The 55,252-nt window shown below is 72.8% G+C and carries 54 protein-coding genes, 2 tRNA genes and 1 pseudogene (1 of these 57 cut by a window edge); 27 read left to right on the top strand and 30 right to left on the bottom strand.

Going from position 1 to position 55,252, the window contains the following annotated elements; genetic code table 11:
• From tatC to AVP42_RS05465, 7 genes are all read right to left on the bottom strand, one after another.
• On the bottom strand, positions 1-689 hold the 5' portion of the coding sequence (gene tatC, locus AVP42_RS05495; protein ID WP_067946997.1) for a twin-arginine translocase subunit TatC. The gene continues 67 nt to the left of window position 1, outside the view; the window shows 689 of its 756 coding nt (coding positions 1-689); it begins with the start codon at positions 687-689; its stop codon lies off the left edge, out of view.
• A gap of 48 nt (positions 690-737) precedes the next feature.
• Positions 738-1,037 carry a twin-arginine translocase TatA/TatE family subunit gene (gene tatA / locus AVP42_RS05490; protein WP_067946908.1) on the bottom strand — a complete coding sequence of 100 codons (300 nt, stop codon included), beginning with the start codon at positions 1,035-1,037 and terminating at the stop codon, positions 738-740.
• Positions 1,038-1,101: 64 nt separating this feature from the next.
• Positions 1,102-2,118, bottom strand: coding sequence for a YafY family protein (locus AVP42_RS05485; RefSeq protein WP_067946906.1), 1,017 nt, complete (start codon positions 2,116-2,118; stop codon positions 1,102-1,104).
• Positions 2,115-3,134, bottom strand: a complete 1,020-nt coding sequence (locus AVP42_RS05480) for a YafY family protein (protein ID WP_231878550.1) — start codon at positions 3,132-3,134, stop codon at positions 2,115-2,117. Before AVP42_RS05480 ends, AVP42_RS05485 begins: the two co-directional genes overlap by 4 nt.
• Positions 3,135-3,185: 51 nt before the next feature.
• The gene (locus AVP42_RS05475; protein WP_067946901.1) at positions 3,186-4,127 is read right to left on the bottom strand and encodes an FKBP-type peptidyl-prolyl cis-trans isomerase; all 942 of its coding nucleotides are present in this window, start codon (positions 4,125-4,127) and stop codon (positions 3,186-3,188) included.
• 39 nt (positions 4,128-4,166) lie between these two features.
• Complete coding sequence (locus AVP42_RS05470; RefSeq protein ID WP_067946899.1) at positions 4,167-5,183, bottom strand: tRNA (adenine-N1)-methyltransferase; 1,017 nt, start codon at positions 5,181-5,183, stop codon at positions 4,167-4,169.
• Positions 5,180-5,854 carry an HAD family phosphatase gene (locus AVP42_RS05465; protein WP_304439341.1) on the bottom strand — a complete coding sequence of 225 codons (675 nt, stop codon included), beginning with the start codon at positions 5,852-5,854 and terminating at the stop codon, positions 5,180-5,182. Before AVP42_RS05465 ends, AVP42_RS05470 begins: the two co-directional genes overlap by 4 nt.
• A gap of 77 nt (positions 5,855-5,931) precedes the next feature.
• Here AVP42_RS05465 and AVP42_RS05460 point away from each other — a divergent pair, with 77 nt between their 5' ends.
• On the top strand, positions 5,932-6,843 hold the full coding sequence (locus AVP42_RS05460; RefSeq protein ID WP_067946897.1) for a PAC2 family protein: 912 nt from the start codon (positions 5,932-5,934) through the stop codon (positions 6,841-6,843).
• A 71-nt stretch (positions 6,844-6,914) separates the two neighbouring features.
• Here AVP42_RS05460 and AVP42_RS05455 read toward each other — a convergent pair whose 3' ends face one another.
• Both AVP42_RS05455 and AVP42_RS05450 read right to left on the bottom strand, forming a co-directional pair.
• The gene (locus tag AVP42_RS05455; protein WP_067946895.1) at positions 6,915-7,739 is read right to left on the bottom strand and encodes an undecaprenyl-diphosphate phosphatase; all 825 of its coding nucleotides are present in this window, start codon (positions 7,737-7,739) and stop codon (positions 6,915-6,917) included.
• Between the two features lie 83 nt (positions 7,740-7,822).
• A complete protein-coding gene (locus tag AVP42_RS05450; protein WP_067946893.1) occupies positions 7,823-9,178 on the bottom strand; it encodes a M20/M25/M40 family metallo-hydrolase in 1,356 nt (451 codons plus the stop codon).
• Between the two features lie 92 nt (positions 9,179-9,270).
• On the opposite strand from AVP42_RS05450, the gene AVP42_RS05445 reads away from it, so the two are divergent.
• From AVP42_RS05445 to AVP42_RS05420, 6 genes are all read left to right on the top strand, one after another.
• Positions 9,271-9,355 (top strand) — tRNA-Leu (locus AVP42_RS05445).
• 370 nt (positions 9,356-9,725) lie between these two features.
• A complete protein-coding gene (locus AVP42_RS05440; protein ID WP_197466964.1) occupies positions 9,726-10,475 on the top strand; it encodes a hypothetical protein in 750 nt (249 codons plus the stop codon).
• The gene (locus AVP42_RS05435) at positions 10,472-12,028 is read left to right on the top strand and encodes a DNA polymerase Y family protein (RefSeq protein ID WP_067946889.1); all 1,557 of its coding nucleotides are present in this window, start codon (positions 10,472-10,474) and stop codon (positions 12,026-12,028) included. Before AVP42_RS05440 ends, AVP42_RS05435 begins: the two co-directional genes overlap by 4 nt.
• On the top strand, positions 12,028-15,483 hold the full coding sequence (locus tag AVP42_RS05430) for an error-prone DNA polymerase (RefSeq protein WP_067946887.1): 3,456 nt from the start codon (positions 12,028-12,030) through the stop codon (positions 15,481-15,483). The genes AVP42_RS05435 and AVP42_RS05430 overlap by 1 nt, the downstream gene beginning before the upstream one ends.
• A gap of 30 nt (positions 15,484-15,513) precedes the next feature.
• Complete coding sequence (locus AVP42_RS05425; RefSeq protein ID WP_067946885.1) at positions 15,514-16,728, top strand: MFS transporter; 1,215 nt, start codon at positions 15,514-15,516, stop codon at positions 16,726-16,728.
• Positions 16,729-16,784: 56 nt separating this feature from the next.
• Positions 16,785-17,645 carry a DUF3097 domain-containing protein gene (locus AVP42_RS05420; RefSeq protein ID WP_067946883.1) on the top strand — a complete coding sequence of 287 codons (861 nt, stop codon included), beginning with the start codon at positions 16,785-16,787 and terminating at the stop codon, positions 17,643-17,645.
• A 39-nt stretch (positions 17,646-17,684) separates the two neighbouring features.
• Here AVP42_RS05420 and AVP42_RS05415 read toward each other — a convergent pair whose 3' ends face one another.
• The 3 genes from AVP42_RS05415 to AVP42_RS05405 all read right to left on the bottom strand — a co-directional run bounded on the left by AVP42_RS05415 (position 17,685) and on the right by AVP42_RS05405 (position 20,216).
• Positions 17,685-18,437 carry an SDR family oxidoreductase gene (locus AVP42_RS05415; RefSeq protein ID WP_067946881.1) on the bottom strand — a complete coding sequence of 251 codons (753 nt, stop codon included), beginning with the start codon at positions 18,435-18,437 and terminating at the stop codon, positions 17,685-17,687.
• Positions 18,438-18,445: 8 nt separating this feature from the next.
• The gene (locus AVP42_RS05410; RefSeq protein WP_067946879.1) at positions 18,446-19,540 is read right to left on the bottom strand and encodes a VIT1/CCC1 family protein; all 1,095 of its coding nucleotides are present in this window, start codon (positions 19,538-19,540) and stop codon (positions 18,446-18,448) included.
• Positions 19,541-19,739: 199 nt separating this feature from the next.
• A complete protein-coding gene (locus tag AVP42_RS05405) occupies positions 19,740-20,216 on the bottom strand; it encodes an Lrp/AsnC family transcriptional regulator (protein ID WP_067946877.1) in 477 nt (158 codons plus the stop codon).
• 109 nt (positions 20,217-20,325) lie between these two features.
• On the opposite strand from AVP42_RS05405, the gene AVP42_RS05400 reads away from it, so the two are divergent.
• Positions 20,326-21,564 carry a PLP-dependent aspartate aminotransferase family protein gene (locus AVP42_RS05400; RefSeq protein WP_067946875.1) on the top strand — a complete coding sequence of 413 codons (1,239 nt, stop codon included), beginning with the start codon at positions 20,326-20,328 and terminating at the stop codon, positions 21,562-21,564.
• On the opposite strand, the gene AVP42_RS05395 is transcribed toward AVP42_RS05400, so the two are convergent.
• Together AVP42_RS05395 and AVP42_RS05390 are read right to left on the bottom strand one after the other, a co-directional pair.
• Positions 21,507-22,922: an MFS transporter gene (locus AVP42_RS05395; protein ID WP_082847021.1), complete on the bottom strand. Its 1,416-nt coding sequence runs from the start codon at positions 22,920-22,922 to the stop codon at positions 21,507-21,509. The two genes, AVP42_RS05400 and AVP42_RS05395, sit on opposite strands and share 58 nt — an antisense overlap.
• Positions 22,923-22,984: 62 nt before the next feature.
• Positions 22,985-24,805: a DEAD/DEAH box helicase gene (locus AVP42_RS05390; protein ID WP_067946873.1), complete on the bottom strand. Its 1,821-nt coding sequence runs from the start codon at positions 24,803-24,805 to the stop codon at positions 22,985-22,987.
• A gap of 104 nt (positions 24,806-24,909) precedes the next feature.
• Here AVP42_RS05390 and AVP42_RS05385 point away from each other — a divergent pair, with 104 nt between their 5' ends.
• Positions 24,910-25,752, top strand: a complete 843-nt coding sequence (locus tag AVP42_RS05385) for an SGNH/GDSL hydrolase family protein (RefSeq protein WP_082847020.1) — start codon at positions 24,910-24,912, stop codon at positions 25,750-25,752.
• On the opposite strand, the gene AVP42_RS05380 is transcribed toward AVP42_RS05385, so the two are convergent.
• The gene (locus AVP42_RS05380; RefSeq protein WP_067946871.1) at positions 25,749-27,029 is read right to left on the bottom strand and encodes a D-alanyl-D-alanine carboxypeptidase family protein; all 1,281 of its coding nucleotides are present in this window, start codon (positions 27,027-27,029) and stop codon (positions 25,749-25,751) included. The two genes, AVP42_RS05385 and AVP42_RS05380, sit on opposite strands and share 4 nt — an antisense overlap.
• 23 nt (positions 27,030-27,052) lie before the next feature.
• Positions 27,053-27,850 carry an RNA methyltransferase gene (locus tag AVP42_RS05375; RefSeq protein ID WP_067946869.1) on the bottom strand — a complete coding sequence of 266 codons (798 nt, stop codon included), beginning with the start codon at positions 27,848-27,850 and terminating at the stop codon, positions 27,053-27,055.
• 159 nt (positions 27,851-28,009) lie between these two features.
• Between AVP42_RS05375 and AVP42_RS05370 the strand changes: the two genes are divergently transcribed.
• Both AVP42_RS05370 and AVP42_RS05365 read left to right on the top strand, forming a co-directional pair.
• Positions 28,010-28,792, top strand: a complete 783-nt coding sequence (locus AVP42_RS05370) for a Sir2 family NAD-dependent protein deacetylase (protein WP_082847031.1) — start codon at positions 28,010-28,012, stop codon at positions 28,790-28,792.
• The gene (locus tag AVP42_RS05365; RefSeq protein WP_067946864.1) at positions 28,789-29,430 is read left to right on the top strand and encodes a histidine phosphatase family protein; all 642 of its coding nucleotides are present in this window, start codon (positions 28,789-28,791) and stop codon (positions 29,428-29,430) included. Before AVP42_RS05370 ends, AVP42_RS05365 begins: the two co-directional genes overlap by 4 nt.
• On the opposite strand, the gene AVP42_RS05360 is transcribed toward AVP42_RS05365, so the two are convergent.
• The gene (locus AVP42_RS05360; RefSeq protein WP_067946862.1) at positions 29,427-30,503 is read right to left on the bottom strand and encodes a glycosyltransferase family 1 protein; all 1,077 of its coding nucleotides are present in this window, start codon (positions 30,501-30,503) and stop codon (positions 29,427-29,429) included. The two genes, AVP42_RS05365 and AVP42_RS05360, sit on opposite strands and share 4 nt — an antisense overlap.
• A complete protein-coding gene (locus AVP42_RS05355; protein ID WP_067946860.1) occupies positions 30,500-31,411 on the bottom strand; it encodes an alpha/beta fold hydrolase in 912 nt (303 codons plus the stop codon). Before AVP42_RS05355 ends, AVP42_RS05360 begins: the two co-directional genes overlap by 4 nt.
• A 61-nt stretch (positions 31,412-31,472) precedes the next feature.
• On the opposite strand from AVP42_RS05355, the gene AVP42_RS05350 reads away from it, so the two are divergent.
• A complete protein-coding gene (locus tag AVP42_RS05350; RefSeq protein WP_067946858.1) occupies positions 31,473-32,174 on the top strand; it encodes an exonuclease domain-containing protein in 702 nt (233 codons plus the stop codon).
• Positions 32,175-32,256: 82 nt separating this feature from the next.
• Entirely contained in the window at positions 32,257-32,748 is a 492-nt protein-coding gene (locus AVP42_RS05345; RefSeq protein WP_067946855.1) for a hypothetical protein, read from the top strand.
• Between the two features lie 81 nt (positions 32,749-32,829).
• Here AVP42_RS05345 and AVP42_RS05340 read toward each other — a convergent pair whose 3' ends face one another.
• From AVP42_RS05340 to glgA, 3 genes are all read right to left on the bottom strand, one after another.
• Positions 32,830-33,078 (bottom strand): type B 50S ribosomal protein L31, encoded by a 249-nt coding sequence (locus tag AVP42_RS05340; RefSeq protein ID WP_067946854.1) that lies wholly within the window; start codon positions 33,076-33,078, stop codon positions 32,830-32,832.
• 110 nt (positions 33,079-33,188) lie between these two features.
• The gene (locus tag AVP42_RS05335; RefSeq protein WP_067946852.1) at positions 33,189-33,977 is read right to left on the bottom strand and encodes an ABC transporter ATP-binding protein; all 789 of its coding nucleotides are present in this window, start codon (positions 33,975-33,977) and stop codon (positions 33,189-33,191) included.
• Between the two features lie 52 nt (positions 33,978-34,029).
• A complete protein-coding gene (gene glgA / locus AVP42_RS05330; RefSeq protein WP_067946849.1) occupies positions 34,030-35,220 on the bottom strand; it encodes a glycogen synthase in 1,191 nt (396 codons plus the stop codon).
• 78 nt (positions 35,221-35,298) lie between these two features.
• Here glgA and glgC point away from each other — a divergent pair, with 78 nt between their 5' ends.
• The 3 genes from glgC (at position 35,299) to AVP42_RS05315 (ending at position 38,272) form a co-directional block, all read left to right on the top strand.
• A complete protein-coding gene (glgC, locus tag AVP42_RS05325; protein WP_067946847.1) occupies positions 35,299-36,549 on the top strand; it encodes a glucose-1-phosphate adenylyltransferase in 1,251 nt (416 codons plus the stop codon).
• A complete protein-coding gene (serB, locus tag AVP42_RS05320) occupies positions 36,546-37,208 on the top strand; it encodes a phosphoserine phosphatase SerB (RefSeq protein WP_067946846.1) in 663 nt (220 codons plus the stop codon). Before glgC ends, serB begins: the two co-directional genes overlap by 4 nt.
• A 113-nt stretch (positions 37,209-37,321) precedes the next feature.
• Positions 37,322-38,272: an SMP-30/gluconolactonase/LRE family protein gene (locus tag AVP42_RS05315; RefSeq protein ID WP_067946844.1), complete on the top strand. Its 951-nt coding sequence runs from the start codon at positions 37,322-37,324 to the stop codon at positions 38,270-38,272.
• Positions 38,273-38,306: 34 nt separating this feature from the next.
• Here AVP42_RS05315 and AVP42_RS05310 read toward each other — a convergent pair whose 3' ends face one another.
• Positions 38,307-39,017, bottom strand: a complete 711-nt coding sequence (locus AVP42_RS05310; protein WP_067946842.1) for a beta-ketoacyl-ACP reductase — start codon at positions 39,015-39,017, stop codon at positions 38,307-38,309.
• A 142-nt stretch (positions 39,018-39,159) separates the two neighbouring features.
• Between AVP42_RS05310 and AVP42_RS16225 the strand changes: the two genes are divergently transcribed.
• The 3 genes from AVP42_RS16225 to AVP42_RS05295 are packed head-to-tail and all read left to right on the top strand — an operon-like array spanning position 39,160 to position 40,630.
• A complete protein-coding gene (locus tag AVP42_RS16225) occupies positions 39,160-39,513 on the top strand; it encodes a DUF3099 domain-containing protein (RefSeq protein WP_082847019.1) in 354 nt (117 codons plus the stop codon).
• Complete coding sequence (locus tag AVP42_RS05300) at positions 39,510-39,782, top strand: hypothetical protein (protein WP_067946840.1); 273 nt, start codon at positions 39,510-39,512, stop codon at positions 39,780-39,782. Before AVP42_RS16225 ends, AVP42_RS05300 begins: the two co-directional genes overlap by 4 nt.
• Positions 39,779-40,630, top strand: a complete 852-nt coding sequence (locus tag AVP42_RS05295) for an SURF1 family protein (protein ID WP_067946838.1) — start codon at positions 39,779-39,781, stop codon at positions 40,628-40,630. Before AVP42_RS05300 ends, AVP42_RS05295 begins: the two co-directional genes overlap by 4 nt.
• A 73-nt stretch (positions 40,631-40,703) precedes the next feature.
• Here AVP42_RS05295 and AVP42_RS05290 read toward each other — a convergent pair whose 3' ends face one another.
• Positions 40,704-42,104 (bottom strand): pyridoxal-dependent decarboxylase, encoded by a 1,401-nt coding sequence (locus AVP42_RS05290; protein WP_067946836.1) that lies wholly within the window; start codon positions 42,102-42,104, stop codon positions 40,704-40,706.
• A 196-nt stretch (positions 42,105-42,300) separates the two neighbouring features.
• Positions 42,301-43,899: an ABC-F family ATP-binding cassette domain-containing protein gene (locus AVP42_RS05285; RefSeq protein WP_067946835.1), complete on the bottom strand. Its 1,599-nt coding sequence runs from the start codon at positions 43,897-43,899 to the stop codon at positions 42,301-42,303.
• Between the two features lie 111 nt (positions 43,900-44,010).
• Here AVP42_RS05285 and AVP42_RS05280 point away from each other — a divergent pair, with 111 nt between their 5' ends.
• On the top strand, positions 44,011-45,117 hold the full coding sequence (locus AVP42_RS05280; protein ID WP_082847018.1) for a winged helix DNA-binding domain-containing protein: 1,107 nt from the start codon (positions 44,011-44,013) through the stop codon (positions 45,115-45,117).
• 54 nt (positions 45,118-45,171) lie between these two features.
• On the opposite strand, the gene AVP42_RS05275 is transcribed toward AVP42_RS05280, so the two are convergent.
• Both AVP42_RS05275 and AVP42_RS05270 read right to left on the bottom strand, forming a co-directional pair.
• The gene (locus AVP42_RS05275) at positions 45,172-45,738 is read right to left on the bottom strand and encodes a YceI family protein (RefSeq protein WP_067946831.1); all 567 of its coding nucleotides are present in this window, start codon (positions 45,736-45,738) and stop codon (positions 45,172-45,174) included.
• Between the two features lie 73 nt (positions 45,739-45,811).
• On the bottom strand, positions 45,812-46,993 hold the full coding sequence (locus AVP42_RS05270) for a glycoside hydrolase family 3 N-terminal domain-containing protein (RefSeq protein WP_067946829.1): 1,182 nt from the start codon (positions 46,991-46,993) through the stop codon (positions 45,812-45,814).
• A gap of 63 nt (positions 46,994-47,056) precedes the next feature.
• On the opposite strand from AVP42_RS05270, the gene AVP42_RS05265 reads away from it, so the two are divergent.
• The 5 genes from AVP42_RS05265 (at position 47,057) to AVP42_RS05245 (ending at position 52,124) form a co-directional block, all read left to right on the top strand.
• Complete coding sequence (locus tag AVP42_RS05265) at positions 47,057-47,875, top strand: oxygenase MpaB family protein (protein ID WP_067946827.1); 819 nt, start codon at positions 47,057-47,059, stop codon at positions 47,873-47,875.
• Positions 47,872-48,366: an Lrp/AsnC family transcriptional regulator gene (locus tag AVP42_RS05260; RefSeq protein WP_067946825.1), complete on the top strand. Its 495-nt coding sequence runs from the start codon at positions 47,872-47,874 to the stop codon at positions 48,364-48,366. Before AVP42_RS05265 ends, AVP42_RS05260 begins: the two co-directional genes overlap by 4 nt.
• A 109-nt stretch (positions 48,367-48,475) precedes the next feature.
• Positions 48,476-49,606, top strand: coding sequence for a pyruvate dehydrogenase (acetyl-transferring) E1 component subunit alpha (gene pdhA / locus AVP42_RS05255; RefSeq protein WP_067946823.1), 1,131 nt, complete (start codon positions 48,476-48,478; stop codon positions 49,604-49,606).
• Entirely contained in the window at positions 49,603-50,631 is a 1,029-nt protein-coding gene (locus AVP42_RS05250; protein WP_082847017.1) for an alpha-ketoacid dehydrogenase subunit beta, read from the top strand. The genes pdhA and AVP42_RS05250 overlap by 4 nt, the downstream gene beginning before the upstream one ends.
• Complete coding sequence (locus AVP42_RS05245; protein ID WP_082847016.1) at positions 50,628-52,124, top strand: dihydrolipoamide acetyltransferase family protein; 1,497 nt, start codon at positions 50,628-50,630, stop codon at positions 52,122-52,124. The genes AVP42_RS05250 and AVP42_RS05245 overlap by 4 nt, the downstream gene beginning before the upstream one ends.
• A 66-nt stretch (positions 52,125-52,190) precedes the next feature.
• Here AVP42_RS05245 and AVP42_RS16635 read toward each other — a convergent pair whose 3' ends face one another.
• Positions 52,191-52,715 carry a hypothetical protein gene (locus tag AVP42_RS16635; protein WP_067946819.1) on the bottom strand — a complete coding sequence of 175 codons (525 nt, stop codon included), beginning with the start codon at positions 52,713-52,715 and terminating at the stop codon, positions 52,191-52,193.
• Between the two features lie 228 nt (positions 52,716-52,943).
• On the opposite strand from AVP42_RS16635, the gene AVP42_RS16630 reads away from it, so the two are divergent.
• Positions 52,944-53,690 (top strand): alpha/beta fold hydrolase, encoded by a 747-nt coding sequence (locus tag AVP42_RS16630; RefSeq protein ID WP_197466963.1) that lies wholly within the window; start codon positions 52,944-52,946, stop codon positions 53,688-53,690.
• 12 nt (positions 53,691-53,702) lie between these two features.
• Complete coding sequence (locus AVP42_RS05230) at positions 53,703-53,918, top strand: hypothetical protein (RefSeq protein WP_067946815.1); 216 nt, start codon at positions 53,703-53,705, stop codon at positions 53,916-53,918.
• Positions 53,919-53,996: 78 nt separating this feature from the next.
• On the opposite strand, the gene AVP42_RS05225 is transcribed toward AVP42_RS05230, so the two are convergent.
• The 3 genes and pseudogenes from AVP42_RS05225 to AVP42_RS16625 form a co-directional block, all read right to left on the bottom strand.
• Positions 53,997-54,072 (bottom strand) — tRNA-Ala (locus tag AVP42_RS05225).
• Between the two features lie 77 nt (positions 54,073-54,149).
• Positions 54,150-54,557 carry a ribosome silencing factor gene (rsfS, locus tag AVP42_RS05220; RefSeq protein WP_067946814.1) on the bottom strand — a complete coding sequence of 136 codons (408 nt, stop codon included), beginning with the start codon at positions 54,555-54,557 and terminating at the stop codon, positions 54,150-54,152.
• Between the two features lie 35 nt (positions 54,558-54,592).
• Positions 54,593-55,252 (bottom strand): annotated as a pseudogene (locus AVP42_RS16625) (hypothetical protein); the annotation flags it as partial.

Genomic DNA, 55,252 nt, shown 5'->3' with positions numbered 1-55,252 from the left:
CCCCACGCCGCGAAGTAGAGCCCGATCATCGGGATCGCGAGCATGAACATCGAGACGACGTCGGCCGACGGGGTGGCGATCGCGGTGAACAGCGTGATGACGAGGATGGCGACCCGCCAGCTCTTGATGATCGACGCCGCGCTGAGCACCCCGGCGAGGTTCAGCAGCACGATGAACACCGGCACGACGAACGCGATGCCGATCGCCAGGACCAGCTTCAGCACGAAGTCGTAGTACTCCTTCGCGAGGAGCAGCGACTCGCTGCCCTCCGGGACGAACCCGGTCATGAGCTTCACGATGTTCGGCAGCACGAACCACCCGGCGGCGCACCCGGCGAGGAAGAGCGGGATGGCGGAGGCCAGGAAGATGTAGGTGAAGCGGCGTTCGCGAGCGTTCAGCCCGGGGACCAGGAACGCGAAGATCTGGTACAGCCAGACCGGGCTCGAGATGACGATGCCCACCGTGAACGCGACCTGCAGCCGCAGGTCGAACGCGCTCGAGATGGTCGGGAAGATGATGCCCGACCCGTCGCCGCCGTGCGCCTCGGCGACGGCCTGGACCGGCGCCTGCAGGGCGTTCCACACGAACAGGTCGGTGAGGATCCACCCGGCGACCGCACCGACGACGATGGCGATCGCCGACGTGAAGAGGCGCTTGCGCAACTCGAGGAGGTGCGCGCCGAGCGACATCCGCTTCTCGCGGTTCGCGGTGCCGCGATCCTTCACGGCCGACACGGGCTAGGCGTTCGGGCCGGCGTCCGTGCGCTTCGCCGGATCACCGGTCGTCGACGACGCGGGCGGCGTGGTGGTCGATGCGTTCGACGCGGTCGACGTGCCCGTGACGGGCGCGTCGGTGGTCGTCGTGCCGTCGGACGCGTCGGTGCGCTCGTCGGAGTCCGACCGGACCTCGTTCTTCAGGATCTTCATCGACTGGCCCAGGCTCCGCGCGAGGGCGGGAAGCTTCGGCGCACCGAACAGCAGCAGGATCACCAGCAGGATGATCAGCGCGTGCCAACCGGTGAAGGCGTTTCCAAACATAGGTGCTCGTCCAATTCTGGCGGGATGGTCCGCTCAGTCTAACCGGTCGCCGGCGGCGTTCGCCTCACCCGTCGGCCGGCGCGGACGACGCACCGGGGTCGTCATCCGGGTAGCCGGCCAGGCCCGCCTCGGCCCACTCCGCGACCACCGCACGCGCCTCCTCCGGGGCGACGACCGTCACCAGTCCGGGCAGACCCGCGACCAGGCGCTTGAGGCCGTGCACGTGGGCGAGGCGAAGGGTCACGCGGAGCCGCCCGTCGACCTCGGTCGTGGTCGAGTCGGCGAGGTAGTCCGCCAGGAGTGGCAGCGTCGCCGGCGCCACGTCGACGACGACCTCGAGATCGGTGTCGGACGCCTGGAAGAGCGTCTCGGGGATCGGCCGGTCGGAGTGGTCGGCGATCGGCTCGTCGGCGACCTCGAGCCCGCTCATCCGGTCGATGCGGAAGTTCCGGACCTCCTCGCGGAGGTGGTCGAACGCCTGCAGGTACCAGTCGGCGCCGAGCGAGGCGATGCGCAGGGGATCCACGCGCCGGCGTCGGCGCTCCCCTCGCGCGTTGAGGTAGTCGAACTCGAGCTGACGACCGGATGCCACGGCCCGCCGAACCACGGCGAGCGATGCATCGGCGGCCTCCTCGGCGACGGCGAGCCGGCTGGGAGCGGCGGACGCGCCCGCGCGGAGCTTCTCGGTGAGCGCGGCGAGCGAGGCGCTCCCGGCGTTCTCGGGCGACGCCGAGAGGTACTGGAGTCCGGCGATGAGCGCCGCCGCCTCGCGCGCCGACAGCCGGGGGGCGTCGTCGATCGCCACGTGGTGGACGATCACGATGACGTCGTCCTCCTCGAAGGAGTCCCAGTCGATGTCGAACAGGTCGTTCGGCTGGTAGGTCCCGGTCGCGCCCGGCAGGCCCGACGTGGCGATCAGCCGGACCGCGTCGCGGATCTCCTCCTCGCCCACCCCGAAGTGCGCAGCGGCCTCGGAGACGTCGACCACGCGCTGCTCGAGCAGGTACGGGACGAGGGCGAGCAGGAACACGAGCTTGTCGGGCCCGCGCATCCCGGCGGGCCGACGCGGCGACGCGCTCATCGATCGGCTCCCGGGCGGTGGGTGGCCGCGACCGCGGCGAGCCGCTCGCGGACGGCGTCACGCAGCGTCGAGGGTGAGAGCACACGGACCTCCGGGCCGTACGAGGCCAGTTCGTCGGCGAAGACGGCGGCATCCGTGTAGTGCAGCCGGATGACGCCCGCGTCGTCGTCGGCCTCCACCGCCCGCTTGCCGAGGCGCACCTCGGCGTCGGAGCCCGCGGTCACCGCGAGGTCGGCGATGTTGGCCTGCCGCAGCGCCCGCAGGTCGGCGAGCGCCCGGTCCTGCACGTCGGCGGGCGGCGGATCGAAGGGCCTGCCGGCCAGCGACTGCACGTCGCCGACGATGCGCGAGAGGAGGAACGTGCGCGGGGCGCCCGCGTCGACGTCACGGCCGTGCAGGTGCCAGCGACCCTCGTGGAGCACGACCGCGTGCGGCTCGACGGTGCGCAGCCTCGGCTCGCGCTCCCCCGGCTTGAGGTAGCGGAACCGGACGCGCTGCCGCTTGTCGAGCGCCTGCCGGATCGGCTCGAACGCGGCCTCTCGCACCCGGAGCCGCGGCGCGTAGCCGATCACGGGCTCACGCGGCTCGATGCCGAGCGATCGGAGCTTCGTGAGCGCACGCTGCGAGTCGGAGGACAGCGAGGCCTCGCGCCAGACCTCGGCGGCGAGGCCGAGCAGGGCGAGCTCGTCGGGCGTGAACCGGACGTCGACCGGGAGGTCGTAGTCGCCCTTCGGGATCCGGTAGCGCAGCGCCTGGTTGTCGCCCGGTCGGTCGGGCGACTCGATCGTCTCGAGCGGGATGCCGAGGTCGCGGATCTCGTCCTTGTCGCGCTCGAACTGGCGCTCGAGGTTGGCGTTGCCGCCGCGATCGTCGTAGCGCTCGGCGTAGCCGCGCACCGTCGAGAGGATCTCGGACTTCAGCAGCCCGGTCTCGGTCGCGAGCAGCGCGAGGACGAGGCTGAAGAGCCGGTCCTCGACCGGGATCCTCGGCTCCCCCGAGCGCTTGGATGACGCCACGTCAGCGATCATACTGACCGGCGTGCGACGGGCGGACGACGCGCCCGCCGGTCACACCACGCCGAGGATGTCGATGACGAAGAACAGCGTCGAGCCGGCCGGGATGCCCGCCTGCTCGGCGTCGCCGTAGCCGTCCTCCGGTGCGATGACCACTCCGACCTGCGAGCCGACCTTCTGGCCGATGAGCGCCTCGGCGAACCCGGGCACGACCTGCGAGCCCTCGCCCTCGGCGACGACGAACGCCGTCGGGCCGTTGCGCTCCCAAGTGGAGTCGAAGACGGAGTTGTCGTCCCACAGCACGCCCGTGTAGTGCACGACGACCTGGTCGCCGTCCTCGACTACCGCGCCGGAGCCGGCCTTCAGCACCTCGACCTCGGTCGACTCGAAGGGCTCGGTGTCGGGCACGGTGATGCCCGGACGCCCGTCGGGAGCCGTCACCACGGCGGGGAACCCGTCGCGGGCGATCTGCGGCGCGCCGTTCGCCTTGAGCAGGAACGCGCGGTGCACGTCGAACACCATGACGAGGCTGTCGTCCGGCTCGATGCCGAGCTGGGCGTTGCCCTCCTCGCCGAAGGCGTCGGCGGGCGGGGCGACGATCACGACGCGCGAGCCCTCGCTGGCGCACGAGAGGCCCTTCCGGATGCCGGGGAGCCCGCCCTCGCTGAGGAGGATCGGCACGGGCTCCTGGTCGCCGAACCCGTTGACGTCGATCTCCTCGCCGGTCGTCCCGTTGTACACCGCGAGGCCGACGAGCGCCTGCTGGCCGGCCACGAGCCGGTCGCCTTCGCCCTCGATGATCTCGGTGCACTGCGTCTCGGCCGGGGAGACGGGCGTCGGGAAGTCGACCCGGGGCTCCTGGCCGAAGTCGCCCTCGACCTCGACGAGGTCGGACGACGCGCCGGCGGTCGCCTCGGGTTCGGGTGCCGCGGTGCAGCCGGTGAGCGTGACCGCGACGGCGGTCGCGGTGGCCAGAAGCGCGAGCGGGAGTCGCACGGGTCCTCGTTTCGTCTGGGTGGAACGGGCGCAGACAGCCTAGTCGGCGTCGGGCGCCTCGGTGTCGGGTCGGGAGTCGTCGTCGCCGCGCGAGCGGCGGGCCGCGGCATCCGCTGCGCGTGCGCGCTTGCGCAGCACCTTGTCGCTGACGTTGCGTTCGCCGAGCGCACCGGGCGTCCACGCCTCGACGTCCTCGTCGCTGAACTCCGTCTTCGAGGGGCGGCGCTTGAGCTCGGGCAGCACGGTGCCGGGGGCGAGCCGGCGTGCGGTGAGCAGGAAGCCGGTGTGCGCGATCATGCGGTGGTCGGGCCGGACCGCGAGGCCCTGCACGTGCCATCCGCGGACCATCGTCTCGCTCGCCTGCGGCTCGGTGTACCGGCCGGTCGCACGGATCGCCTCGGCGACGCGCGAGAGCTGGGTGACCGTCGCGATGTAGCAGAGCAGCACGCCGCCGGGCTTGAGCGCGGTCGACACGGCGTCGATGCACTCCCACGGCGCGAGCATGTCGAGCACGACGCGGTCGACGGATGCCTCGGGCGCCTGCTCCGGCAGGGCCTCGGCGAGATCGCCGAGGGTGATGGTCCAGTTCTCGGGGTCCTCGCCGTGGAAGGTGGCCACGTTGCCGCGGGCGACGTCGGCGAACTCCTCGCGACGCTCGAACGACATCAGTCGGCCGTGCGCGCCGATCGCGCGGAGGAGCCACAGCGACAGCGCGCCGGAGCCGACGCCGGCCTCGACGACGGTCGCGCCCGGGAAGACGTCGGCCTGCGCGAGGATCTGCGCCGCGTCCTTCGGGTACACGATCGCTGCGCCGCGCGGCATCGACATCACGAAGTCGCTGAGCAGCGGCCGGAGGGCCAGGTACTCGACACCGACCTGGTTGGCCACGACCGAGCCGTCGGGCAGGCCGATGAGGTCGTCGTGCGCGATCGCGCCCTTGTGCGAGTGGAACAGCTTGCCCGGCTCGAGGGTGATCGTGTGCAGGCGTCCCTTGGGGCCGGTCAGCTGCACGCGGTCGCCGGCGCGGAAGGGTCCGCTCGCCTCCCCGCGGCTCATGCGGTCTCCCTCGCGGATGCCACGACGCGGGCGATGTCGTCGACGGTCCGCCCGTCGAGCGAGTCCCAGATGACCTGCGCGGCGGCCGGGTCGAGGGGCACCATGTGCGGCACGCCGATCGCGACGGTGCCGGCGGATGCCGCGGAACGGAGCCCGGGCACCGAGTCCTCGATCGCGACGCAGTCGCCGATGGCCACGCCGAGCCGCTCGGCGGCCGTCAGGTACGGCTCGGGGTGGGGCTTCGGCTCGGCGACCTCGTCACCCGTGACGAGCAGGTCGAACGCCTCGAACGGGATCGCCGCGACGATGTCCTCGGCCATCGAGCGCACCGACATGGTGACGAGCGCCGTCGGGATGCCCGCGTCGCGAACGGACTTCAGCAGCGCCTGCGCGCCCGGCTGCCACGGCACGCCGTGCTCGGCGAGCTGCTCGCGGACGCGCGCGGTCAGGCGCGCGACGATCGTGTCGGCGTCGAGGTCGACCCCCGCGCGCTGGAACACGGCGGCGGCCTCCCAGAGGCCGGCGCCGACGACCTGCAGGGCGTCCTCGTCGGTCCAGCTGCCGCCGAACTCGCGGACGAGCTCGCCTTCGGCTCGCATCCAGTAGGGCTCGGTGTCGACGAGGGTGCCGTCCATGTCCCACAGGACGGCGGCGGGGAGGGCTGGGGTCACAACCGGCGATTCTATCCGCACGGCCTATTGTGGAGGTGAGCCCGGAGGTCCCGGGTTCGGGAAGCGGGGCGAACCGAGTGCAGCAGCCGACCGGGTTCCAGGGCGGACGACTCCTCATCGTCGCATTCGAGGGGTGGAACGACGCGGGCGAGGCGGCCACCGGCGCCGCCCGGCTCCTCGCCGAGCGACTCCGCCTCGTCGAGGTCGCGGCCGTCGATCCCGAGCTCTACTTCGACTACCAGTTCACGCGCCCGACGATCCAGTCCGAGCCGGACGGCTCGCGGCGGCTCTCCTGGCCCGGCGCGGCGATCCTCGGCCCGAGCGGCATCCCCGCCGAGCCCGACGAGGAGGGCGTCACCGGACCCGGTGCCGACGCGCTCCACGTGCTCCTCGGCGCCGAGCCCGCGCGCACGTGGAAGGGCTTCGCCGCCGAGCTCGTCGACGCCGCGCTGTCGGCCGACATCGAGGGCATCGTGCTGCTCGGCGCGATGCTCGCCGACGCGCCCCACACGCGCCCGCTCGCCGTCTTCGCCTCGAGCGAGAACCCCGAGGTGCGCGCCGCGCTCGGCGTCGAGCGATCGACCTACGAGGGTCCCGTCGGGATCCTCAGCGTGATCGCCGACCAGGCCGAGCGGGTCGGGATCCCGACCGTCTCGCTCTGGGCGTCCGTGCCCCACTACGTGCACAACGCGCCGTCCCCCAAGGCCGTGCTCGCGCTGCTCGGCAAGGTCGAGGAGCTCACCGGCCTCAGCATCCCGCGCGGCTCCCTCGAGGACGAGGCGCAGGCCTGGGAGGCGAGCGTGGACGCCCTCGCCTCCGACGACGACGAGATGGCCGGCTACATCCAGCAGCTCGAGCAGGCCCGCGACGCCGCCGACGCCCCCGAGGCCTCCGGCGAGGCGATCGCGCAGGAGTTCGAGCGGTACCTGCGCCGCCGCGGCGACCAGCCCGGCGGGAGCGGCCCCTGGCGCCCTCGCGACGGGGCCTGAGCCGCGGACCCGACCGGCCGGGGCGGAAGCCGTTATGCCGCGCGCACGCCCGCGGCGCGGCATCCGCTCGCCTAGGGCTGCAGCACCCCCGTGCCGAGCAGGACGAAGATCGTGAGCCCGAGCGCGATGCGGTAGATCACGAACGGCAGGAAGCTGCGCTTCGAGATGTAGCTCATGAAGAACGCGATCACGAGGATGGCGACGACGAACGCGACCGCGGTCGCCACGGCTGTCTCGAGCGGCCCGTAGACGGCCGGTTCGCCCCAGCTCTTGAACAGCTGGTAGAAGCCCGAGCCGAACACCGCGGGGATCGCCAGCAGGAACGCGTACCGCGCCGCCGCGGCCCGCTCGTAGCCGAGCAGAAGTCCCATCGTGATCGTGCCGCCCGAGCGCGAGACGCCGGGGATCAGCGCCAGCGACTGCGCCAGCCCGAAGTAGAGGCCGTGCGGCACGGTGAGGTCGTCGAGCTTGCGGCGCTTGGCGCCCGCCCAGTCGGCGAGGCCGAGCACGATGCCGAACACGATGAGCATCGTCGCCACCACGTAGAGCGAGCGGAACACCGTCTCGATCTGGTCCTGGAACAGCAGGCCGAGCACCACGATCGGGATCGAGCCGACGATGATCAGCCAGCCCATGCGCGCGTCCGGGTCGTTCCGCGGCACGCGGCCGGCGAGCGAGGCGAACCAGTTGCGCACGATGCGGACGATGTCGCGCCAGAAGAAGACGACGACCGCGGCCTCGGTGCCGAGCTGCGTGATCGCGGTGAAGGCCGCGCCGGGGTCGGCCGCGTTCGGCAGGAACTCGCCGAGGATCCGCAGGTGCGCGCTCGAGGAGATCGGCAGGAACTCGGTCAGGCCCTGCACGAGGCCGAGGATGATCGCTTCGATCAACTGGATATCGCCCTTCCGCCCTCCGGACGGCGGAGGGCACGGGACCGTCGTGGTCGGAGTGTGTCGGAGCGCGCTTCGGTACGAGGACGTCAGTACGCGAGGAGCAGGTCGCGCAGGACCCGCCTACCGAAGACTAGTGCGTCGAGCGGCACGCGCTCGTCGACGCCGTGGAACATCGCCGGGAAGTCGAGTCCGTCGGGCAGGCGGAGCGGCGCGAACCCGTAGCCGGCGATGCCGAGTCGCGACAGCGACTTGTTGTCGGTGCCGCCGCTCAGCAGGTACGGGAACACGGTCGCCTCCGGATCGTGCGCGTGCAGGGCGCTGGTGACCGCATCGACGAGCGGTCCGTGCGTGGGCGCCTCGAGTCCGACGTCGCGGTGCACGGTCTGGATCTCGATGTCGGGGCCGATGAGCTCGCGGATCTCCGCGAGGACCGCCTCCTCCTCGCCCGGCAGCGTCCGGATGTCGACGAGGGCCTCGGCGCGGTCGGGGATGACGTTGTGCTTGTACCCGGCGTCGAGCAGCGTCGGGTTCGACGTCGTGCGGAGCGTCGCGGTGATGAAGCCGGAGGCGGATCCGGTGGCGAGCGCCAGCTCGTCGGGCGAGACCTGCTCGGGGTCGGCGCCGATGGCCGCCGCGATCGCCGCGAGCAGTTCGCGCGTCGTGTCGGTGAGTCGCAGGGGCCATTCGCGGCGGCCGATGCGGGCGATCGCCTCGGCGAGCTTCGTGACGGCGTTGTCGCCCACCAGGCGCGAGCCGTGCGCGGCCGTGCCGTGCGCGACGAGGCGCACCCAGACGAGCGACTTCTCCCCCGTCTGGAGCAGGTAGGCGCGCTGCCCGCCGACCGTGATCGAGTAGCCGCCGACCTCGCTGATGGCCTCGGTGGCGCCGGCGAACAGCTCGGGGTGCTCGTCGACGAGCCAGCTCGCGCCGTAGAGGCCGCCGGCCTCCTCGTCGGCGAAGAACCCGAGCACGAGCTCGCGCTCGGGCAGTCGGCCCTCGGCGAGGATGTCGCCGACCGCCGTGAGGATCATCGCGTCCATGTCCTTCATGTCGACCGCGCCGCGGCCCCAGAGCATGCCGTCGCGGATCTCGCCCGCGAACGGGTCCACGCTCCAGTTCCGCGGGTCGGCCGGCACCACGTCGAGGTGGCCGTGGAGCACCAGGGCGGGCTTGTCCGGGTTCGCGCCCGGAACCCGCGCCACGACGCTCGCGCGGCCGGGCGCGGACTCGTACACGGCCGGCTCGAGGCCCATGGCCCGCAACCGCGCCTCGACGTACTCGGCGGCCTCGCGCTCGCCGTTCGACCGGCCCTCGCCGTGGTTGGTCGTGTCGAACCGGATGAGGTCGCGGGCGATCAGCGCGGTCTCGTCGAGTCCGTCCGGAAGGCCAGCTGCGGCGCCTCCGGTGGTCGGGCGGGCGTCGGTCGGGGTGGTCTCGGCCATGCGGTCCACGCTAGCGCCGGGCCGTGTTCAGTGGGCCTCGAAAACCGTGCTAATGTCTTCTACGGCCGCTGAGCGATCAGGGCCGAGACAACGCGCGGGTGGCGGAATTGGCAGACGCGCTAGCTTGAGGTGCTAGTGCCCGTATAGGGCGTGGGGGTTCAAGTCCCCCCTCGCGCACGCGTTGTCGAGAAGGCCGGATCTTCGGATCCGGCCTTCTCGCGTTTCCGGGGTTTCGAACCCGTTTTCAGGAGTCCCCCCGGCGGGTCGCCGTCCGGCACGGCGTGTCGTCCTGAGGAACGTGCGATCCGGCCGAGATCTCCTGAGAACGGCATCCCCACGTCGAGGCAGCACGGTGTCGCGGCATCCAGGCGTCGAGACATCCCGGCATCGAGGCACCCCGGTGTCGCGCGTCGCGCGCCGCGGTCGGCGGGTGCGAGCGGATGCCGCGGGGTGCCGCCGCGGTCGGCGACCCCTGCCCGGGGGCGCGGACGCGTGGCATCCGGGACTTGCCGTATTCGAACATGTGTTCGAACATTGAGTGGTGACGATGACCGCTCCCCGATCCGTGCCGACCGCCTCCGTCGCGGCCGCGGGCCGGGTCGAGCGGGTGGAGGAGCTCCAGGCGCGCATCCGGGGCATGCAGGCCACGCGGCTCGACTCGCGGGCGGTGCCGACGCATCCGGCGCTCGCCGCGGTGCTGCCCGGCGGCGCCCTGCGCGAGGGCGCGGTGGTGCAGGTCGAGGGGTCGATCACGCTGCTCATGGCGGCGCTCGCTGGTCCGTCGCGGAGCGGTCGCTGGGTCGCGGTCTCGGGCATTCCCGAGTTCGGCGTCGAGGCGGCCTCGCGGTTCGGCATCGATCTCGAGCGGCTCGTGCTCGTGCCCGATCCCGGCCGGCAGTGGCTCACGGTCGCGGCGGCGCTCGCCGACGTCATCCCCGTGGTGGCCGTGCGCCCGGCGGGGCGCCTGGCGCCCGCCGAGGCGTCGCGGTTCGCGGCGCGGCTCCGCCAGCGCGGCGCCCTGCTGCTGGTCGACGGCGACTGGCCCGGCAGCGATGCGCGCCTCGAGCTCGAGCAGAGCGACTGGACCGGGCTCGACCGCGGTCACGGGCACCTCGCCGAGCGCGAGGTCGTGGTCCGGGTGACGGGTCGCGGCGAGGTCGGCCGGGGCAGCCGACGGCGCCTGCGGTTGCCCGCGGGCGACCTCGGATTCGCGGCGGTCGACGCGACGCCCGACGCGGTCGGCCCGGGTGCGGCATCCGTCGTGCATCGCCCCGACTTCGGCGCGAGGGCGTCATGAGCGCGGCGGTGCGCACCATCGTGCTGTGGTGTCCCGACTGGCCCGTGCTCGCTGCGTGCCGCGAGCACGGCGTCGACCCCGCCCTCCCGGTGGCGCTCACCGAGAAGGGGCTCGTGCACTCGTGCTCGGCGGCCGCCCGGCGCGACGGCGTGACGCGCGGGCTGAAGCTCCGCGAGGCGCAGTACCGCTCGACCGCCCTCACGGTGCTCGAGTACGACGCCGCGCTCGACCATCGCGCGTTCGAGCCGGTGGTGCGCGGCATCGAGGCCATCGTGCCGGGCGTGCAGGTGCTGCGACCGGGCACGCTCGCGATGCGCGCCCGCGGCCCGGCACGGTACTACGGCGGCGAGGAGGCGGCGGCTCGGGCGCTGCTCGACGCGGCCGCCGGGCTCGGCGTGGTCGGCGCCCGGGTCGGGGTCGCCGACGGACCGTTCGCGGCCGAGCAGGCGGCGCGTGCGGCCTCCCGTGCCGGTTCGCGGTCGCCCGTGCACCTGGTGGCGACGGGCGGGGCGGCCGCCTTCCTCGCCCCGTTGTCCGTGTCGCTCGTCGTCGACGCGCGCACGGCGACGCTGCTGCACCGGCTCGGCGTGCGCACGCTCGGCGAGTTCGCCGCGCTGCCCGACGACGACGTGCGACGGCGCTTCGGCGCGGCCGGTGCGTTCGCCCACGACCGCGCCGCAGGCCGTGAGCAGTCGCGGGTGGCTCCCCGCACTCCCCCGCCCGACTTCGAGATCGAGCAGCACTTCGAGCCGCCGCTCGACCGCATCGACCAGCTCGCGTTCGCGTTCCGCGTGCGGGCCGACGAGTTCATCGAGCGCATGCGGGCGGTCCGGCTCGTGTGCACGGGCATCCGCGTCGAGCTCGACGACGAGCGCGGCGGGCACTCGAGCCGAAGCTGGCTGCATCCGCACTGGTTCACGCCCGCCGACGTGGTCGACCGGGTGCGGTGGCAGTTGCAGGGCGCGGGCACCGCCGACGCCGGGCTCGATTCCCCGATCGTGCGGCTGCGCGTCGTACCCGAGCGCGTCGACTCGACGGGCAACCACGAGGCCGGCCTGTGGGGCGGCGGGCCCGACGAGCGCGTGCACCACGGGCTCACCCGCGTGCAGAGCATGCTCGGGCACGAGGGCGTCGTGACGGCGGCGGTCGGCGGCGGCCGCATGCTCGCCGACCGGCAGGTGCTCGTACCGTGGGGCGACCGCGCACCGGAGCGCGCGACGGCCGCGGCGCCGTGGCCCGGCAGCCTCCCGGCGCTCGCCCCCGCGAGCGTGTTCCGCGAACGGATGCCGGTGACGCTCGTCGACGACGGCGGCTCGCCCGTCGCCGTCGACGCCCGCGGGGCGATCTCGGCGGCACCCGTGTCGTTCGCGGCGGGCGCCGCACGGCCCGCGCCGGTCCGGGCGTGGGCGGGGCCGTGGCCGGTCGTCGAGCGCTGGTGGGATGCGGAGCGCGCGCGGCGCGTCCACCGCTTCCAGGTCGTCGACCACGACGGCTGCGCGTGGCTGCTCGTCCGCGACGCCGAGGGCTGGTGGGCCGAGGCGAGGTACGACTGATGGGCTGGAACAACCCCGAGATCCCATGGTCCGAGCTCGAACGCCGGCTCTCCGACCGGCAGCGGCCGAGCGGTTCCAAGGTCGTCGCCGACGGCGGCGACAGCCCGGGATGGAGCCGGAAGCGGCATCCGTACCGCCCCTCGGGCGACGTCGAGGAACGACCGGCCGGCCCCATCGTGCCGTACGCCGAGCTGCACGCGCATTCGACGTTCAGCTTCCTCGACGGCGCGTCGGGGCCGGAACGGCTGGTCGAGGAGGCGCACCGGCTCGGCCTCAGCGGCATCGCCATCACCGACCACGACGGCTTCTACGGCGTCGTGCGCTTCGCCGAGGCCGCCGAGGCGTACCCCGATCTCGACACGGTCTTCGGCGCCGAGCTGTCGTTCGGCCTCACCGAACCGCAGATGGGCGCCGCCGACCCCGAGGGCGACCACCTGCTCGTGCTCGCCGGGCGCGAGGAGGGCTACCACCGGCTGGCGTCGGCGATCACCGCGGGCCAGCTCGCGGGCGGCGAGAAGGGCCGCCCGGTGTACGACCTCGACGACCTGGCCGAACGCAGCGGCGGGCACTGGGTCGTCTCCACGGGGTGCCGCAAGGGCGCGGTGCGACGTGCGCTCGCGGGCGAGGGCGGGGCGGATGCCGCGTGGCGCGAACTCGACCGGCTCGTCGCCCTGTTCGGCCGCGACCACGTCGTCGTCGAGCTCACCGACCACGGCGACCCGCTCGACCAGGTCCGCAACGACGCGCTCGCCGGGCTCGCCGCCCGGGCGCACCTGCCCGTGCTCGCGACGAACGCCGTGCACTACGCGACCCCCGGCGAGCACCGGCTGGCGTCGGCGCTCGCGGCGGTGCGGGCGCGGCGCAGCCTCGACGAGCTCGACGGGTGGCTCCCGGCGACCGACGGACTCCACCTGCGCTCCGGCGCCGAGATGCTCGCGCGGTTCGACCGCTACCCGGGTGCCGTCGCCCACTCGGCGACCCTCGCGCGCGACCTGTCGTTCCGGCTGCGCAGCGCCCGGCCGAAGCTGCCCCGACAGGAGGTGCCCGAGGGGCACACGCCCATGTCGTGGCTCCGCGAACTCGTGTGGCGCGGCGCCGAGCGACGCTATCCGGGACTCCCGGACCACGTGCGCGACCGGCTCGCGAAGGAGCTCGACGTGATCGAGCAGAAGGACTTCCCCGGCTACTTCCTGATCGTGCACGATCTCGTGCAGGAGGCTCGACGCCGCGGCATCCTGTGCCAGGGTCGCGGTTCGGCGGCGAACTCGGCGGTCTGCTACGTGCTCGACATCACCGGGGTCGACTCGATCTTCTACGAACTGCCGTTCGAGCGCTTCCTGTCGTCGCTGCGCGACGAGGAGCCCGACATCGACGTCGACTTCGACTCCGACCGACGGGAGGAGATCATCCAGTACGTCTACGGCAAGTACGGCCGGCAGAACGCCGCGCAGGTGGCGAACGTGATCAGCTACCGCCCGAAGGGCGCGGTACGCGACATGGCGAAGGCGCTCGGCTACTCCACGGGCCAGCAGGATGCGTGGTCGCGCCAGGTGGAGCGGTGGGGCGCCGTGGTCGAGACGGAGGACCACGACATCCCCGACGCGGTCGTCGAGCTCGCCGAGCAGTTGCTCACCTTCCCGCGGCACCTCGGCATCCACTCGGGCGGCATGGTGCTCACCGACCGGCCCGTGGGCGAGGTGTGCCCCATCGAGCACGCCCGCATGGAGAACCGCACGGTGCTGCAATGGGACAAGGACGACTGCGCGTGGATGGGCCTCGTGAAGTTCGACCTGCTCGGCCTCGGCATGCTCGCGGCGCTGCAGTACACGTTCGACCTCGTGCGCGAGTGCACCGGCGAGGAGTGGGAGCTCGCGACGATCCCGAAGGAGGAGCCGGCCGTCTACGACATGCTGTGCCGGGCCGACTCGATCGGGGTGTTCCAGGTCGAGTCGCGTGCGCAGATGGGCACCCTCCCCCGCCTGAAGCCCCGCTGCTTCTACGATCTCGTCGTCGAGATCGCGCTCATCCGCCCCGGACCGGTGCAGGGCGGCGCGGTGCACCCGTACATCCGCCGGCGCACGGGCGAGGAGCCGATCAGCTACCTGCACCCGAAGCTCGTGCCCGTGCTGCGGCGCACCCTCGGGGTGCCGCTGTTCCAGGAGCAGCTCATGCAGATGGCCGTCGCGGTGGGCGACTGCGATGCTGCCGACGCCGACCTGCTGCGGCGTGCCATGGGTTCCAAGCGCGGCGTCGAGAAGATCGAGCGGCTGCGCGCGAAGCTCTACGACGGCATGGCCCGCAACGGCGTCGAGCCCGATGTGGCCGACTCCATCTACGAGAAGATCGAGGCGTTCGCGAACTTCGGCTTCGCCGAGAGCCACGCCATCAGCTTCGGGCTGCTGGTCTATGCGAGCTCGTGGCTGAAGCTGCACTACCCGGCGGCGTTCCTCGCCGCCCTGCTCCGCGCCCAGCCGATGGGCTTCTACTCGCCGCACACGCTCACGTCCGACGCGCGCCGGCACGGCGTCGAGCTGCGGCGGCCCGATCTCGCGCGCTCGGGCGTGCACGCGGGGCTCGAGCCGGTCGACGGCGACGGCCGCGATGAGCCGGCGACGGATGCCGCGGCGGGGGCACGCGGCATCCGTCGCCCCACGGGCATGCCCGAGTGCGCCCACCCGACCCAGCCGCCCGTCGGCGACTTCGACCGGGCGGCGCCCGACCGCTCGGCGGAGCACCGCCGCGACGGCGCGTTCGCCGTGCGGCTGGGCCTCGCCGACGTCACCTCGATCGGCGAGAAGGTCGCCGAGCGCATCGTCGCCGAGCGCGAGCAGCACGGGCCGTACCGCGACATGGCCGACCTCTCCCGGCGCGCCGGCCTCGACGCGACGCAGCTCGAGGCGCTCGCCGCGGCCGGCGCGTTCGAGTGCTTCGACCTGCAGCCGCGCCAGGCGCTGTGGCTCGCCGGCGAAGCGGCGCAGGACCGCGCCGACTACCTGCCCGGCGCGGTCGTCGTGGTGCAGCCGCCGCTGCTGCCGATGCTGAACGACGCCGAGCAGGTGGTGTACGACCTGTGGGCGACCGGCATCTCCCCCGACGACCACCCGATCCGCCACGTGCGCGACCGGCTCGACGAGCGCGGCGTGGTCCGCATCGACCGCCTGCAGCGGGCCGAGTCGGGGCGCCGAATCGAGGTCGGCGGCGTGGTCACGCACCGGCAGCGGCCGGCGACCGCGAGCGGCATCACGTTCATGAACCTGGAGGACGAGTCCGGCACGCTCAACGTGATCGCGAGCGTCGGGGTCTGGAGCCGGTACCGGCGGATCGCCCGGGAGGCGCCCGCGATGGTGGTTCGCGGCATCCTGGAGCGCTCGCCCGAGGGGGTCGTGAACCTCGTCGCCGACCGGTTCGAGCCGCTCACCGTGTCGACCACGAACCGGTCGCGCGACTTCCGATGATCCGTTCGCATGTCGGCGGTACGCTGGAGCATGGCCGCGCGCCCCGGGCGCGACGGACGCCGCTCGAACATCGGGAATCCAGTGGCGCCGCGATCGCGGGCACCACTCTTCACGAGGTCGTTCATCGCCCTCGCGATCGCCGATCTCGCCTACTTCACCGCGGCCGGCGCGGCGATCTTCGCACTTCCGCTGTTCGTGGTCGGCCCCGTCGGCGGCGACGAGGCCTCGGCGGGTATCGCCTTCGGCGCATTCGCGGTCTCCGCCCTCGTCCTGCGCCCCATCGCCGGACGGTTCGCCGACCGGTTCGGTCGACGGCCGCTGCTCGTGGGCGGTGCTCTGCTCGCCAGCACGGCCCTCGCCCTGACCGGCATCGCCGATTCCCTCATCGCCGTCGTCGCGCTCCGGCTGGTGGCCGGCGTGGGCGAGGCGGCCTTCTTCGTGGCGAGCTTCGCCGCTCTGGCCGACATCGCGCCTGCCGAACGGATGGGCGAAGCGCTGTCGTACAACTCGCTCGGGCTCTACCTCGGGCTGGCGCTCGGACCGCCGTTCGGCGAACTGCTCCTCGAGACGGGCGCGTTCGGAGCTGTCTGGGTCGGCGCGGCGCTCCTGGCGGCGGTGGCCGCCGTCGTCGTGTTGATCGTCGGGGAGACGCGCGTGGCCCGACCAGCCGTCGGCGAACCGCTGCGCATCATCCACCGGCCGGCGATCCCGGCAGCGCTCGGATTCCTGACCTCGCTCATCGCGATGGGAGGTCTGCTCGCGTTCGCCTCGCTGCACGCGACTCGACTCGGCTTCCCGAACCCGAGCGTGGTGCTCTTCGTCTACGGCGGAACCGTCGTGGTGTGCCGAGTCGCATTCGCCCGGGTCCCGGATCGCGTCCCTCCACTCGTGCTGGGCAGTGCTGCGCTCTGCGCGATCGGGTTCGGGGCGGCCCTCGCGACCGTCTGGCAGCAGCCGACCGGCTTCCTGGTCGCGACCGTCATCATGGCGGTCGGCGTCTCGTTCAGCACGCCGGCGTTCTTCTCGGCGATCTTCGCGACGGCGACGCCGAGCGAGCGAGGCATCGCGGCGGGGACGGGAAGCGCGGCCATCGATCTGGGACTCGGCATCGGGCCGATCCTGCTGGGGCTGGTCGCGGCGCCGTTCGGCATCCCGTGGGCGTTCGCGGTCGCCGCGGCGATCGCCGGCGGCGGAGCAGCGTGGACGGCCGGTCTCGCATATCGGCGGCGCCCTCGTCCGGACTGAGCGTCTCACGGCCGTGTCACCGATCCTGCGGCGGGCCATCGGGCTAATCTCGTGCGGTGCCTCCCTTCGACGCATCCGGACCCGACCGATACGGCACCGACGTGCTCGCCGGCGACTGGCGTGCCACCGGCCGCCGCACCATCCGCGAGGTGGCCGCGGAGCGGGACCTCGTCGTCGAACTCGCCGCCGACGGATACTGCGGTGCCGTGGTGCGGGTCGAGAAGCAGACGGTGACGCTCGAGGACCGCCACGGGCGGACCCGCATGTTCCCCCTCGGGCACGGCTTCCTCGTCGACGGCGAGCCCGTGAAGCTCGTCGCCCCGACGCCGTCCGCGCCCCGGGGTCGACTCCGAACGGCGTCGGGTTCGTTCGCGGCCGAGTCGGGGCCGGCGAAGGTGGCGCTGCCGAGCCGGATCTTCGTCGAGGGCCGCCACGACGCCGAGCTCGTGGAGAAGATCTGGGGCGCCGACCTCCGGGTCGAGGGTGTCGTGGTCGAGTACCTCGAGGGCGTCGACGTCCTCGACGACGTGCTCGACGAGTTCCGGCCGGGCCCCGGCCGCCGCGTGGGCGTACTGGTCGACCATCTCGTGCCCGGCTCGAAGGAGCAGCGCATCGCCGACGCGGTGATGCGCGGCCGGCACCGGGGTGACGTGCTCGTCGTCGGCCACCCCTACGTCGACATCTGGCAGGCCGTGAAGCCCGCCCGCCTCGGGAAGGACGCCTGGCCGACGATCCCCCGCGGCACGTCGTGGAAGCACGGCGTGTGCGCGGCCTTCGGCTGGCCGCACGCCGACCAGGCCGACATCGCCCGTGCCTGGCAGCACATCCTCGGCCGCGTCCGCGGGTACGGCGACCTCGAGCCGGCCCTGCTCGGCCGCGTGGAGGAGCTCATCGACTTCGTCACCGCACCCGGGTGATCCTCAGGCGGGCGGCCGCGACCGGGCGGCGCCGGCGCCTCAGATGGAGAAGCCGCCGTCGCTGGTGATCAGCTGGCCCGTCACCCAGCCAGCGTCGGGCGAGACCAGGAAGCGGACGAGGCGGGCGACGTCGTGCGGCGTACCGAGGCGTCCCGTCGGCTGTCGCGCGACCAGCGCGGCGCGGGTGGCGTCGTCCATCCACCCGGTGTCCACGGGGCCCGGGTTCACCGAGTTCGCGGTGATGCCCCGAGCCGCGAGCTCGCCGGCGGCGGCCAGGACGACGCGGTCGAGTGCCCCCTTGCTCACGCCGTAGGCGAGGTTGCCCACGACGTGGTCGCTCGTGAGCGCCACGATCCGGGCGCCGTCGGCGGGCACGTGCTCGGCAAGGGAGCGGATCAGCAGCCAGGCGGCTCGTGCGTTCACGGCGAGGTGCCGGTCGAAGGCGTCGACGGAGGTGTCGAGGATGCCGCTGTCGACGCTCTCCGAATGCGCGAGCACGAGTGCGCGCACCGGGCCGAGCTCGTCGCGCACCGCGCGGACGATCCGGTCCGGGGTCTCGGGGTCGGCGAGGTCCGCCTCGATCGCGAGCGCGCGGGCCCCGGCGGCCTCGAGCTCGCGGGTGAGGCTCGCCGGGTCCGCCTCCGGGTCGCCGCCGAGGGACATCCGGTGCTCGTAGGCGCGCCAGTAGGTGAACGCGACGTCCCAGCCGTCGGCGGCGAGGTCCGACGCGATGGCGTAGGCGATCCCGTTGCGTCGACCGGCTCCGGTGACGAGGGCGACGGGTCGGGCCATGGGCGCTCCTAACCGAGGGTGGTGCCGAATGCGAGGCCGAGCAGGTAGGTGACCGCGGCGGCGCCGAGGCCGATGGCGAGCTGCCGGAGCGCGCGCTTCAGCGGCGACGCCCCGGAGAGCAGGCCCACGGTGGCGCCCGTGAGGAGCAGTGCGAGGCTGACGAGCACCGTCGCGGTGACGATCGCCGCCGTGCCGGACATGCCGAAGATCCACGGCAGCACCGGGATCAGCGCGCCCGACGCGAAGAAGAGGAAGCTCGAGACGGCCGCGCTCATCCCCGTCCCGACGGCCTCGTCGTCGTGCTCGACGACGCCGATCGCGTCGGTCGGGGCGGGCGTGCGACCGGCCGCCTGGACGCGTGCGACGACGAGGGCCGCCTGCTCGACGGCGTCCTGCTCGGCCATGCCTCGCGCGCGGTAGACGAGCGCGAGCTCGTTGGCGTCGATGTCGAGGTCGACGAGGGCCTCGCGCGCGCCGGGGTCGGGGGCGGATGCCTCGAGCAGCTCACGCTGCGACCGGACCGACACGTACTCGCCGGCGCCCATCGAGAGGGCTCCCGCGAGAAGGCCGGCGATGCCGGTGAACAGCACGACGGGCGCGGGGACGCCGGTGGCGCCGATGCCGAGGACGAGCGCGAGGTTGGAGACGAGCCCGTCGTTCGCGCCGAAGACCGCGGCGCGGAACGTGCCCGCGAGCCGGCGGCGCCCCCGCGCGGCGAGCCCGCGGACGACCTCGCCGTGGATGCGCTCATCGGCGGCCATCGCGGCGGTCGCGTGCGGGTCGGTCGAGTACGGCGACCGCGCCTCGGCGCGCTGTGCGAGCGCGAGGACGAAGATGGAGCCGAATCGGCGGGCGAGCCCTGCGAGCAGGCGGGTTCGCAGATCGGCGCGCGGGATCCCCCCGTCGTCGCCGTCGAGCAGCGCGAGCCAGTGCGCCTCGTGGCGTCCTTCGGCGGCAGCCAGGGCGAGGAGGATCTCGCGCTCCTCGCCGTCGCGGCGAGCCGCGAGCTCGCGGTAGACGGCGGCCTCGGCGCGCTCGTCGGCGAGGTAGCGCTTCCAGCGCGCGCGGTCGGCGGGCGTCCCCTGCGGTTCGTGGGCGGTCATCGTGCTCCATCCGGTCGCGGGCGACGGTCGCGACCTGGGCGGTCCGGCGCCCGCCTCGTCGCGTGTCGGCCCCGCGGGGCCTCCGAAAGGCTAGCGGGGCGGATGGCGTCCGAGCGGCCTGGCGTGAGGAATTGGCAGCATTTCGGATCGCCGAACCGGGGGCCCGCCCTGCAGGCCCTCGTGAGCGGATGCCGCGGGCTCAGCCGACGAGCGACTGCCAGCCGTCGCCGTCGGCGTACTCGAAGATGAGGTTCGTCTCGGTGTGCGCGACGGCCGGATGACCGGTGAGGTGTGCGAGCACGAACTGGCGGAGCTCCTCGGCGTCGCGCGCGGCGACGTGCAGCAGGTAGTCTTCGGCGCCGGCGACGTGGAAGACGCCGAGCACGCCGGGCAGGTGCGGAACGGCGTTGCGGAAGGCGTCGATCTCGCTGCGGTCGTGCTTGACGAGGCGGATCGCGATGAGGGCCTGGAGCGAGACGCCGAGCGAGGCGAGGTCGACGTCGACGCGGTATCCCTTCACCGTGCCGAGGCTCTGCAGACGGCGGAGCCGGAGCGACACCGTGGACTCGGCGACGCCCACCTCGGCCGCGAGCGCCGCACCGGAGGCGCGGGCGTTCTTCGACAGCGCCGCCAGCAGCGCTCGGTCGACCCGATCCAGTTCGGCTTTCTGCGGCATGATGCGGATCCTCTCAGCTCAACTCAGAAGATTCTGCGCCAAATCCAACCGATCCGCAAGCATCTTCGGACAGACCTTCGCCCAGCCACAGATTCTGTAGCCTGCTGTCATGTTGACACCGTCGTCGAACCTCGAGACCCGCGCCGTCCACGCCGGCATGGAGGGCGTCCGCGAGCAGGGCTCGCACGTTCCCACGATCGATCTTTCCACGACCAACCCGCTCGGCGACGTCGAGACCGGCGGACTGTCCTACGAGGAGCTCGCCACGGGCGGCAGCCTCACCGAGGGCCGGTCCGCCGTCTACCAGCGGCTGTGGCATCCGGGTGTCGCCCGATTCGAGACGGCGCTCGCCGACCTCGAGGGCGCCGAGGGCTCGGTCGCGTTCGGCACCGGCATGGCCGCGCTCGCCGCGACGCTCATCGCCACCGTCTCCGACGGTCGCCCGCACGTCGTGGCCGTGCGTCCGCTCTACGGCGGCTCGGACCACGTCCTGGAGAGCGGCCTGCTCGGCACCCGGGTGGCCTGGACGGACGTCGACGGCATCGCCGACGCGGTCCGCCCCGACACCGGACTGGTCATCGTCGAGACGCCCGCGAACCCCACCCTCGAACTCATCGACCTGCGACGTGCCGCGGATGCCGCAGGCGACCTGCCGCTCCTCGTCGACAACACCTTCGCCACCCCCGTGCTGCAGCGCCCCATCGAGCACGGCGCGACCCTCGTGCTGCACAGCGCGACGAAGTATCTCGGCGGCCACGGTGACGCGATGGGCGGCGTGGTCGCCGGCCCCATCGAGTGGGTCGAGAAGCTCCGGCGCGTCCGTGCGCTCACCGGCGGGCTCCTGCACCCGATGGGCGCGTACCTCCTGCACCGCGGCATCCGGACCCTCCCGGTGCGCGTCCGCGCGCAGCAGGAGACGGCCGCCGAGCTGGCGCGCCGCCTCGAGACGCACCCGGCCGTCGCGAGCGTGCGGTACCCGGGTCTTCCGGGCCAGGACCCGCAGGGGCTCGTCGGCCGCCAGATGGCCGGTCCCGGTTCGATCATCGCGATCGAACTCGCCGGCGGCTACGACGCCGCCTGCCGGTTCACCGAGGCGTGCGAGCTGGTGACGCACGCCGTCTCGCTCGGCGGCGTCGATTCGCTCGTGCAGCACCCCGCCTCGCTCACGCACCGTCCCGTCGCCGCGCACGCCAAGCCGAACGCCGGCGTCGTGCGACTCTCGATCGGCCTCGAGCACGTCGACGACCTGACCGCCGACCTCATGGCCGCACTGGATGCGGCGGCCGTGCCTCAGGACCTGGGGCGCTCGTCGGCTCCCGCCGTCCCGGAGGCCGGCGTCGCCGGCTGATCGCCCTCGTCCGCGGGCGGGGCGGGGTTGCGGATGCCGATCCACGACACCGCCCCGCCGACGACCAGCAGCAGGGCGGTCGCAATCGCGACCCGGTGGTAGCCGTCGACGTCGAGCCGCCCGGCCACGATGACGCCGATCGAGGCGATCGCGACGAGTCCGGCGATGCGGGCGACGGCGTTGTTCACGGCCGACCCGATCCCGGCGCGCGCCGGGTCGACTGCGCCGAGGATCGCCGCCGTGAGCGGCGCCACGGTCATCGCCATGCCGAGCCCGGCGACGACCATGCCGGGGAACACCTGCCACCAGTAGTCCACCGGCAGGTCGAGGGCGAGGGTCAGCAGCCAGCCGATCGCGACGATCATCGGCCCCAGCGCCATGAACAGCCGCGGCCCGTACCGACCGCCCAGTCCGCCGAACCACGATCCGAGCAGGACCAGCATCACGGTCGGCGGCAGGGTCGCGAGTCCCGCGAGGGTCGCCGGGAATCCGCCGGACTCCTGCAGGAAGATCGGCAGCGCGAACAGTCCGAGCGAGAACGCGGCGTAGATGAACAGGGTGGCGAGGTTGCCCGCGGCGAAATTCCGGGCGCGGAACAGCGTGAGCGGCAGCATGGGAGCCGGCGCCCGGCGCTCCCAGGCCACGAACGCGACGAGCGACACGAGTCCGACCGTCACGAGCACGAACACGAGCGGGTCGGCCCAGCCGAGTCGCCCCTGCTCGATCAGGGCGAAGACGGTGCCGGCGAGGCCGAACACCCCCAATGCCGCGCCCAGCCAGTCGACGCGGGCCCGATCGGGATTCGGCTCGTCGCGACCGAGCGGGCGCAGCATCACGAGGGCGGCCGCGATCGGCAGCACGTTGATCGCGAACACGAGCCGCCAGGACACGAGGTCCACGAGCGCACCGCCGAGCAGCGGCCCGACGAGGAACGCGCTCGTCGTCCAGGCGGTCCACCGGCCGATCGCGCGACCCTGCTCGCTGCGCGGGAACGTCGCGATGATCAGCGCGAGCGAGCTCGGCACTAGCAGGGCGCCGGCCGCACCCTGCAGCGCGCGGGCGACGACGAGGATCGTGCCGTCCGTCGCGATGGCGCAGACGACCGAGGTGAGCCCGAAGCCGTACAGTCCGATCCGCAGGATGCGCAGCCGCCCGAACGAGTCGGACAGCGAGCCCGCGAGCAGGATGAGCGATCCGAGCGTCAGCAGGTACGCGTCGACCGCCCACTGCTGCAGCGCGAGTCCGCCCCCGAGGTCGGCTTCGATGGCCGGGAGCGCGATGTTGATGACCGCACCGTCGAGGAAGGCGATGAACGCGACGACGATCGCGATGACGAGCACGCGAGCGCGGCGATCCATGCGCGCCATGCTACGTCGTCCCGGTGACGCGACCCGGGTCGAGCGGGACCCCGGCGCCGGCCTCACCGACCGGAGAGCCGCTTGCGCAGCAGCTCGATGCGCGCCTGCAGCTGCGTGACGGTCGCCTGGGCGACCTCCGGGCCGCCGCACGCACGGCGCAGTTCGGCGTGCACGAGCGAGTGCGCCTGGCCCGTCTGCCTCGCGTACAGCCCCACCAGGCTGTTCAGCAGCGAGCGCTGCTCCTTGAGCGTGCGGTAGAGGGCCACCGGCTCGGCGTGCGCGGTCTCGTCCTCGTCGGCGGATGCCGCGTGCTTGCGGCGCTCCGACGCGCGCCGCGCCTGGCGCGCCTGCCGATGCCGCAGCAGCTCGGCGACCTGGTCGGGTTCGAGGATGCCGGGAAGGCCGATGAAGTCGAGTTCCTCATCACTGCCGGGCTCGGCGAACGTCCCGAAGTCGGTGCCGTCGTAGACGACGCGGTCGAACGTGGCATCCGATGCGAGCGCCTGCCAGGTGAACTCGTCCTGCAGCTCGTCGGACGCCTTCTCGTCGCGGTTGGCCGACTCGAGCAGTCCGTCGTCGAGCCCGGGGTCGTCGTCGCCGTCGCCCGAACGCCGGTCGAGCGCGTGGTCCCGCTGCCGCTCGAGCTCGCCGGCCAGGGCCATCAGCACGGGAACGTTGGGCAGGAACACCGACGCGGTCTCACCACGACGGCGTGCGCGCACGAAGCGGCCGATGGCCTGCGCGAAAAACAGCGGCGTCGACGAACTGGTCGCGTAGACCCCGACAGCCAGTCGCGGCACATCCACGCCCTCCGAGACCATGCGCACCGCGACCATCCAGCGGCTCGTGCCGTTCGAGAACTCCTCGATCCGGCCGGACGCCTCCTTCTCGTCGGAGAGCACGACGGTGACCTTCTCGCCGCACACCTGCTCGAGGATCTCGGCGTAGGCGCGGGCCATGGACTGGTCGGTCGCGATGACGAGGCCCCCGGCGTCGGGGATCGCGTGGCGCACCTCGGTGAGCCGTCGGTCGGCCGCCTGCAGCACCGCGGGGATCCACTCCCCCGTGGGCTCGAGCGCCGTTCGCCATGCGGCTGAGTGGATGTCCTTCGTGGCGTCCTCGCCGAGCCGGGCCTCCATCTCGTCGCCCGCCTTGGTGCGCCAGCGCATGCTGCCGGCGTAGACCATGAACAGCACGGGTCGGACGACGCCGTCCTGCAGGGCCCGCCCGTAGCCGTAGTCGTAGTCGGTCTTCGAGACGCGGATCCCCTGCGCGTCCGGTTCGTAGTGCACGAACGGGATCGGCGCGGTGTCGCTGCGGAACGGGGTGCCGGTGAGCGACAGCCGGCGCGTGGCCGGCTCGAACGCCTCGCGGATGGCGTCGCCCCACGAGAGCGTGTCACCGCCGTGGTGCACCTCGTCGAGGATCACGAGCGTCCGCCCCGAGAGCGTCAATTCGCGATGCAGCGCGGGCCGCACCGCGACCTGCGCGTACGTGACCGCGACGCCGTGGTAGTGCCGCGCCGACCGGCCGTGCGCGTTGCGGAACCCGGGGTCGAGCCGGATCCCGATGCGCGCCGCGGCATCCGCCCACTGGCGCTTCAGGTGATCGGTGGGGGCGACGACCGTGATCCGGTCGATCGTGCGACGTGCCCTCAGCTCCGCCGCGAGGCGCAGCGCGAAGGTCGTCTTGCCGGCGCCGGGCGTCGCGGCGGCGAGGAAGTCGCGCGGCTCCGTCTCGAAGTAGCGGTCGAGCGCCTCGGCCTGCCAGGCGCGGAGCTTCGACGCGGTGCCCCACGGTGCGCGCGCGGGGAAGGACGGTGAGAGGTGCTCGGCGGCCGAGGTGCCCGGCAGGTGATGGCCGGAGGGGGTCGCGTTGCTCACTCTGCAGCACTCTAGTCGAGGCGCCCGACAGACCGGCGGCATCTCGCACACACGTGCAGGTCCGATGGCCCGCGCCCGCCGCGCGCGCTGTGCAGAATGGAGGGATGGTCACCCAGCAGCATCCCTGGTCGAGATATGTCGCGATCGGCGATTCGTTCACCGAGGGCATCGGCGACCCCGAGCCCGGCGTGCCGGGCGGGCACCGCGGTTGGGCCGACCGCGTCGCCGAGGTGCTCTCGCGGGGCACCGAGGACTTCGCCTACGCCAACCTCGCGATCCGCGGGCGACTCATCCAGCAGATCATCGACGAGCAGGTCGAACCCGCGCTCGAACTCCGCCCGGACCTCATCACCATCTCGGCCGGCGGCAACGACGTGATCCGCCCGCGGACCGATCCGGACGAGATCTCGGCGCGGTTCGAGTACGCCATCGAGCGCCTCGGCCGCGACCGCGCAACGATCGTGATCTTCACCGGCGTCGACGTCGGCTTCTCCCCCGTGTTCCGCGGCATCCGCGGCAAGGTCGCGATCTACAACGAGAACCTCCGCGCGATCGCCCAGAAGCACGACTGCATCGTCGCCGACCAGTGGGCCCTCGCCGAGATCCAGGACCAGCGGATGTGGGACCGCGACCGGCTGCACCTGAACGCGCTCGGCCACCACGAGGTGGCGCGGATGGTGCTGCGCGCGCTCAACGTCGAGAACGACCTCGAGCCCATGAAGCCCGAGCCCCTGCCCGACCGGTCGTGGCGGCAGGCCCGCACGCAGGACCTCTCCTGGGCGCGCGAGTACCTCGTGCCCTGGGTGATCCGGCGCATCCGCCACCAGTCGTCGGGCGACTTCATCACCGCGAAGCGACCGGATGCCGGTCCGTACGCCCTGCCCGCAGCGGAGGCGGCGGAGGCCGGCGTGCACGGTGCCGACGCGTCCCGACCGCAGCGCGGCTAGTCCAGCCCGCCCGGGTTCGTCAGGCGCCACCAGGCGCCGGGGTCGTCGAGCGTGCCGTCGAGCTCGAGCGGCACCTCGACGCGCTGCGAGCCTGCGGTGACGACGGCGGTGCCCGCGGGCGAACCGTCGGCGGCGAGGGTCACCGGCTCGGCGCTCACGGCGACGTCGACGGGCGTGTCGGACCACACGACGACGGTCGCGCTCTCGGTCGCGCGGGCGGTGGCGGTGTCGCCCCACGCGGTCTCGTAGGTCGCGAGGGTGCTGCCGGCCTCGACGGCGACGACCTCGTGGAAGCCGGGCGCGATCGTGTCGATCATCGCGGCGATCCCCTCGCGCACCTGCGGGTGGTTCGCGCCGCCGAGAAGGACCCCGACGAGCGTGACCGAACCGGAGCCCACCGGGACGTCGGCCGAGAAGAGCAGGTTCGCCGCGTCATCCGTCGTGCCGGTCTTGATGCCGTCGACCCCGTGCGCGCCGAGGAGCTTGTTGGAGTTCTCGAGGGTGCCGAGCCTGGGGATCTCGACCTGCTTCGTCGCGACGATCTCGGCGAGGGTCGGGTCCTGCAGGGCGAGTTGTCCGAGCGTGACGAGGTCGGCCGCGGTGCTGGTGTTCTCGAGCGAGAGACCGCTCGTGTCGGCGATCACCGTGTTCGCGAGGCCGTGCTCGGCGACCCAGGCCCGCGCGCGCTCGAGGTAGGCGTCCACCGAGCCGAACGCCCACTGCGCGAGGGAGATGCTGTAGTTGTTGCCCGACGGCAGCATCATCGCCTCGAGGCTCTGGCGGAGGCTCAGCGTCGTGCCCGCCGCCACCGGGGCCACCGAGCCGTTCTGCGCCACCATGTCCCAGTAGAGGTCGATGTCGGCGTCGGTGTAGGCGATGCCCGGCCCGCCCTCGCCCGCCGGGATCGGGTGCGCCTCGAGGATCACGAGCGCCGTCACGACCTTCGCGATGCTCGCCATCGGCATGGGCGTGTCCTGACCGCCGGCGGCGAGGAGCCCGTCGAAGCCGACCGCGCCGACCGCCCACGTGCCGAAGCCCGGCTGCGCGACGGCCTGCGCCGTCGCCGCGATCGGCGCCGGGTCGACGACGACGGGCGCGTGTTCCGGCACGGGTGCCGTGAGCGTCGTGGTCGCATACGCACCCCCGCCGATGAGCGTCGCGAGGAGCACGCCGAGCGTGCCGAACACGGCGATGCGGCGTCGACGGTACACCCGCGGCGAGGGACGGGCGGGGGTCGCGGGAACCGCGGGCGGGGCCGGATCGAGCGTGCGTGACATCCGTTGCAGGATACCGACCCGGGCTAGGCGAGCGCGTACAGCGCGACGGCCGCGGCGGCGGCGACGTTCAGCGAGTCCACGCCGTGCGCCATCGGGATCGTGACCACCGTGTCCGCCGCCGCGAGCGCTTGGCGCGAGAGCCCGTCACCTTCGGCGCCGAACACGAGCGCGAGGCGCTCGGGCGGATCGGCCGCGAGCCGGCGCAGCGTGACCGCCTCGTCGGCGAGGGCGAGCGCCGCCACCGTGAAGCCGTGCGCCGTGAGCACCTCGCGCGCCTCGCCCCACTCGGGCAGCCGGGTCCACGGCACTTGGAACACCGTGCCCATGCTCACGCGGACGCTCCGACGGTAGAGCGGGTCGGCGCACCGGGGCGTCACGAGCACGGCGTCGGCCCCGAGGGCGGCGACGGAGCGGATGATGGCGCCGACGTTCGTGTGGTCGACGATGTCCTCGAGGATCACGACCCGTCGGGATGCGGCGAGCAGCGTCCCCGGATCCGGCAGCGCGGGGCGCTCGAACGCGGCGAGCGCGCCGCGGTGCACGCGATAGCCGGTGATCGCCTCGAGCTCGGCCGGGTCGGCGAGGTGCACGGGGATGTCGAACGGCTCGAGCGCATCGCGCAGTCCGGGCAGCCACTTCTCCTCCATGAGCACCGACCGCGGCGTGTGCCCGGCCTCGATGGCACGACGGATCACCTTGGCCGATTCGGCGATGAAGACGCCGCGTTCGGGTTCGGTGATCGATCGCAGTGCGACATCCGTCAACCGGGCGTAGTCGGCGACGGTGTCGGATGCCGCGGCGCGGACTCGTTCGATGCGCATGGACCCTCCGAGGACAGCCTGCCAGTCGGCGGAAACATTCCGATAACGCGCGGTGTTTAGACTCTGGGAACCGCAAGCACCGTCGAAGGGAGCCGTGTGGTCACTGGCATCGAGGCGCCCACGTCGCCGGGCGCGCTGTTCGACGAGGCGATCGACCTCATGCGCGGCTCGCGCGTGGCCGTGCTGACGGGCGCGGGCGTGAGCACGGACTCCGGCATCCCGGACTACCGCGGCGAGGGCGCGCCGGTGCGCAACCCGATGACCGTGCAGACGTTCCTGTCGTCCGAGACCGCTCGGAAGCGCTATTGGGCGGGCAGCCACCTCGGGTGGCGCGCGTTCGCGTCGGCGCAGCCGAACGACGGGCACCGGGCGCTCGCCGGCCTGGAGTCGGCGGGCGTCGTCTCGGGGGTCGTCACGCAGAACGTCGACGGCCTGCACCGCAAGGCGGGCAGTTCGCACGTGGTCGAGTTGCACGGTGCATCGGACCGGGTCGCCTGCCTCGCGTGCGGGCAGATGTTCGCGCGGCAGTCGGTGGCCGACCGGCTCGAGCTGCTGAACCCGCACATCGACCTGTCGAAGCCCGCGCGGATCAACCCCGACGGCGACGCGGAGGTCGACGACGTCGAGTCGATGGTGCTGCCCGAGTGCACGGTCTGCGGCGGCGTGCTGAAGCCCGACGTCGTGTTCTTCGGCGAGTTCGTGCCGACGCCGGTCTACCGTCAGGCGGCGGCGCTCGTGCAGCGTGCCGACGTGCTGCTCGTGGCCGGGTCGTCGCTCGTGGTGAATTCGGGTGTCCGGCTGCTGGAGATCGCGCGTCGCCGGCGGATCCCCATCGTCGTCGTGAACCGCGGCGTTACGAAGGGCGACAACCGCGCAACGGTGAAGCTCGACGCGGGCGCGTCGGAGACGCTGACCGCGATGGCGGAGGCGCTCGGCGCATGACGGTGCGCCTCTGGGGGCCGGGGGTCGCCGTGCCCGTCGTCGGCGCGGCGCCCGCGACGACGATCGCGCTCGTGCGCCACGGCGAGACCGACTGGAACCGCGAGCGCCGCATCCAGGGGGCGACCGACATCCCGATGAACGACCGGGGCCGGGCGCAGTCGCGGGCGACGGCCGAACGCCTCGCCGGCGGGTGCTGGGATGCGGTCGTCACGAGTCCGCTGTCGCGCTCGGCCGAGACCGCGACGATCATCGCCGATCGCCTGGGGCTCGACGCGCCGGACCTCTTGCCGGCCCTCGCGGAGCGCCGTCACGGCACGCTCGAGGGGCTCACGACCGCCGAGCGGCGTCGGCTCGAGGCCGAGGCGGTGCCGATCGAGGGGTTGGAGTCGCGCGTGTCCGTGGTGTCGCGTGCCGTGCCCGCGCTGCTCGGGCTGGCGGCCCGCCACCCCGGTGGCGCGGTGGTCGCGGTCACGCACGGCGGCGTGATCCAGTCGGTGCTGCTGCACCTGTGGGAGCGCGCGTCCCTGCCGAGCGGATCCGTCACGAACGGCTCGGTGCACGAGCTGCGCGTGTCGGCCTCGGGCCTCGAGCTGGTGGCCTCCGACGCGGTCGCGCCCGTGGAGGCGACCGGGAGCTAGCGGGCGCGGCGCGCGGCGACCTCGCGTAGCAGGTCGAGCAGGCGATCGGCCGATGCCGCCCACGTGAATCGGGCCGCGGCGTCGACGGATGCCGCGGCGCGGCGTTCCCACTCCCCCGGCCGCTCGAGCGCGCCGATCGCCTGGGCGAGCGCGGCGGGGTCGTCGACGGGGAAGAACAGGGCGGCGTCACCGCCGATCTCGCGGAAGATCGGGATGTCGCTCACGACCACGGGGGTGCCGAGTCGCATGGCCTCCACGAGCGGGATCCCGAAGCCCTCGGCCTTGGACGCGGTGACGAGCGCCGTGGCGCCCGCGAGCACGTCGGCGTACTCGGCGTCGGTCGCTCCGTCGTGGAAGACCAGCCGGGCCTGCGGTGCGAGCTGCTCGAGCCGGCGGCGCTCCTCGGGGCGGACCCGGCTCATGAGGTGCAGTTCGTGGTCGGGCAGCTGGGCGGCCGCGCGTACCAGCGTGTCGACGCCCTTGTACGGCATGAACGATCCCATGTACACGAGCCGTGGCCGCTCGGGCCGGCTGCGCGGCAGGTGGGGTGTGCCGAGCTCGTCGGCGGCGTTCGGCACGACGGTGACCGGGCGTCGCGTGAGTCGGTGCGAGCGGATGAGGCCCGCGGTGGTGTCGGAGACGGTCACGATCGCGTCGGCCCGGTTCAGCAGCATCCGCTGCGGCCACCACGCCAGGTGGTAGAGGCGCCACAGGCCGCGGACGAACGCCGGCAGGTCGCGCGGCGGGGTGCGGTTCTCGTAGTAGATGAGGTCGTGCAGCGTCAGGACGAGCGCGTAGTCGCGGCCCCACGAGCCCATGGTCTGCATGGGCGAGAAGACGACGTCGGGCCGCAGCTTGCGCACCTGCCGGGCGACCCACGGCTCGCGCACGCTCGTCGGGCTGCTGACGAGTTCCCACGGCAGCGCCGGGAGCTTCTCGAGCTGGCGGTGGTCGCTGATCAGCATCGTGAGCGGATGCCGCTCCGCGAGCTCGCCCACGAGGCCGGCGGTGAACCGGCTGATGCCGTCGTGGTGCCCGACGCGCACGTAGCGGCAGTCGACGACGAGCCTCACGCGCGCTCCCCCTCGATGAACACGCGGATGTGCCCGGCCGCCTCGGCGGGCGTCTCGTAGTGGATGAGGTGGCCGACCCCGTCGATGACCGCGATGGTGCCGTCGGCGAACAGCGGCGCGAGGCGGTGCTGGGCGGCGAGCGGGGTGATGTCGTCCTTCTCGGCCACCACGAGGAGGACCGGCACCTGAATGGCGGGCGCGTACTCGCGCACGTCGTGGCTCACCGACGCGCGGAACGCGGCGAGCACCGCGTCGCGGTCGCTGAACGCGGAGAAGTAGCGGTCGTGCTGGTCGTGGATGAACCGGCGGAGGGCGGGTTCCTCGGTCTTGGCCATGGTGACGCTCATGACGCGGACGATCGCCCGGTTGCGCAGCAGCGCGAAGCCGAGCCTCTCGGGGAGCGCGGCGGCGGCGCGGTAGTACCCGATCGCGAGACGGGTCATGATCGCGCGGGGTCCGTCGAGCGCGGGCGCGCCGATCGGGTTCACCAGCACGAGCCGGTCGGGCTCGAGGCCCCCGGCGACCGCCGCCGAGACGATGATCGAGCCGAAGGAGTGGCCGAGCAGCGTGTAGCCGCCGGCGGCTCGGGCGGCGGCATCCGTCGCGCCGGACGCGGCGACGAACGCCGTGAGCCAGGCCGCGTAGCCGTCGATGTCGTGCTCGGCGCCGGCGAACGTCGACGACGCCCCGAAGCCGGGCAGGTCGGGCACGATCACGCGGTAGCCGGGCAGCTTCGCGACGATGGGCTCGAGCCCGTGGTGGTCGCCGCGGAAGCCGTGCACCATCACGATGGCGGGGGCGTCGCGGTCGCCGTACTCCCACCACGCGGTGTCGCTGCCCGCGACGAGGGCACGGTGTTCGCGGACCGGGATGCGCGCGAGGTCGTCGGCGTACGGAGAGGCGATCATCCCGGCCATCCTACGGCGCGGCTGCCGAGCGCTGTCGGAGGGCGTGGATACCGTGACGGGCATGGAGCACTCCCCCGCCGCATCCTGGGCCGACACCCTCGCGGTCTTCGACCTCGAGACGACCGGCATCGACATCGACACCTGCCGCATCGTCACCGCCCACGTGGGCGTGATCGGCCCCTCGGGCGAGGTGCTCGAGCAGCGGCAGTGGATCGTCGATCCCGGCGTCGAGATCCCGACCGCGGCCACGCTCATCCACGGGGTGACGACCGAGCGCGCACGGCTCGAGGGGGTGCCGGCCGTGCAGGGCGTGGCCGAGATCATCGAGGCGCTGACGGATGCCGCGGCGCGGGGCCTGCCGATCGTGGCGTACAACGCCGCCTACGACCTCTCGGTCCTGCACCGCGAGGCCGAGCGGTACGGACACGAGGCGTTCTGCGGGCCGGCGCACGTGGTCGACCCCCTCGTCATCGACAAGGCCGTCGACCGCTTCCGCAGGGGCAAGCGAACGCTCACCGCCGCGTGCGAGCACTACGGCGTCGAGCTGACCGCGGCGCACGACGCCGGCGCCGACGCGATCGCCGCGGGGCGGGTGGCGCAGGCGATCGCCCGGGCGTTCCCCGAGCTCGCCGCGATCGCGGTCGCCGAACTGCACGCACGCCAGGTCGACTGGTGCCGGGAGCAGGCCGAGAGCTATCAGCAGTGGCGGCGGGCGAACGGCGAGCCGGAGTTCACGACGTCGGGGGCGTGGCCGCTGCGCTGAGCCGCGGCACGGCCGCGCTCCACCTCGCCGGACGGGACGAACGGCCGTCGCGCGGATCGCGTTCGTCTGCGACGCTGGACCCATGACGAGCCCGCTCGAGGACCGACCGGCAGTTGACGCGTTCACGGAGGCGAGCGCCCTGTGGCTCGTGGGCGACAGCCCTCCGTCGTTCCTCATCGACGCCGCCGTCGAGGCGGTCGTCGCGGGACTCGACGCTCCCGCGCTCCACGAACTCGCCGGCCTGTCGGACTCCGATGAGGCGTGGGAACTGCGTGCCGCCCTGGAACGCGCGCTGGGCGAACTCGGCATCCCGGTGCCCGACCCCGACCCCGGAACCCGTCCGATGGCGATGCGCGCACTCGCGGCACTGCTGCTCCGCGACCGCATCTCGGTGCGCGAGCTCGTCGACTGGGCGCGCGGCGTCGTCGGCGACGCCGACCCCGGCGAGGCGCGCCGCTTCGTCGAGATCGGCGACGAGCTCGACGCGGGGCGGCTCACCCCGCACGAGGCGCAGCTCGCCGCGATCGACGAGGCGGCTCGCTACCTCCGCGTCACCGCCGCCCACGGGGCGTGATCGGCGGGCGCGTCCGCTGCGGCGGCACGGGCACGACGAAGGCCCCGTCGATGCGACGGGGCCTTCGAGTGCGGCAGGTTCTTACTTGCCGAAGTTCTTGAAGCGCTGGTTGAACTTCTCGACGCGACCGGCCGAGTCCATGATGCGCTGCTTGCCCGTGTAGAACGGGTGCGAGGCCGACGAGATCTCGACGTCGATGACCGGGTAGGTCTGGCCGTCGAGCTCGATCGTCTTGTCGCTGGTCACCGTCGAGCGCGTGAGGAACGTCTCGCCCGAGGCGAGGTCGCGGAAGACGACGGCGTTGTAGGCGGGGTGGATGTCGGTCTTCATGGAGACTTCCTTGTTGATTCGGATTCGGATTCGCCCCGCCTTCGGGCAGGGAAAGCATGTCGGCCGTCGGGCCAGCACACAAGTCTAGCAGAGGGTGAGCGGATGGCGCGTCAGCGGGCGGCGCGCGCCGCGTAGCGCCCGTCGCGCTCGGTGAGCTCGATCGGAAGTCCGAACGTCTCGGTGAGCGTCTCGGACGTCAGCGCCTCGCCGATCGGCCCGGCGGACCGGATCGTGCCGTCGGCGAGCAGCATGGCGTGCGTGAAGCCCTGCGGGATCTCCTCGACGTGGTGGGTCACCATGACGATCGCCGGCGACGAGGCCGACGACGCGTAGCCGCCGAGCAGCTCGACGAGCTCCTCGCGCGCACCCAGGTCGAGCGACGCCGCGGGCTCGTCGAGCAGCAGCAGCTCGGGGTCGGTCATGACCGAGCGGGCGATCTGCACGCGCTTCTGCTCGCCGTCGGAGAGGCTGCCGAAGCGTCGGTCGGCGAAGCCCTCGAGCTGCCATTCCTTGAGCACCCGCTGGGCGCGGCGGTCGTCGATCGTCTCGTACTCCTCGTTCCACCGGCCCGTGACCGAGTACGCGGCGGTGAGGACCGAGTCGATGACGGTCTCGTTCTTCGGGATCCGGCGCGCCATCGCGGTGGAGGCGAACCCGATCATCGGACGGAGCTCGAAGACGTCGGTCTTGCCGAGCGGCTCGCCGAGGACCTCGACGGACCCCTTGGTCGGGTGCATGGCGGCGGCGGCGATCTGCAGCAGCGTGGTCTTGCCGGCACCGTTCGGACCGAGGATCACCCAGCGCTCGTCGGAGGCGACGTTCCAGTCGATGTCGTCGAGGATCGCGTTCCCGTCGCGGACCACCGACACGTGCTGGAACTGCAGAACCGTAGACGCCATGCTGACCATGCTAGTGGGACGGTCGGACCCGTCCCGCGCATCCGCGGAGGGCTCAGCGCCCGGCGAGGACCCGCGCGTAGAGCGCGCGCGTCTCGTCGGCGATCGCGGCCCAGGCGAAGTGCCGCTCGGCCCGGAGCCGCCCCGCGGCACCCATCTCGCGGGCGCGCTCCGGGTTGCTCACGACGCGCGTGAGGGCCTCCGCGAGGTCGGCCACGAACCGCTCCGGATCGAGCGGCGTGCCCGTCCCGTCGTCCGACTGCTCGATCGGCACGAGCACGCCGGTCACCCCGTCCTCGACCACCTCGGGGATGCCGCCCGTGGCCGTGCCGACGACCGCCGCGCCGCACGCCATCGCCTCGAGGTTCACGATGCCGAGCGGCTCGTACACCGACGGGCACACGAAGCAGGTGGCCGAGGTGAGCAGCGCCGTGAGCTCGTTGCGCGGGAGGTGCCGGTCGATCCACACGACGCCCCGGCGGGTCTCGGCGAGCTCGGCGACGAGCCCGGAGACCTCGGCCATGATCTCGGGCGTGTCGGGGGCGCCCGCGCACAGCACGAGCTGCACGTCGTCCGGTAGCGAGCGCGCCGCGCGCAGCAGGTACGGCAGGCCCTTCTGCCGAGTGATGCGCCCGACGAACACGATCGACGGCAGGTCGGGGTCGACCCCCAGCGAGCGCACCAGGTCGGGGTCGTGGTTCGGACGCCAGTCCTCGAGGTCGATGCCGTTGTAGACGACCGACACGCGAGCGGGGTCGATCGAGGGGTACGACCGCAGGATGTCGCGTCGCATGCCGTCGCTCACCGCGACCACCGCGTCGGCGTCCTCGAAGGCGGCGCGCTCGACCCAGCTCGAGACGCGGTAGCCCCCGCCGAGCTGCTCCGCCTTCCACGGCCGGAGCGGCTCGAGGCTGTGCGCCGTGACCACGTGCGGGATCCCGTGCAGCTTCTTGGCGACGAAGCCGGCGAAGTTGGCGTACCACGTGTGCGAGTGGACCAGGTCGGCGCCCGCGGCATCCGCGGCCATCAGCAGGTCGACGCCCATCGTCGACAGCGCCGCGTTGACGTCGGCGAACTCGGCGGGCGTGCCGTAGCCGGTCGTGCCCTCCTCGTCGCGGGGCGCGCCGAACGCGCGGACCCGCACGTCGACGTCGCGGCGGAGCGCTCGGACCAGTTCGGCGACGTGCACCCCGGCCCCTCCGTAGATCTCGGGCGGGTACTCGCGGGTGAGCAGGTCGACGCGCATGCGGCAACGTTAGCCCGTCGCGGTCACGCGCCGTCAACCTCCTGTGCCATGCGGCATCCGTCTGACTACGCTGGGCACATGGTGGCGACGCGCAAGATCTTCGGCATTGTCCTCGCTGGCGGCGAGGGGAAGCGCCTGATGCCCCTGACCGAGGACCGCGCGAAGCCCGCGGTGCCGTTCGGGGGGCAGTACCGGCTCATCGACTTCGCGCTGTCGAACCTCGTGAACTCGGGCCTGCGCCAGATCGTGGTGCTCACCCAGTACAAGTCGCACAGCCTCGACCGGCACGTGTCGCAGACCTGGCACCTCGACGGGCTCCTCGGGTCGTACGTCGCCTCGGTGCCCGCGCAGCAGCGACTCGGCAAGCGGTGGTTCTCCGGCTCGGCCGACGCGATCCTGCAGAGCCTCAACCTCATCTACGACGAGCAGCCCGACATCATCGTCGTGGTCGGCGCCGACCACGTCTACCGCATGGACTTCAGCCAGATGATCGAGGCGCACATCGAGTCCGGAGCGGATGCCACGGTGGCCGCCATCCGCCAGCCGATCTCACTCGCCAACCAGTTCGGCGTCATCGAGGTCGACCCGAACGCGCCCGACCGCATCCACCAGTTCCTCGAGAAGCCGAGCGACCCCGAAGGGCTGCCCGATTCGCCGAACGAGGTGCTCGCCTCGATGGGCAACTACGTCTTCAACGCCGACGCCCTGATCGACGCCGTGCTGCGCGACGGCGAGCGCACGGACTCCAGCCACGACATGGGCGGCGACATCATCCCCGCGTTCGTGGCCCAGGGAAACGCGGGCGTCTACGACCTCAAACGCAACGACGTGCCCGGCTCGACCGATCGCGACCGCTACTACTGGCGGGACGTGGGAACGATCGACTCGTTCTTCGAGGCGCACCAGGACCTCATCTCGGTGCTGCCGATCTTCAACCTGTACAACCGCGAGTGGCCGATCTTCAGCCAGCAGGTGAACTCGCCGCCCGCGAAGTTCACGCGCGACGCCCGCGGTTCGCTCGGCACGGTCATCGACTCGATCGTGTCGCTGGGTTCGGTCATCTCGGGCGCGCACGTCGAGCGGAGCGTGCTCGGTCCCTGGGCGATCGTCGGCTCGGGCGCGAACGTGTCCGACTCGATCCTGTTCGACCGCGCGCGCATCGAGGCCGGGGCGACGGTGCGTCGCGCCATCCTCGACAAGGAGGTCGTCGTCGAGGAGGGCGCCCACATCGGGCTGAACCGCGCCGAGGACCTCGCGCGCGGCTTCGTCGTCACCGAGAGCGGCGTGACCGTGGTGGGCAAGGGCTCGCACGTGCGAGCCTCGGCGTGACCGCGGGCCCATCCGGCCGCGAGGGCGGCCTGCTCGTCGTGCTCGACGCCGACTCGACGCTCATCCGCGAGGAGGCGATCGAGCTGCTCGCCGAGGCGGCCGGGAGCCTGCAGCACGTCGCCGACGTGACGGAGCGCGCCATGCGCGGCGAACTCGACTTCGCCGCGAGCCTCAGGGAGCGCGTCGCGACGCTCGCGGGGTTGCCCGTCGCCGAGGTCCTGGCGGCCCGCGACCGGCTCACGCCCACGCCGGGGGTCCGGGAGCTCATCGACGGGGTGCACGCCGCGGGCGGCCGCGTCGGCGTAGTCTCCGGCGGGTTCCACGAGCTGCTCGATCCGCTCGCCGAGCGGCTGGGACTCGACTTCTGCCGTGCGAACCGGCTCGAGGCGGACGGCGATCGGCTCACCGGGCGCGTGCTCGGCGACGTCGTCGACGCCGAGGCGAAGCGTCGTGCGCTCGAGGAGTGGGCGGCGGCATCCGGCACCCCGATCTCCCGGACGATCGCCGTGGGCGACGGTGCGAACGACCTGCGCATGCTCGATCGCGCGGCGCTCGGTGTCGCGTTCTGCGCCAAGCCCGTGGTTCGGGCGCAGGCGGATGTCGCGATCGACCGCGTCGACCTCAGCGGCGTGCTCGCGCTCGCCGGGCTCCGCGGGTAGCGGCTCGGGGAGCGCCGTCCTCCTCGGTCGACGGTCTGGCTGCCGGCTGGTCGAGGTCTGCGAGTTCCATCCGAATGCATGGATCGCGATCGCGTCCGGCCTAGCGTGAGGGCATGAAGACTCGAACCATCGTCGTCTCGTCCGCTTCCCTCGCCGCCCTGGCGCTCGTCGCCCTCGGGGTCGCCCCGGCCGCCACGGCGGCGCCGGCGCCTGCAGCCCCACGCGGGGCCCTGCAGGACGCCATTCCACTCCCCGACGGCTTCCAGCCCGAGGGGATCGCCATCGACGCGCGCGGCACCGCCTACTTCGGGTCGCTGGCCGACGGCGACATCTACGCGGCCGACGTGCGCAGCGGCGCCGGCGACGTCATCGCCGAAGGTCCCGGCACGCCGTCGGTCGGCCTCGACGTCGACCAGCGCGGCCGCCTGTTCGTCGCCGGCGGCCCGGCCGGCGATGCCCGCGTCATCGACACGCGCACGGGCGAGTTGCTCGCGAGCTACCGGCTCGGGTCCGGCGCGACGTTCGTCAACGATGTCATCGTCACGCGGGACGCCGCATGGTTCACCGACAGCCAGCAGGCGCAGCTCTACCGGCTCCCCCTCGGACCGGCCGGGGCGCTGCCCCCGCAGGACGCGGTCGAGGCCCTTCCGCTCACCGGCGACTTCGTCCTGCAGCCGGGATTCAACGCGAACGGCATCGAGGTGACGCCGGACGGGAAGGCGCTGCTCGTCATCCAGTCCGCTACCTCGACCCTCTTCCGGGTGGATCCCGCCACCGGTGTCGCGACCGCGGTCGACCTCGGCGGCGTGCCGCTCACGAACGGCGACGGACTCCTCGTCGAGGGACGCACCCTGTACGTGGTGCAGAACCGGCTGAACCTCGTCGGCGTGGTGGAGCTCGCCGCCGACGGTCGGAGCGGGACGTACGTCGACCAGCTCACGAGCCAGACGTTCGACGTGCCCACGACGGTCGCGTCGTACGCGAACTCGCTCTACCTGCCGAACGCGCGCTTCGGCACGCCTCCGCAGGGCGCCGAGTACTCGGCGAACCGGATCGACCGCTGATCCCGGCGCGACCGCGCTCCCGTGTCGGCGGTGGTCAGTGCCCCATGCCGAGGCCGCCGTCGACCGGGATGACGGCACCCGAGATGTAGCCGGCGTCGTCGCCCGCGAGCCACGCGACGACCTTCGCGACCTCGCCGGGCGTGGCGAACCGGCCGGCGGGGATGCTCTTCATGTACTCGGCCTGCTGCTCCGCGGGCAGCGCGTCCGTCATGTCGGTCTCGATGAACCCGGGGGCGACGACGTTGGCGGTGATGTTCCTCGCGCCGAGCTCGCGCGTGATCGAGCGCGCCATGCCCACGAGGCCCGCCTTCGACGACGAGTAGTTCACCTGCCCGGCACCGCCGAACAGCCCCACGACGCTCGAGATGAGCACGATGCGACCGAAGCGCGCCTTCAGCATGCCCTTCGACGCGCGCTTGACGACGCGGAAGGCGCCCGTGAGGTTCGTGTCGACGACACTCGTGAACTCCTCCTCGCACATGCGCATGAGCAGGGTGTCGCGGGTGATGCCGGCGTTGGCGACGACGACCTCGACGGGTCCGAGCGCGGCCTCGATCTCGGTGAACGCGCGGTCGATCGACTCCGCGTCGGTGACGTCGGCCCGCACGGTGAGCGCCCCCTCGGGACCCTCGCCGGAGCGCGCCGTCACGGCGACCCGGTGCCCCTGCGCGAGGAACTCCTCGGCGATCGCGTAGCCGATGCCGCGGTTGCCCCCGGTCACCAGAACGGTACGGCTCGTGGTCATGGCGGACTCCGTCTCTCTCCAAGGGGTGCGCGTCAAGGCCGAACGGCCCGTCCCAGCATAGAGGTTGCCGTGTAGCGGCATCCGCTGCCCCTATCGGACGTACCCTTGGAGGTGAGGAGCGCCGCCAGCCCCGGCGACCACCATGAAGCACCAGCCCACCCAGTCGATCACGTCGTTGCCGGCGTCGCCGGACGACGAGCGGCGTGCGCGCATGATCAAGTACTCGGTCATGATGGGCATCCGCGTCGCCTGCATCTTCGCGCTGCTGTTCGCGCAGGGCTGGTGGATCCTCGTCTTCGCCGCCGGTGCGGTCTTCCTCCCCTACTTCGCGGTGATCGTCGCGAACGTCGGCACGTCGCGCCGCGACCAGGAGGTGCTGCGGCCCGGCGGGCTGATGCCGCTGCCCCCGGGTTCGCCCGGCGCTCCCCTGTCCGACGACGCGGCGGCGGGCGACGACGAGACGCGCGAGCCGCGCTCCCGGGGGGACGCCGCGTGATCGGCTCGCTCGACGCCGCCCCCGCGGGCGGCTGCTCCCGCGCGGGGTGCCGCGAGGCGGCGACCAGCCGCATCGACTGGCGCAACCCGAAGATCCACGCCGAGGACCGCGTGAAGACCTGGCTCGCGTGCGACGAGCACGTCGACTACCTGCGCGAGTTCCTCGCCGCACGCTCGTTCCCGGTGCGCGTGTCGTCCTTCGAGGCGACGGATGCCGCAGCACCCGCGCCCTCGCCCGGCGCCGGCGCGGTCGGGGGTGGCTCGGCGTGAGCCGATGGCGATTCCTCGCCTCGCCGCGCTGGGCGGGGTACCTCGCGCTCGTGGTGGTCTTCGCGATCGCCTGCTCGGCGCTCGGCACCTGGCAGTTCAATCGCCGCGCCGAGGCGCTCGCCGAGGTCGCGCGGATCGACGCGAACTACGACGCCGACCCGATCCCGGTCGCCGAGGCGCTGCCCGATCCCGACTCGTTCGACATCGACCAGCGCTGGCAGGTCGTGGCCCTGTCGGGCGAGTACCTCCACGACGAGGAGGTCGTGGTGCGCAACCGCCCGGGGGCCGGGAGCACCGGCTTCGAGGTGCTGACGCCCCTGCGGCTCGACGACGGCACGGTGTTCGTGGTCGATCGCGGATGGATCCCGCAGGACTCCGAAGGGCGCCCGTCCGAGTTCCCGGCCGCGCCCGACGGCCGCGTGGAGGTGACGGCGCGCCTCAAGGCGGGCGAGCAGCAGATCGCCGGCAGAACCTCGTCGGGTGCCGAGTTCGCCACCATCGACCTCGACGAGCTCGCCGAGCGGGTCGGCGAACCCACCTACACGGGCGCCTACGGCATCCTCGTGCAGACCGGGGCGGATGCGTCCGAGCCACCCATAGCCCTGCCCCGCCCCGAGCGCGACGAGGGCCCGCACCTCTCCTATGCGCTGCAGTGGTTCGTGTTCGCCCTCATGGGCTTCGTCGCCCTGGGCTGGTTCGCCAACCAGGAGCGCAAGCTGCTCGCTGCGGATGCCGCAGAGCGGTCGAGCCCGCCGCGGCATCCGTCGACCGAGCCCAAGCGGCCACCCAAGCCGTCGCGCAGCCGGAGCGACGCCGACGTGGAGGACGAGATCCTCGATCGCCGATGACGCGTCGGCGCGTCATCACGGGAGCGAATCGGAACCTGCTGCATCGTTACCCGAGTTCACGATTCGATCGGGGTCATCGCATCGTGTCGAGGATGGCGGCGAGCTGCTCGAACGTCGTGAGCGGGTTCACGATGGCGAAGCGGGTGTTCGGCCGGCCGGCGTGGGAGCTCGGCGTGACGAACGCGTGCTGGGCCTCGAGGAGTCGCGCGGACCACGCGTCGTAGTCGGCCTTCGTCCAGCCCTCGCGCTCGAAGACGACGACGGAGAGCTGCGGGTCGCGAACCAGGCGGAACCCGTCGCGCCGGTCGATCTCCGCGGCGATCTCGTGCGCGAGCCGGATCGAGGCGGTGATGGCGTCCCGGTACGCCGCGGCACCGTGGGTGGCGAGCGAGAACCACAGCGGGAGGCCACGCGCCCGGCGCGTGAGGTGCGCGGCGTAGTCCGACGGGCTCCACTCGCTCGTCTCGGTGAGCGTGTCCAGGTACTCGGCGTGCTGGGTGTGCGCACGCCGGCCGGCCTCGGGGTCGCGGTAGATCAGCGCGCAGGCGTCGAAGGGCGCGAACAGCCACTTGTGCGGGTCGACGATGACCGAGTCGGCGCGCTCCACCCCGGTGAACCGGTCGCGCGCGAGGGGCGAGAGCATCGCGGCCAGGCCGTAGGCCCCGTCGACGTGGAGCCAGAAGTCGTACTCGTCCTTCAGGGCCGCGATCGAGGCGAGGTCGTCGACGATGCCGAAGTTCGTCGATCCCGCGGTCGCGACGACGGCGAACACGGAGGGCCCGTGTTCGTCGAGCGCGGCGCGCACGGCGTCGCCTCGCAGCATCCCGTCGTCGCCCGGCGCCACGGGGACCACCTCCACGTCCATGACCCGGGCCGCGGAGGCGATGGACGAATGTGCCTCGCCGCTGCACACCACGCGCCAGCGATCCGGCATCGGCGCGCCCGCGAGGGTCATCGCGAGGCGGGCGTGCTCGCGCGCGGCGACGAGCGCGGAGAGGTTGCCGAGGGTGCCGCCCTGCACGAAGACGCCGCCCGCGGTGGCGGGCAGGCCGAATTCGCGGGCGAGCCACGCGAGCACCTCGTTCTCGGCGTACACGGCACCTGCGCCCTCGAGCCAGGATCCGCCGTAGAGGGCGCTCGCGGACACCACGAGGTCGAATGCGATCGCGGCCTTGGTCGGCGCGGTCGGGATGAACGACAGGTACTGGGCGTGGTCGGTCGTGATGCAGGCCGGTGCGAGCACGTGCTCGAAGCGCGACAGCGCCTGCTCCGCGCCGATGCCGTGCTCATCGATGCTGCGACCGGCGCGACGGTCGAGCTCGAACTCCGAGATCGGTCGGTCGAGCGGGGTGTCGTCGGCGAGCAGGCGGCGGCGCGAGTAGTCCAGCACGAGGTCGACGAGGTCGGTGGTCTCGGCGGACACCTCGTGCATGCGGGTGGGGCGGGGCGAGCGCGACGGTTCGGACGTGGTCATGCGGGGAATCCCTCCGGTCGATCTGGAGCCTGCGCAAGTGTGCGTCAAAGACCGGCCGGATGCAACTCGACAGCGCGTCAACGCCACCATGCGCATCATCCATGCGTCCGCCCGCGTTTTGACGCAACGATTGCGCGTAGGATACGGCTCGCCCGAAGCGCGCCCGAGACCGGCTCGGCCCGCACCGCGACGCCGATCAGGCGAGCTCGATGAGCTCCTGGTAGTCCCGGCTCCAGTGGTCCTCCGTGCCATCCGGCATGATGAGCACCCGCTCGGGGTTCAGCGCCTCGACCGCGCCCGGGTCGTGCGAGACGAGCACGACCGAGCCCTCGTAGTGGGCGAGCGCGTCGAGGATCTCCGCGCGGCTCGCCGGGTCGAGGTTGTTCGTGGGCTCGTCGAGCAGGAGCACGTTCGCGCCCGAGACGACGATCATGGCGAGCGCCAGCCGGGTCTTCTCGCCGCCGGAGAGCACTCCGGCGGGCTTGTGCACGTCGTCACCGGTGAACAGGAAGGACCCGAGCACCTTGCGCGCCTCGGTCTCGGTGAGGTTCGGCGACGCGCTGACCATGTTCTGCAGCACCGTGCGAGCGACGTCCAGGGTCTCGTGCTCCTGGGCGTAGTAGCCGATGCGCAGCCCGTGGCCGGCCTCGACGACGCCGGTGTCGGGTCGGTCGACGCCCGCGAGGATGCGCAGCAGCGTCGTCTTGCCGGCGCCGTTCAGGCCGATGATGACCACCTTGGAGCCACGATCGATCGCGAGGTCGACGGCGGTGAAGATCTCGAGCGACCCGTAGCTCTTCGAGAGGTCGGATGCCGTGAGCGGCGTGCGACCGCAGGGGGCCGGCGTCGGGAACCGCAGCTTCGCCACCCGGTCGACCGCCCGCACCTCCTCGAGGCCGGCGAGCAGCTTCTCGGCGCGCGCGACCATCTGGTGTGCGGCCGCCGCCTTCGACGCCTTCGCGCCGAACTTCGCCGCCTGCGCCTGCAGCGCTCCCGCCTTCTTCTCGGCGTTGGCCCGCTCCTTCTTGCGGCGCTCCTCGTCGGCGGCGCGCTGGCGGAGGTAGTGCTTCCAGCCCATGTTGTAGATGTCGATGAGCGCGCGGTTCGCGTCGAGGTAGAACACGCGGTTCACGACCTCGCCCACGAGCTCGACGTCGTGGCTGATGACGATGACGCCGCCCTTGTAGTTCTTCAGGAACTCGCGGAGCCACACGACGGAGTCGGCGTCGAGGTGGTTCGTCGGCTCGTCGAGGATCATCGTGTCGGCGTCGGAGAACAGGATGCGCGCGAGCTCGATGCGCCGGCGCTGACCACCCGAGAGGGTCTTCAGCGGCTGGTCGAGGATCCGGTCGGGCAGGTTGAGGTTCGACGCGATCGACGCCGCCTCGGCTTCGGCGGCGTAGCCGCCGAGCGCCTGGAACCGGTCGGTCAGGGTGCCGTAGCGCTTCATGGCCTTCTCGGCGACCGCCGGATCGTCGGAGCCCATCTTCTCGGACGCCTCGCGCATGCCGAGCACGAGCGAACCGAGACCGCGGGCGTCGAGGATGCGCGTGCGCGCCAGCATCTCGGGGTCGCCCGACCGCGGGTCCTGCGGCAGGTAGCCGATCTCGCCCGATCGGTCGATGCGACCGCCGGTGGGCAGCGTCTCGCCCGCGAGCGTCTTCGTGAGCGTCGTCTTGCCGGCGCCGTTGCGACCGACGAGGCCGATCTTGTCGCCGTCGGAGACGCGGAAGTTGACGCCCTCCATGAGCAGGCGCGCGCCAACGCGGATCTCGAGGTCCTGGACGGCGAGCACGGACGACCTCCGGTCGGGATGGGCGGGGTGGGCGTGCCGAGCGGCACAGCCCTCCAGTCTACCGGGCGGTGACGGGTGCCGCAGGTCGGCGGTCCACGGCAGACTGGCGGCATGCCGGCCGGAGACTCCCCCGCGATGCGCGCCGCACGACTCGCCTCGCACGGATTCCGCGAGCTCGCCGATGATCCCGTCGCGGTCGTCGAGCGGCTGGGCGCGGTGCAGGCGCAGGACCTCGGTGCCGCGAAGTGGGCGGTGGGCAGTCGGATGTCGCGACCGTCGGTGGCGGCGGTCGACGCGGCCATCGAGTCCCGGCGCATCGTGCGGTCGTGGCCGATGCGCGGCACCCTCCACCTCATGCCGGCCCGGCTGCTGCGGCCCGCGCTGAGGATCACCGGCCCGCGGATCACCGCCGCGTCCCGATCCCGACTCGTGCAGCTCGAGCTCGACGACACCGACTACCGAGTCGCGCGCGATGCCGCCGAGCGGCTGCTCGCGGCATCCGGCACCGCATCGCGAGACGAGCTCGCGGCGACGTGGGCGGCCGCGGGCATCCGTCCGGACGGACAGCGTGCCTACCACCTCATCGCGTGGCTCGCGCGCGACGGGGTGCTGTGCTGCGGCCCCGTCGACGGGCGCAGCCAGCGATTCGCGCTGCTCGACGACTGGGCGCCCGCCGACGGGGGCGAGCCGGCCGAGCGCGACGAGACGCTGGCCGAGCTGTTCACCGCGTACGTGACGGGCCACGGTCCTGCGACGGTCGCCGACTTCGCGTGGTGGATGGGGGTCACGAAGACCGACGCTGCGACGGCGCTCGCGGCGGCGGGCGGCCGCGTCGAGCGGTTCGGGCCCGAGCCCGACCGCTTCGTCGCAGCCGGGTCGACGGATGCCGCGGCATCCCGCCCCCGGGGTGCACTCGCGCTCGCGGCCTTCGACGAGTACTTCCTCGGCTACGCCGACCGCTCCCCCGTGTGCGATCCCCGCTTCGCCGATCGCGTGATCCCCGGCGGGAACGGCGTGTTCCAGCCGCTGCTCGTGCTGGACGGGCGCGTGGTCGGCACCTGGCGTCGCGCGGGCACCGCCGCGAAGCCGCGGGTGGAGCTCCGCTGGTTCGAGCCGCCGAGCCGGGCGGCATCCGATCGGTTCACGCGTCCGCTCGCGGCCTGGGCGCGATTCCACGGTGTCGAACTGCACGGGATCGATTCGGCGACGGACGAGTGAGGGCGGCCCGGGCCGGAGCCCGGGCCGCCCTCAGCGCGACCACGCGCGGCGCGTTCACTCCTGGACGAGCGCCGCCTGCAGCTCGATCGTGATCGTGACCTGCTCGCCGACGAGCACGCCGCCGGTCTCGAGGGCCGCGTTCCACGACAGGCCGAAGTCCTCGCGGTTGATCACGGTCTTCGCCGTGGCGCCGCCCTTGTAGTTGCCGTAGGGGTCGGTGCCGAAGCCGCCGAAGTCGAAGTCGAACGTGACCGGCTTGGTCACGCCCTTGATCGTGAGGTCGCCGTCCACCTTGAAGTCGCCGTCGACGACGCGGACGCCGGTCGAGACGAACTCGATCGTCGGGTACTGGTCGGCCTGGAAGAAGTCGTTCGTGCGCAGGTGCGCGTCGCGGTTCGGCTCGTTCGTGTTGATCGAGGCGACCTCGGCGGTGGCCGTCACGCGGGAGTCGAGCGGGTCCTCGCCGGTGACGAAGGTCGCGTCGAAGCGCTCGAACTTGCCCTTGACCTTGCTGATCATGAGGTGGCGGACGCTGAAGGCCACCTCGCTGTGCGTCGGGTCGATCTTCCAGGTTCCGGCCTTGTAGCCCGGGATCTCGATGGTCGTCTCGGTCGTCGTCATTCGGTCATGCTCCTTCGATGCATTCTCGGCCGGTTCCGGCCACATTCAATGCAAACGCATGGAGCAGTGGGATCTATTCCCCGGATCCCACGACGAGTTCCCGGCGGAGTTCGAGGACCCGCGTGGCCGCCTCATCGAGTCGCGCCTCCGGGATCCGACCGGACGCGACGGCCTCGGAGATCGAGGCGACCAGCCCGTCGACGCTGATCCCGAACTCCCCGGGATCGGCGGGCAGCACGTACAGCAGCAGGTCACCGCCCGCGGCGAGCGCGCGCACCGCGTTCTCCCCGGGGTCGGCGTACTCCGGCAGCTGGTTGTGCTGCAGCATGAGCATGTCGTCGGTGACGACGACTCCGTCGAAGCCGAGTTCCTCGCGCAGGATCCGGTGCCACTCGGGCGACAGCGAGGCCGGCGCGGGGTCGACGGCGGGGTACGCCAGGTGACCGGTCATGACGAGTTCGACGTCGGCGTCGATCGCGGCGGCGAACGGCAGCGCCGGGCCGGCGCGCCACTCGTCGAGCGTGAGGGGCGCGGACGGTACGGAGACGTGCGAGTCGCCCGGCGCGGCGCCGTGGCCGGGGAAGTGCTTGACGGTGCTCGCGACGGTGCCGCGTTCCCCGGCGACGGCGGCGGCGACGCGCTCGCCGGCGCCGGCCGGGTCGGTGCCGAGGACGCGGTCGAAGATGAACGAGGCGGGGTCGGCCGTGACGTCCGCCACGATGCCGAAGTTGACGTTGACGCCCGCGGCCGACAGGGCGGCGGCGCGCGCCGCGAAGGCCTCCTGCGCGGCCTGCGGGGGCTCGGCGCGCACGTCGGCGGGGCCCGGTGCGGGATCCCAGTCGATCCGGCTGACGATGCCGCCCTCCTGGTCGATCCCGATGAGGGTCGCCGCGTCGGGGTCGTGCTGCAGGTCGGCGGTGAGGGCGGCGAGGGAGGCCTCGTCGCCGGGCATGTTGTCGCCCATGAGGATGACTCCGGCGATGCCCTCGTCGAGGAGGGCGCGCATGGCGGCCGGGTCGGTTCCGGGGGCGTGGAGCATGAGCACCGAGGCGGCCCTCTCGTCGAGGGTCATGCCCGACACCCGGTCGGTCGCCCATTCCTCGGCCGTCTGCGGGGTGGGCGTCGGCGTCGGGGACGGGGTCGTGACGGCTTCGCTCGGGGTGGGTGAGGCCGGGGCCGGGGCCGAGCATCCGGCGAGCACCGCCGTGCCCGCGAGGGCGAGGGCGGCGAGGGTGGTGGGTAGGCTCCGGCGCACCCGGTGAGTCTACGCGGCCCAGCCTGCGAGCCGACCGGATGCGGGCGCGGTAGAACGGATGGGATGGATGAGGCACACGACCGCGCGATCCTGCGCCGGCATGCGGCGGACGGGACGCTCATGGCCGGCGGCGCGGCGGCGATCCTGCTGCAACTGGCCGATCCGCGCGTCGCGGCGGGGGTCGCCCGGCACAGCGCGTTCCGTGAGCGTCCGCTGGATCGGCTGGACGGGACGCACCAGTACCTGACCGCGCTGGTGTTCGGCGACGATCGCGACATCGATCACGTGGTCCGCGTCGTCGACGCGCGGCATGCGCGCGTGCGGGGCGACCGCCCGCGTCCGTACGACGCGCGTGATGCGGATGCGCAGCGGTGGGTCGCGGCGACCATCCTCGCCGTGGCGCTCGAACTGGAGGAGCGACTCACCGGGCGCCCGCTGGATGCGGCGACCGCGGACGCGCTCGTTCGCGGTTATGCGCCGATCGCGGCGCGGCTGCAGGGGGCGGATGCCGGGTGGCCGGCGACGCGTCGCGAGTTCGATGCGTGGTGGGCCGAGCGGATGCCGCGGCTGGAGGTGGGTGACGACGCGCGAGCGGTGGCGCGCGACCTGCTCGCCGGGACCGGACTGCCGGCTTCGTTGCGGGCGCTCATGCCGGCGGTGCGCCTGCTGACGGCCGCGCTCCTCCCCCCGGCGCTTCGGGAGGCGTACGGGTTCCGCTGGACTCCTCGTGCGCGGCGGGTCGCCGCGGCCTGGTTGCGGGGCTTGGGCGTCGCGCGCCGCATCGTGCCGGCGAGGCTCCGGGCCCTGCCCACGCGCGTCTCGCTCCGACGGCTCCGTCGGCGCAGCCGGTACGCTGGAACCGAACCGCGAGGACGAGGATGACCCAGCAGGCAGCACATCGAGGCGAACCGCTCGACGCGATCGACCGGCGGATCGTCGCAGAGCTCAGTCGTGACGGCCGACTGTCCGTCCGCACCCTCGCCGAACGCGTCCACATCTCCCGGACGGCGGCGCACAACCGCGTGCTCGCACTGCAGCAGCGCGGTGTCATCACCGGATTCGGTGCGCAGATCGATCGCAAGGCGATCGGCCTGAACATCTCCGCGCTCGTGGTGGTGCGCATCGGCGATGTCTCGTGGGAGGAGATCGCGGCGAAGCTCGCGACGCTGCCGTTCGTCGAGAAGGTCCAGGCGGTCTCGGGCGACATCGACATCATGCTCACCGTGAGCGCTCCCGACCACGAGCAGCTGAGCCAGGCGATCCTCCGGGACATCCACGACATGCCCGGCGTGGTGTCGACCCGTTCGCACCTGATCCTCGCCGAGATCGACGGTCGGCCGCCTGCGCAATCGCTGGACATCTGGCGCTCCTGACCGCCCTCCCGAGGGACGCGCGGCATCCGTTCGCCCCCTCGCGTGCCGTTCGTTCACCGTTGCCGCGTACCCCCAGCGGGGGTGCTGCAGACTGGCGCACCATGGCCGTATGAGCCTCAACGTCGAGCACCACGAATCACGGGTCCTGCCCTCCGAGAAGCCAGTGCGACTCCTCGACAACGCGGGTCACGCGTTGCGCGGGCCCGAGACCGGCGGCTTCGAGCTGCCCGCCACCGAGACCCTCCTCGAGCTCTACCGGCGGATGGTGATCGCCCGGCGGTTCGACGTCCAGGTCACGGCGCTCACCAAGCAGGGCCGGCTCGCCACGTATCCGTCCGCGTACGGCCAGGAGGCCTGCGAGATCGGCGTCGTCTCGGCGATCACCGCCGACGACTGGTTCTTCCCCACGTACCGCGACAGCATCGCCCTCCTCACCCGCGGCCTCGAGCCGGCCGACATCCTGCAGTCCTTCCGGGGCGACTGGCACAACGGCTACGACCAGCGGGCGCACCGCACCGCCGCGCAGGCCACGCCCCTGGCCACGCAGGCGCTGCACGCCGTCGGCCTCGCCCACGCCGCGCGCCTGCGCCACGACCCGATCGTGACCCTCACCTACCTCGGCGACGGCGCCACCAGCGAGGGCGACGCGCACGAGGCGTTCAACTTCGCGGCGGTCTGGCAGACCCCGACCGTCTTCCTCGTGCAGAACAACCAGTTCGCGATCAGCACGCCGCTCTCGCGTCAGTCGCACGCGACGACCCTCGCCGACAAGGCGGTCGGCTACGGCATGCCCGGCTACCACGTCGACGGCAACGACGTCGCCGCGATGTACGCCGTCGCCACCGCCGCGGTCGATCGGGCGCGAGCCGGCGGCGGCCCGACGCTGATCGAGGGGCTCACCTACCGCATCGAACCGCACACGAACTCCGACGACCCGACGCGCTACCGCCAGGGCCGCGAGGTCGAGCACTGGAAGCGCCGCGACCCCATCGAGCGCCTCGAGAAGTACCTGGTGTCCGAGGGGGCCCTCACCGACGAGGTCCGCGCCGAGATCGGCGAGGCCGCCGAGGCGCTCGCCGCCCGCACCCGGGAGGCGATGAACGAGCAGCCCGAGCTCGACCCGCTGGAGCTGTTCGACCACGTCTACTCGACTCCGCGCACCGCGCTCGCCGAGCAGCGCGCCGCCCTCGAGGCCGAGCTCGCCGCCCACCGCACCGAGGAGGAGGTGACGGCCCGATGAGCCGCACCGCGACCGAACGCGCCGCCGACGCCGCGGCCGCCGCCGCCCAGCCGATGACCATGGCGGGCGCGCTCAACGCGGCCCTCCGCGACGCGATGGAGGCCGACGACCGCGTGGTCGTCTACGGCGAGGACGTCGGCCCGCTCGGCGGGGTCTTCCGCGTCACCGACGGCCTGCAGTCCCGGTTCGGCGACGAGCGCGTGTGGGACTCGCCGCTCGCCGAGTCCGGCATCATCGGCACCGCCGTCGGCATGGCCATGTACGGCATGCGGCCCGTCGTCGAGATGCAGTTCGACGCGTTCAGCTATCCGGCGTTCGAGCAGATCGTCTCGCACGTCGCGAAGATGCGGAATCGCACCAAGGGCCGCCTCGAGCTGCCCATGGTGATCCGGATCCCCTGCGCCGGCGCCATCGGCGGGGTCGAGCACCACTCCGACTCGTCCGAGGCGTACTGGGCCGCCACGCCCGGCCTGACGGTGGTCATGCCGTCCAACCCCGCCGACGCGTACTCGATGCTGCGCGAGGCGATCGACAGCGACGATCCGGTCGTGTTCATGGAGCCGAAGAGCCGCTACTGGTCCAAGGCGAGCCTCGAGCTGCCCGTCCGCACGGAACCGATGAACCGGGCGAAGGTCGTCCGCGAGGGCACGGACGTCACGCTCATCGGGTACGGGCCGACCGTGCGGACCGCCCTCGACGCGGCATCCGCTGCCGAGGCCGAAGGGCTGTCGGTCGAGGTCGTCGACCTGCGGAGCCTCTCGCCGTTCGACGACGAGACCGTGAGCGCCTCGGTGCGGAAGACCTCGCGCGCCGCCGTCATCCACGAGGCCGCGCAGTTCGGCGGCTACGGCGCCGAGGTCGCCGCCCGGCTCACCGAACGGAACTTCTTCCACCTCGCCGCGCCGATCCTCCGCATCACGGGGTACGACATCCCGTACCCGTCGCCGAAGCTCGAGGAGCACTACCTGCCGACGCCCGACCGGGTGCTCGACGCGCTCGCCTCGTGGGAATGGGACCTCGCATGAGCGCGCACGAATTCATCCTGCCCGACCTCGGCGAGGGCCTCACCGAGGCCGAGGTCGTCGCCTGGCTGGTGCAGCCCGGCGACGAGGTGAGCGTCGACCAGCCCGTCGTCGAGCTCGAGTCGGCCAAGTCGGTCGTGCAACTCCCGACGCCGATCGCCGGAGTCGTCGAGTCCCTCGGCGGCGAGGTCGGCCAGGTGCTCCACGCGGGCGAGGTCCTGCTCCGGCTCGCGCCCGTGGGGGCGACCGTCGAGGGCACGGATGCCGCGCCCGAGACCGCGCCGGCCGCGACCGCCGAGCACTCGGACACGACCACGGCACCGGCGGCGGCCGAGCCCGGCATCGCGGTGCCGACGGATGCCGCGGGCGAGGAGTCCGGCGCCGTGCTCATCGGCTACGGCACCCGCACCGCCGCGGCCTCGGCCCGCTCCTCGTCGGCGCCGTCCCGCTTCGGACGGCGGCGGAGCGAGGGCCCGGGCGGACCCGAGCGCCCGACCGCGGAGCCGACGGAGACGTCGTCCGAGGCATCCGGACCGTCCGCTCCGGCGGCGGAGACCGCGGACGGCGGCGAGCACCAGGGACTCCTCGAGCAGGGACGCCGCTCCCCCGTCATCTCGCCCATCGTGCGGCGCCTGGCCCGCGAGCACGGCTTCGACGCGAGCGAACTGCTCGGCACCGGACCGGACGGCCTCGTCACCCGGGGCGACGTGGAGGCCTTCATCCGCGAGCTGGACGACGCCCGCCGCGCTCCGGCCGAGACCGCGGCCGCGCCGGCTGCTCCGGCGGTCACCGCGCCGACCCCCGGCGGCGACCGGCGCGTTCCGCTCGACCGGCTGCAGCGTGCCGCCGCCGCGCACTTCACGCGCTCCCGTCGCGAGGTCCCCGAGGCGACCGTGTGGCTGGACGTCGACGCGACCGAACTGGTCGCCGCGAAGCGGCAGCTCCAGGAGGCGACCGGCGAGCGCTTCGGGATGACGGCGCTCGTCGCACGATTCGTCGTGGCCGGGCTGAAGCGGCATCCGTCGTTGAACGCGAGCTTCGACGCCGACCGCGACGAACTGGTGCTGCACTCGGCCGTCAACCTCGGCCTGGCCGCCCAGACCCCGCGCGGGCTCCTCGTGCCGGTGGTGCACGGTGCCGAGCGGATGTCGCTGCGCGAGCTGCGCGACGCCGTGCAGGCGCGCACCGAGCAGGCGTCCACGGGCGCGTTCCCGCCCGACGCCCTGTCGGGCGGCACGTTCACGCTGAACAACTACGGCACCCTCGGCGTGGACGGCTCGGCCGCGATCATCAACCACCCGGAGGCCGCGATGCTCGGGATCGGCCGGCTCGTCCAGCGCCCGTGGGTTGTCGACGGCGAGCTCGCCGTGCGCACCGTCACGGAGCTGACGATCTCGTTCGACCACCGCGTCTGCGACGGCGCCGAGGCCGCCGCGTTCCTGACCTACGTGGCCGGGTGCATCGAGCGGCCCATCGCGCTGCTCGCCGACCTCTGAGCCGCTGAACGGATCGAGGCGCATCCCGTCGGGATGCGCCTCGATCGTTTCCGGGCTCCGGCCGGTCTAGAAGAAGTCGTCGGGGGTGCCGGCGGCGCGCTCCACGTCGCGCGTGTCGATGCGCGCTCCGGCCAGCTTGGAGACGGCGAGCCTGAGGCCCGACTCCATCTGCGCGGCCCATGCATCGGATTCGCGCGCGGTCGCCTCGGCGGCGCGAGCGCGGGCCTCGGCGGCATCCGCTGCCCGGCGGGCCTCGGAGACCTGCCGGAGCACGATGGTGATGCCGTAGTAGGCGGCGACCATGGTGGCGATCGGCGCCGCGACGATCGCGAGCGCGGTGACCCCGGAGGCGTCGGGCGCGAAGGCGACCACGAGCGCGAACGCCAGGAACAGGACCACGATGGCGGCGAGGACGACGGCCATGAACCGCAGGTCCCGGCTCCACGCGCCACGCGACCGGGTCGCGCCCGCCGAGGGCTGTGCACCACCTCCGGCGGTCGCCTGGACGTCGTCGGCCCCGAGCACGGCGGTGTCGCCGTGCGCGGGATCCACGAGCGCCGGGTCGGTCGGACGGGTGGTGGTGTCGCTCATCGATGGTGCCCCTTGCGTTCGGATCGTGCCCTCATTGTCCCGCCGCCGTCACGAGGCGGTCAAGGAAGCGCGCCGCGCGCAAGGGGTGCCCGCCGCGGACACCGGACGGTACCGTCGGAATCGTCGACGAACGGAGGCACGGTGCCAGGTGACGCTGCGCGGCGCGCGGGGACGCGCGAGGGCCCGCGCTCGAGCGGCCCCCCGGAGACCGTGCACGAGGCGTACCGGGTGAACGACCGGCAGTACGGCATGCACCGGTCGGGCGGTGCGGAGGTCGCGGCCACCTCGATCCTGCTGGTCCACGGCATCGGCATGACCCATGCGTCGCTCGCCACGGTCCAGGGGCGGATCCCGCCGTCCGTGCGGACGTGGAACGTCGACCTCGCCGGGTTCGGCGACACGGAGCGGCCCGCGCGGGCGACGAGCGTCGAGGAGTACGCGCAGGACCTCGCCGAGCTGCTCGATCGGCTCGACGCGTGGCCGGTGGTCGCCGCGGGCCACTCGATGGGCACGCAGATCGTGCTCGAGCTGGCGCGGCTCCGGCCCGACGGCGTGCGCCACGTCGTCATGGTCGGGCCCGTGGTCGACGTGGAGCGGCGCTCGGTCCGGCAGCAGGCGCTCGACCTGGCGCGCGACACCCTGGGCGAGCCGATGCCGGTGAACGCGCTCGTGGTGCGCGACTACTTCCGCGGCGGCGTCCGCTGGTACCTGAAGATGCTTCGCGAGATGATGCGGTACCCCACCCTCGAACGCATGCCGGGTTGCACGGTTCCTGCGACGGTGGTGCGCGGCGAGCGGGACCCGATCGCCCGCGAGGCGTGGTGCCGGCGCCTCGTCGCGGAGAACGGCGCCGAGGCGCGCCTCGTGTCGGTCGCGGGCGACCGTCACGTGGTCCCCCGCACCTCCCCCGAGCGGCTCGCCGCCGAGCTGGTCCGCCTGGCCGGTGGTCCCGCCGCGGATGTCGGTGGGTCCTGAGATGCTCTCAGTATGGAAGCCGTCGAACTCAAGCAGACCATCCAGCTCGCCGTCGGCGACACGCTGGTCAGCGCGACCGGCAGCGTGTACGAGATCACCAAGCTCGCGCGCGTCGGCCGCGGCATCCGTGTGCACTACGTGACCGAGGCCGGGCACGCCGGCCGATTCACCGCAGCACCCGACGCCGTGACCCGCGTCCGTCGCTCGGGGTCGTTGCAGGCCGCGTGATCCGGCACCCCGCCGGACGCGAACCTCATCCTGAGAACGCAAGAACCCCGCCACACTCGGTGGCGGGGTTCTCGATGATGGTGGATCTGAGGGGACTCGAACCCCTGACCCCCTGCATGCCATGCAGGTGCGCTACCAGCTGCGCCACAGACCCGTTCGGGATGCCGCCCTGTGCGGGGCAACGGATTCAGCGTACACCAGCCCCGGCCCCGAAATGAAATCGAGGGAGCCTCACGCGGACGGCGCCGCAGGCCCCCCGGTCGAGGTGTCGTGGCGCTCCAGCAGCGGTGCCACGGGGATCGCCGGGCAGTCCCGCCACAGCCGCTCGAGCCCGTAGTAGAGGCGCTCCTCCTGGTGGAAGACATGGACCACGAGGTCGCCGAAGTCGAGCAGCGCCCAGCGTCCGCCGTCGCGCCCCTCACGCCGCGCGACGTCCTGTCCGGCCTCGCGGACGGCCTCGACCACGGCATCGGCGATCGCGACGACGTTCCGCTCCGAATTGCCGCTGACGAGGAGGAAGACGTCCGCGAACGGCAACGGCTCGGACACGTCCAGCGCGACCAGGTCCTCGCCCCCCTTGGCGTCCGCCGCGCGTGCGGCGACGGCGAGCAGGCGATGTGCGTGGTCGGATGCGGTCATGTACTCGACTTCCTGGTTGCGGACACGATGGATGCCTAGAAGAGCCCGGCGATGGCGCCGACGACGAGGGTGGCCACCACACCGAGCGCGAGCACGCCGGCGGTGACGGCGAGCACGAGCGGGACGTTCATGCCCTCCTTCGACGGCGGCGCCACCATCGCGCGGTTCTGGCCCTGCGTGCTGATCGCGCGGGTCGCGGCGACGGGCGCGACGCCCGGACCCGCGACGTCCTCGACGCTGCTGTCGAAGAGCCGGTCGACGTCGGCGGAGTCGATCTGGCTCGGGTGCACTCCGGTGGCGCCGTAGCTCCGCGGCAGGTCGATCGAGCCGGTCACCATGATCTCGCCAGTGGGCGCGAGCGGCGTGCCGAGCGCACCATGGTCCGGCAGAGTGGGGAGGATGAGCGCGTTCGTGGTCGTGGGAACGCCACGAGGCGAGCCCCCACGGGAGAGCACCTGGTCGTAGGGCTCCTCGCGGTCGTCCGGCAGGTTCAGCTGCGACGTCCAGTGGCCGACCGGTTTCGGTGCGACGACCGGCTCATCGAGACCCGCGTCGACGGTCGTGTGCGGCGCGGCCGCCCGGATCGGCGCCTGGTGCGGTGCCGAACGGTGCGGGGCCTCGGGCCGTGCCGCGGATCGCGGCGGCGACTCCCCCGCGGCCGGGCGCTGCGGCGCCGAGCCGCGATCGGGCGCCGG

Source organism: Agromyces sp. NDB4Y10, assembly GCF_001620055.1.
Taxonomy (GTDB): domain Bacteria; phylum Actinomycetota; class Actinomycetes; order Actinomycetales; family Microbacteriaceae; genus Agromyces; species Agromyces indicus.
This window is presented reverse-complemented; position numbering and strand designations above follow the sequence as displayed.

Excerpts from the sequence above, each read along its gene's own strand:
- tatA (WP_067946908.1), bottom strand. The coding sequence starts at position 1,037 with ATGTTTGGAAACGCCTTCACCGGTTGGCACGCGCTGATCATCCTGCTG.
- AVP42_RS05485 (WP_067946906.1), bottom strand. The coding sequence starts at position 2,118 with ATGAGCGCGTCGCCGCGTCGGCCCGCCGGGATGCGCGGGCCCGACAAG.
- AVP42_RS05470 (WP_067946899.1), bottom strand. The coding sequence starts at position 5,183 with ATGAGCCGCGGGGAGGCGAGCGGACCCTTCCGCGCCGGCGACCGCGTG.
- AVP42_RS05450 (WP_067946893.1), bottom strand. The coding sequence starts at position 9,178 with ATGGCCGAGACCACCCCGACCGACGCCCGCCCGACCACCGGAGGCGCC.
- AVP42_RS05440 (WP_197466964.1), top strand. The coding sequence starts at position 9,726 with ATGACCGCTCCCCGATCCGTGCCGACCGCCTCCGTCGCGGCCGCGGGC.
- AVP42_RS05435 (WP_067946889.1), top strand. The coding sequence starts at position 10,472 with ATGAGCGCGGCGGTGCGCACCATCGTGCTGTGGTGTCCCGACTGGCCC.
- AVP42_RS05430 (WP_067946887.1), top strand. The coding sequence starts at position 12,028 with ATGGGCTGGAACAACCCCGAGATCCCATGGTCCGAGCTCGAACGCCGG.
- AVP42_RS05425 (WP_067946885.1), top strand. The coding sequence starts at position 15,514 with ATGGCCGCGCGCCCCGGGCGCGACGGACGCCGCTCGAACATCGGGAAT.
- AVP42_RS05415 (WP_067946881.1), bottom strand. The coding sequence starts at position 18,437 with ATGGCCCGACCCGTCGCCCTCGTCACCGGAGCCGGTCGACGCAACGGG.
- AVP42_RS05410 (WP_067946879.1), bottom strand. The coding sequence starts at position 19,540 with ATGACCGCCCACGAACCGCAGGGGACGCCCGCCGACCGCGCGCGCTGG.
- AVP42_RS05405 (WP_067946877.1), bottom strand. The coding sequence starts at position 20,216 with ATGCCGCAGAAAGCCGAACTGGATCGGGTCGACCGAGCGCTGCTGGCG.
- AVP42_RS05400 (WP_067946875.1), top strand. The coding sequence starts at position 20,326 with ATGTTGACACCGTCGTCGAACCTCGAGACCCGCGCCGTCCACGCCGGC.
- AVP42_RS05395 (WP_082847021.1), bottom strand. The coding sequence starts at position 22,922 with ATGGATCGCCGCGCTCGCGTGCTCGTCATCGCGATCGTCGTCGCGTTC.
- AVP42_RS05385 (WP_082847020.1), top strand. The coding sequence starts at position 24,910 with ATGGTCACCCAGCAGCATCCCTGGTCGAGATATGTCGCGATCGGCGAT.
- AVP42_RS05380 (WP_067946871.1), bottom strand. The coding sequence starts at position 27,029 with ATGTCACGCACGCTCGATCCGGCCCCGCCCGCGGTTCCCGCGACCCCC.
- AVP42_RS05375 (WP_067946869.1), bottom strand. The coding sequence starts at position 27,850 with ATGCGCATCGAACGAGTCCGCGCCGCGGCATCCGACACCGTCGCCGAC.
- AVP42_RS05370 (WP_082847031.1), top strand. The coding sequence starts at position 28,010 with ATGCGCGGCTCGCGCGTGGCCGTGCTGACGGGCGCGGGCGTGAGCACG.
- AVP42_RS05365 (WP_067946864.1), top strand. The coding sequence starts at position 28,789 with ATGACGGTGCGCCTCTGGGGGCCGGGGGTCGCCGTGCCCGTCGTCGGC.
- AVP42_RS05355 (WP_067946860.1), bottom strand. The coding sequence starts at position 31,411 with ATGATCGCCTCTCCGTACGCCGACGACCTCGCGCGCATCCCGGTCCGC.
- AVP42_RS05350 (WP_067946858.1), top strand. The coding sequence starts at position 31,473 with ATGGAGCACTCCCCCGCCGCATCCTGGGCCGACACCCTCGCGGTCTTC.
- AVP42_RS05345 (WP_067946855.1), top strand. The coding sequence starts at position 32,257 with ATGACGAGCCCGCTCGAGGACCGACCGGCAGTTGACGCGTTCACGGAG.
- AVP42_RS05340 (WP_067946854.1), bottom strand. The coding sequence starts at position 33,078 with ATGAAGACCGACATCCACCCCGCCTACAACGCCGTCGTCTTCCGCGAC.
- AVP42_RS05335 (WP_067946852.1), bottom strand. The coding sequence starts at position 33,977 with ATGGCGTCTACGGTTCTGCAGTTCCAGCACGTGTCGGTGGTCCGCGAC.
- glgA (WP_067946849.1), bottom strand. The coding sequence starts at position 35,220 with ATGCGCGTCGACCTGCTCACCCGCGAGTACCCGCCCGAGATCTACGGA.
- glgC (WP_067946847.1), top strand. The coding sequence starts at position 35,299 with ATGGTGGCGACGCGCAAGATCTTCGGCATTGTCCTCGCTGGCGGCGAG.
- AVP42_RS05315 (WP_067946844.1), top strand. The coding sequence starts at position 37,322 with ATGAAGACTCGAACCATCGTCGTCTCGTCCGCTTCCCTCGCCGCCCTG.
- AVP42_RS05310 (WP_067946842.1), bottom strand. The coding sequence starts at position 39,017 with ATGACCACGAGCCGTACCGTTCTGGTGACCGGGGGCAACCGCGGCATC.
- AVP42_RS16225 (WP_082847019.1), top strand. The coding sequence starts at position 39,160 with ATGAAGCACCAGCCCACCCAGTCGATCACGTCGTTGCCGGCGTCGCCG.
- AVP42_RS05290 (WP_067946836.1), bottom strand. The coding sequence starts at position 42,104 with ATGACCACGTCCGAACCGTCGCGCTCGCCCCGCCCCACCCGCATGCAC.
- AVP42_RS05280 (WP_082847018.1), top strand. The coding sequence starts at position 44,011 with ATGCCGGCCGGAGACTCCCCCGCGATGCGCGCCGCACGACTCGCCTCG.
- AVP42_RS05275 (WP_067946831.1), bottom strand. The coding sequence starts at position 45,738 with ATGACGACGACCGAGACGACCATCGAGATCCCGGGCTACAAGGCCGGA.
- AVP42_RS05265 (WP_067946827.1), top strand. The coding sequence starts at position 47,057 with ATGGATGAGGCACACGACCGCGCGATCCTGCGCCGGCATGCGGCGGAC.
- AVP42_RS05260 (WP_067946825.1), top strand. The coding sequence starts at position 47,872 with ATGACCCAGCAGGCAGCACATCGAGGCGAACCGCTCGACGCGATCGAC.
- pdhA (WP_067946823.1), top strand. The coding sequence starts at position 48,476 with ATGAGCCTCAACGTCGAGCACCACGAATCACGGGTCCTGCCCTCCGAG.
- AVP42_RS05250 (WP_082847017.1), top strand. The coding sequence starts at position 49,603 with ATGAGCCGCACCGCGACCGAACGCGCCGCCGACGCCGCGGCCGCCGCC.
- AVP42_RS05245 (WP_082847016.1), top strand. The coding sequence starts at position 50,628 with ATGAGCGCGCACGAATTCATCCTGCCCGACCTCGGCGAGGGCCTCACC.
- AVP42_RS16635 (WP_067946819.1), bottom strand. The coding sequence starts at position 52,715 with ATGAGCGACACCACCACCCGTCCGACCGACCCGGCGCTCGTGGATCCC.
- AVP42_RS05230 (WP_067946815.1), top strand. The coding sequence starts at position 53,703 with ATGGAAGCCGTCGAACTCAAGCAGACCATCCAGCTCGCCGTCGGCGAC.
- rsfS (WP_067946814.1), bottom strand. The coding sequence starts at position 54,557 with ATGACCGCATCCGACCACGCACATCGCCTGCTCGCCGTCGCCGCACGC.